The sequence below is a fragment of the Stenotrophomonas sp. TEPEL genome (assembly GCF_004348785.1).
GTDB classification, from domain to species: domain Bacteria; phylum Pseudomonadota; class Gammaproteobacteria; order Xanthomonadales; family Xanthomonadaceae; genus Stenotrophomonas; species Stenotrophomonas indicatrix.
Window position 1 is genome coordinate 3441512 of the sequence record NZ_QQXJ01000001.1, and the last position, 41816, is coordinate 3483327.

Here is a 41816-nt window from a genome sequence, read left to right on the forward strand (position 1 = left end):
TTCACCGGATGCCGCTGCGCTCGCCGGGCATGGCCCGGCGCTACCGACTCAGGCCTGCCAGCGCGTTTTCGCCAGCAACTCATCTTCCCAGTCGAAGCCCAGCTCGCCATCGCGCACGAACAGGGCGACGAAGTTCATCAGGTTGCGCGCATACATCTCGCTGGCCTGGGTGGCACCCCGGCTGGCCAGGCCCAGCGGGCCATCGATGGTCACGCCCTGGTGCTCGATGCAGTGGCCGGGCTCGGTCAACGCGCAGTTGCCACCGCTCTCGGCGGCCAGATCAACGATCACGCTGCCGGCGGCCATGCCTTCGACCATCGCGGCGGTGACGATCGTCGGCGCCTGACGTCCCGGCACCGCGGCAGTGCAGATCACCACGTCCACGCTGCGCAGGTGGTCGCCAAGACGGCGCTGCTGTTCACCACGCTCTTCATCGGTCAGCGCTCGCGCATAACCGCCCTCGCCGACCGCGCTCACCCCCAGGTCGAGGAAGCGCGCACCGAGCGACTGGATCTGTTCGCGGGTTTCCGGGCGCACGTCGAAGCCCTCCACCTGCGCACCCAGGCGGCGTGAGGTGGCAATGGCCTGCAGGCCGGCGACACCGGCGCCGATCACCAGCACCTTGGCTGGACGCACCGTACCGGCCGCCGTGGTCAGCATCGGGAAGAAGCGCGGCGCGCGTTCGGCAGCAATCAATGCCGCCTTGTAGCCGGCCATGCCGGCCTGCGAACTGAGTACGTCCATCGCCTGCGCGCGCGTGGTGCGCGGCAACTGCTGCAGTGGGAACAGGTACAGGCGGTCATCGGAGGCCAATGCGGCCAACGCAGGGTCAGCCGCCGGGGTCAGCAGGCCGACCACACTGGCGCCCGGCTTGAGCCGGGCCAGCACCTCGGCCGGTGGCGCCTGCACGCACAGCAGGATGTCGATCTCGGCCCAACGGGCCGCGTCGAAGGCGCGGGCACCTGCGTCGTCGTAGGCGGCATCGGTAAAACCGGCGGCCTGGCCCGCACCGGGCTGGTACCACACGGTGATGCCCAGCGCACCGAGCTTGCGCGCCGTCTCCGGCGTGAGCGCAACGCGTCGTTCGCCCGGCGCGGTCTCCTTGATCCCCAGCAACGCCACGGCCATGCAGATTCCCGCTGATCGGTGAGTGGGTCCGATCCTAGCAGGCGTACGTGGCTCAGTGCAGCGTCGCACCACCCGGATCGAGGCGGTCGAGCACGCCCTGCATGGCGCTGTCGAAGGCGCCATCGTCGATGTGGGGACGCAGCCGCCCCAGCCGCACCATCACCGCCAGTTCTTCAGGCGAGGCCACACAGAAGCGCACGCCGCGACGGTTGACGAACAGCAGGCGCGAGGAAATCGGGCTGATCCAGGACAGTTTGCCCGCCTGCACCTTGCCGTCCTTGTCGACGAAGTCCAGCCAGTTGCCGATCTCCATCCGGCGGAAGCGGTCGGCATCGGCATTGTCGAAATCGTCGGTATTGAACGTACCGCCCAGATCCACCGCCGGCGTTTCCGGGGCCGGGGGCGCGGGCAGCACCACCTGCGGCAGCTCCGGCAGCGCGCGCTCGAGCTCCGGCCGCGATTCGGCGATGCCCTGCAGGGTGTCATGCAACGCGTCGATGGCTGCGCTGGCGGCGTCGCCATGCACGCCGACGCTGGCAAACACCTTGGCCAGCATCGGCTGCCAGGCCTGCAGCCACGGCTTGCCGACGATCTGCCGACGGGCCTCGGCCACTTCCTCAAGCAGGCCATCAGCCAGGGTCAGCGCCTCGGCCACCGATGCCCCCTCCTCGCCCTCGCGCAGCAGCGCCAGGGTCAGGTGGTGCTGCCAGGGCTGGCGAAGGAACTCGGCGATGGCCGGCGGCAGGGTGGCATCGCCGATGCGGCGATCCAGTTCGGCGCCGGCACGGGTGCGGGCCATTTCCAGTTTTTCCTGGCCACGCTGGGTCTCGGCGGCCCGCCGCTCGGCGATTTCCACGCGACGCCGGTGCTGTACCAGGAAATCGCGGAATTCTTCTTCCAGGGTCAGGAAGATCGCCAGGTTCTCGTTGAACTCGGCGACCAGCCGCTCGATGATCTCCTCCACCTTGGCCATCAGCATGCGCTCGGCCTGGCTTTCGCCGGTGTTGCCCTCGCAGGCTTCGGCCAGCGAGTTGAGCAGCTTGCGCGCCGGATGGGTCTTCTGCACGAACATGCGGCGGTCCAGCATCGCCACCTTCACGAACGGAACCACCAGGCGACCGATCAGCTCGCGCGAGCGGCCTTCCAGTTCGCGCTCATCGAGCATCACGTCGAACAGCATGCCAACCAGGTCGATCGCGTCCTCGTCCTGCGCGTCCAGCCGGGTCTGGCCCGGGTCGACGCCCAGCCGGGTCGCGCTGGACAGCACTTCGCTCTTCAGCCGCTGCGCCAATGACTCGCCATCCTCGCCGATCGCCGCACGCAGGGTCGCGCTGGGCGTGGCCTGCAGCAGCGACAGCACCGACATCATCTCGCGCTGGCTCAACGGGCGATGCTGGCCGACCGCCACCTGCGCCGCAGAGGTTGCGTCCTCGCGTACATGGCGGGTCTGCTGCAGCAGCTCGTGCAGCGCTTCCAGCAGCATGCCCTGCTGGCCGGAATAGGCTTCGCCGGACGGGCTCTCTTCGCCACCGGCATGCTGCTGCATGTGGCCACGACGCTCGGACCAGCGCGCGGCAAACCGCTGTGCCCAGGCCGGCGCGGCCTGTTCGTCGTCATTGAATTCGTTGTCGAAGCCCGATGCCGTGCGCTGCTCGACCAGATCATCCAAGCCATGCGGAACGTGCTGCGCCGGGGCCGGCGCCAGTGGCCGGCGCGGCGCCCCCATCTGCGACATCACCCCGGCCGCGGCCAGGTGCTCGTCCAGTTTTTCGTAGATGCGGCCCACCGGCGCGCGCAGGTCGCGCTCGCACAGCTTGATCAGCACCAGGTGGACTTCCGGGGCCAGCTCGCAGCCGGCAAAGGCTTCGTGGATGGCCACGCCCAGGTGTTCGGGGCTGATCGGGTTGCGGTCGGCATCGAGTTCGATACCGCCGCCCAGCCAGCCCAGGCGGCGGTCGAGCCGTGCCAGTACCGGCTTGAAGTCGCGCAGCAGCACGGTGGCGAAGTTGCGCACCGCCAGCCGTGATTCCAGTACATGTTCCGGCACCAGGCTCAGGCCATCCTGGGCCTGCCCGGCCAGGGTCAGCTCGGCAGAGACGGGCTCGCCCGCCGCCAGACCGGCCCAGGCATGGCCGAGATGGGCGGCAAAAGCACCGGCGATCTCTTCACGGCGGCGACGCAGCTCGCGCATCGCGTCCAGGAACAGCAACTGCGACGAGCCGGCATTGCCGGCACGGTCGAACAGGGCATCGTCGAAGCGGGCCAGTGCCGCGCCAAAGGCCTGGCACAACGCCGGCAGGACGATGTCCCGGGCAAGCTGGAGCTGGGCCGGGTCACGACCCGGCGATCCCATCGGAGTGGGCGCGCTCATCATTCGGGAAGGCTCCCCACCTTCTCTGGTGCGACAGACATCATGGACATCGCGACGGCCGGTACACCCCATGTACCGGTCCCTCGATGGTAGGCCGCCCAGCCCATCGCGGACAGTGAAACAGTCCTCACTTCAAACCTCATGAACGGCGGCCCGGCAATATTACGTATCGTAAGCCGTGCAGGGCCTGCGAGGCGAGGGGAAGCGGTGCTCCGTGATCCGCCAGTGGCATGATGTTCATCACAGTTTGCTATTCAGGGGTCTGACGCGACACAAACGGCGTCATCTACCTCCCCGACTATAATCAGCGACCCGTGATGACCGGTTCAGACTCCATGCCCGACCCTGCCGCCCTGCTTGCTCTGGATGCCCGTCGCTCGGTGCCCTCGCGGCAACTGGGCGAGCCCGGACCGGACCCGGCCACCCTGCAGCGGATGCTGACCTCGGCGGTCCGCGTGCCCGACCACGGCAAGCGCGTACCGTTCCGCTTCCTGAAGATCGCCGGCGATGCGCGTCACACTCTGGGCGACTTCCTGGCCGCGCGCAGCCGTGAGCGCGACCCGCATGCCGGCGACGCCGTGTTCGAGAAGGACCGCCAGCGCTTCAGCCATGCACCGCTGGTGATCGTGGTGGTGGCCAGCCCCCGTCCGGACCCGAAGGTACCGGCACAGGAACAACTGATGACCGCCGGCTGCGTGTGCTTTGCCCTGTTGCAGGCGGCACAGGCGCTGGGCTTCGGCGCGCAGTGGCTGACCGCATGGATGGCCTTCGATCCCGCCGTGCACGCCCACCTGGGGCTGGCCGAGGGCGAAGGCATTGCCGGCTTCATCCACATCGGCACGCCCAAGGCCGAAGTGCCTGAACGCGAGCGCCCCGACGCAGCTGCCCTGCTGCAGGACTGGACCGGCCAGTGAGCGCGGTGACTCCCGTGGCGATACCACCGCCGCTGTACCTGGTCGACGCCAGCATCTACGTGTTCCGCGCCTGGCATTCGCTGCCGGACGAATTCCAGGATAGCCAGGGCTGGCCGACCAACGCCGTGCATGGATTCGCCCGTTTCCTGCTGGACCTGCTGGAGCGCGAACGCCCCCGGCACATCGCCATCGCCTTCGACGAAGCACTGGACAGCGGCTTCCGTCACCGCCTGTACCCGGCCTACAAGGCCAATCGGGACCCGGCGCCGGAAGCGCTCAAGCGCCAGTTCGTGCACTGCAAGGCGTTGTGCGCAGCGCTCGGCCTGGCGGTACTTGCCCACCATGATTACGAAGCCGACGACCTGATCGGCAGCGCCCTGCATGGCCACCGCAGCAGCCATCGCGGCGTGATCATTTCCGCCGACAAGGACCTGTCGCAGCTGCTGCTCGACCATGACGAGCAATGGGATTACGCACGCAACCAGCGCTGGGACGTGGCCGGAGTCAAGGCCCGGCACGGCGTGCACGCGCACCAGATTGCCGATTACCTGGCGCTGTGCGGCGATGCGGTCGACAACATTCCGGGCATCAGTGGTGTCGGCGCCAAGTCGGCGGCCGTGCTGCTGGCCCATTTCGGCAGCATGGACGTGCTGTACGAATGCCTGGACGAAGTGCCGTTCCTGCGCCTGCGCGGCGCGGCGCAGATGGCGGTGCGCCTGCGCGAGCAGCGCGAGCACGCCCAGCTCTGGCGCCAGCTGACCACCATCTCCCTGGACGCCCCCTTGGAAGGCTGCCAGCCCGGCATGCCGCGCCAGGCGGCCGATCCAGAGCTGCTCGGTGGCCTGTGCCAGACCCTGCGCTTCGGCCCCATGACCCGCCGCCGGCTGTTCAGTGCCGCCGGCATTTCCGACCCCGCCCCTACTTCCAGCGAGCCCGCATGAGCCAGCGCAATACCGAAGCACCGCGTGTCGTCTACGAAGGCAAGTACCAGCGCATGGTCGTGCGCGGCAGCTGGGAATACAGCGAACGCACCCACGCCGGCGGCCTGGCCGCGATCATCATTGCCGTCACCCCCGAGGACAAGGTGCTGTTCGTCGAGCAGTTCCGCGTGCCGCTGCAGGCGTCGACCATCGAGATGCCGGCCGGGCTGGTCGGCGACATCGATGCGGGCGAGTCCATCGAAGTTTCCGCTGTACGCGAGCTGGAAGAGGAGACCGGCTGGACCGCCGAGCACGCCGAAGTGCTGATGATCGGCCCCACCTCCTCTGGTGCCAGCAGCGAGAAGATCGCCTTCGTGCGTGCCACCGGCCTGCGTCGCATCGGCGAAGGCGGCGGCGACGAGAGCGAGGACATCACCGTGCATGAAGTGCCGCGCGCGCAGGCGGCCGCCTGGCTGGTGCAGAAAATGGCCGAAGGCTATGAAGCCGATGCCAAGCTGTGGGCCGGCCTGTGGATGATCGAGCACCATCTGGACGGCCGGCCCCGTGGCTGACGCCGGCCTGCACGCGCTGCCGGCACTGCTGGGCGCCGACGATCCGGCGATCTTCAGCGTGCACCGTGCGCAGGGCGCCTCGCCGTTCCTGCTGCTGGCCGACCATGCCGGCCAACAGGTGCCGCGTGCACTGGCCGACCTTGGATTGCCGCAGGCCGAACTGGACCGGCATATCGGCTGGGACATCGGCATCGGCGGCACCACCCGTGCATTGGCCGAGCGGCTGGATGCGTGGGCGATCGAGCAGACCTATTCGCGGCTGCTGATCGACTGCAACCGGCCGTTGGTTTCGCCGACGCTGATCCCCGAGGTCAGCGACCATACCGTGGTGCCGGGCAATGCCGGGCTGTCGCCCGCGCAGCGGCAGCAGCGCATCGATGCGATCCACGCCCCCTACCATGCACGCATTGATGCCGAACTGGATGCGCGCCGCGATGCGGGACGGCCGACGCTGCTGGTGATGATGCACAGCTTCACCCCGGTGATGAACGGCATGCAGCGCCCCTGGCACGCCGGCGTGCTGTACCACCAGGACACGCGTTTTGCCCACGCCCTGCTGCAGGCACTGCGCGATGAAGGCGACCTGGTGGTGGGCGACAACGAACCGTATTCGGTCAACAGCAGCAGCGACTACGCTGTGCCCGTGCATGGCGAAGGTCGCGGCCTGGTGCATGTGGAACTGGAAATCCGCCAGGACCTGATCGCCGATGCCGCCGGGCAGCAGGCGTGGGCGGAGCGGCTGGCACGTATTTTCAGCGCGTTGCAGCCGCAGTTGTTGGCGTTCGGATGACCCCCATCCACGCATGGCGTGGATCTACTGCAGCGCTGACGGACATCCGCATTCGGCGAAAAGAAAGAACGAGGCCGGTTCCCAGTAGATCCACGCCATGCGTGGATGATTTTCGTCAACGCAGCACGGGAACATCCATCCACGGGAACGGTTTGAATCCGCGCACCTGCACGCGGACGCCGATCGCTTCAAAATCGTCCTTGATCGCCTGGGCGCGACGCCGATCCAGCGCTTCCCCCAGCAACACCGGCAGCGCGCGACAGCGTGCCAGCGCTTCGCCCACCGGAATGTCGAGCAGCTGCGCGACGCGCTGTGCCGCTCCCTTGATCTGTTCGCCCGCACACGCCGCCAGCGTCAACTCGAACGCGGCGAAGATGCCCGGCCCGACACCGGCTGCGCGCGCAGCGTCCTGCTCGGCGGCACCAGCCTCGCCCAGCGCTTCATCGACACTGTCCACCTGCAGGAAGGCGTCGTACTCGGCGTAGTACGCCAGCGCTTCGGCGTAATCCTGCAGGGATGAGAGCGGACGCTGGCGCTTCTGCACATCCAGTACGTCAGCGAACGTGGCCGGTTCCAGGCAGGCCGACAGGCCCAGCGCCTGCACGGCCTCGGGCACCTCACCGTCGTCATCGAACGCGGCGTCTTCATCTGCCGGCAACCAGAAACGCGCTGCCAGCAGATCGCCCTCGCTGGCATGCACCCAGCCGAACGACGCCCATACGTCGTGGTCGTCATTGCAGGCGGCAAACGCGTCCAGCGTCTGGCGAAGATCAAGCCGTGCAATCATGCGTCGTTGGGCAGCGCGTCGGGAGAGCTGCAGTCTACCGGTGCCGGACGCAGGCCCAGCGCGATGACCACGCCGAGCGCGGCGAACAGCGCGGCACCGTACTGTGCATTGACCATGCCCTGCAGGGCATCGGGACTGGTTGCCGCCTGCGTGCCGCGTGCGGCGTTGGCCACCATCACCAGTACTGCCAGTCCCAACGCGCCGCCGATCTGCTGTGCGGTAGCGGCCATGCCGGACGCCACACCCTGCTGCGGCCCCGGAACGCCCTGCCCGGCCACGATCCACATCGCCGTCCAACTCATGCCCTGGCCCACGCTGAGCACCACGATGCCCGGCAGCAGCGGCCAGTAGCTGGCGCCGTGCGGCATCGCCAGCGCCACCGCGGTGATGCCGATGGCACCGGCGGCGAAGCCCCAGGCCAGCACCTGCCGCGGCGAACGGCGCTGCAGCATGCGCTCGGCAATGCGGATGCCGAAGGTGCACACCAGCGTCGGCAGCAGGAAGGCCATGCCGGCCTGCAGCGGGCTCCAGCCATAGCCATCCTGGAAGTACAGCGCCAGGAAGTAGTACTGCACGCCATAGCTGCTCATGAACGCGAAGGTCAGGCCGAGTGCTGCACGCAGGCCGGGCAGGCGCAGCAGCGCGAACTGCATCAGCGGGTCGCGGCTGCGCTTTTCGATCTGTACGAACACCGTCAGCAGCACGGCTGACAGCAACAGGCAGATGAGCGTGGCCGGCGCGGTCCAGCCCCATTCCGGCCCCTGCACCAGGGTGGTGACCAGCAGGCTGCCGCCGGCGGTGACGGTGAGGCAACCGGCCAGATCGAAGGAACGGCCGCGCACGCGCGGGCCATCGGCCGGCAGCCACGCGCCCGCGGCGACCGCACAGGCCGTGGCCAACGGCACGATCACCGCCAGCACCGCCGGCCAGCCGAACGCCTGGGTCAGCACGCCGCCCAGCAGCGTCCCCAATGCGAGGCCCGCCGCACTGGCCATGCTCCAGATTGCCAGCGCGCGGTTGCGCACCGGGCCCTCTGCATACAGCGTATTGATCAGGGCCAGGGTGGCCGGAAACAGCAGCGCCGCACCGATGCCCTGCGCCGCACGCGCCACGATCAGCAGTGTGGCATTGGGCGCCAGCGCACCCAGCAGCGAGGCCAGCGCGAACAGCAGCATGCCCAGCCGGTAGAAGCGGCGGCGGCCCAGCAGATCGGCCGCACGCCCGCCCAGCAGCAAGCTGCCGCCAAAGGCCACCGTATAGGCGCTGACCACCCACTGCAGCTGCTGCGCATTGATCTGCAGCGCGCGGCCCATGTCGTGCAGGGCGACGAAGATGATGGTGGCGTCCAGAGCGATGATCAGCTGCGCGGTGGCCAGCAGGGTCAGCGCCCAGCGCGGGTATTTCAGGGGAGGCATGCGGCGCCCGGTTCGGAGGGGGGACGGCAGTCTCATTGATGCAGCTGAATCAATAAACCCCCTCAGCGCGATTTCTGTCATGATTTTCTGCATGAATGGATCCTCGATGGACCTCAATGCGGTGCGCATGCTGGTGCAGGTGGCCGAGGCGCGCAGCTTCACCGTCGCCGCCGGCCAGCTCGGCTTGAGCCAGTCCGGGCTGTCACGCGCGATCGGCCGGCTGGAAGCCTCGCTGGGGGTGAAGCTGCTGCAGCGGAATACGCGCAATGTCGCGCTGACCCCGGATGGCCAGCAGTTCGTCGAGCAGGTGGGACCGTTGCTGTGCGGGATGGAAGACGCCGAGCGGCTGCTGGCCGACCGCCCCTGCACGCCATCGGGCACGTTGAAGATCAGCGCTCCGTCGATGTTCGGGCGCAAGGTGCTGGTGCCGTTGCTGGGACCGTTGCTGCAGCAGCATCCGCAGCTGCAGGTGGAAGCGGTGCTCAGCGACCGCCTGGTGGATCTGGTGGAGGAAGGCTTCGACGCCGCCCTGCGCACCGGCACCATCGCCGACCAGCGCATGGTGGCGCGTCCGTTGAAGCCACTGCGCTGGGTGACCGTGGCCAGCCCGGCCTACCTGGCCGCGCAGGGTGAGCCTGCCAATGTGGCGGCATTGCAGAACCATGTCTGCCTGGCGGTGCGCAACCTGCGCAGTGGCCGGCTGGTGGACTGGCAATTCCTGCAGGACGGGCAGCTGCGCGAAGTCACGCCGCCGACGCGGGTGGTGTTCGACTGCGGCGACCCGTTGGTGGAGGCAGCGATTGCGGGCATCGGCATCGTGCAGGTGATGGATTTCGCGGTGGCCGACGCGTTGGCCGATGGCCGCCTGCAGCGCGTGCTGCAGCCGTTCGAAGGCCGCAGCCGCGCGCTGTCGTTGATCTACCCGCCCTCGCGCCAGCACTCACCGAAACTGCAGGTGCTGGCCGAAGCGTTGTTGGCCGGGGATTGGTAGATCCACGCCATGCGTGGATGAGCGTTTCAATGCAAAAGCAGCCAGGCATGGCCTGGCTCTACTGGGCCGTGGTAGATCCACGCCGTGCGTGGATGAGCGTTTCAATGCAAAAGCAGCCAGGCATGGCCTGGCCCTACTGGGCAGTAGTAGATCCACGCCATGCGTGGATGAGCGTCTCAATGCAAAAGCAGCCAGGCATGGCCTGGCCCTACTGGGCAGTAGTAGATCCACGGCATGCGTGGATAAGCGTTTCAATGCAAAAGCAGCCAGGCATGGCCTGGCTCTACTGGGCCGTGGTAGATCCACGCCATGCGTGGATGAGCGTTTCAACGCAAACGCAGCCAGGCATGGCCTGGCTCTACTGGGCCGTGGTAGATCCACGCCATGCGTGGATGAGCGTTTCAACGCAAAAGCCGCCGGGCATGGCCCGGCGCTACCGGTAAGGCGTTGCCGGCCAGCGGCCGGCACTACCACCACCCGATCAGGCGAAGCTATCGGTGGCACGCACCAGCGCGTCGACGTTCTCTGCTTCGAACGCCGAATGCCCCGAGGCCGGGGTGATCTCCAGCTTCGCCTTCGGCCACACCTTGGTCAGGTCCCAGGCGTTGGCCAGCGGGCAGACCACGTCGTAACGGCCGTGCACGATCACGCCCGGGATGTCGGCGATGCGGTGCGCGTCGCGCAGCAGCTGGTCTTCCACTTCGAAGAAACCGCCGTTGACGAAGTAGTGGTTTTCGATGCGGGCAAACGCCAGCGCGAAGTGCGGGTCTTCATGGCTGTTGATGAAGTCGTCGTCCACGTGCAGGAAGCTGGTCGCGCCCTCCCACACTGCCCAGGCCTTGGCTGCGTCCAGGCGCGTTGCTTCGTCTTCGCTGGTCAGGCGGCGATGGAAAGCGGAGATCAGATCATGGCGTTCCACCGCCGGAATCGGCTTGAGGTAGTGCTCCCACGCATCCGGGAACAGGCGGTTGGCGCCTTCCTGGTAGAACCATTCCAGCTCCCAGCGGCGCAGCATGAAGATGCCGCGCAGCACCAGTTCGGTCACGCGCTGCGGATGGGTCTGCGCATAGGCCAACGCCAGGGTCGAGCCCCAGCTGCCACCGAACACCTGCCAGCGATCGACCTTGAGGTGCTCGCGCAGCTTCTCGATGTCGGCCACCAGGTCCCAGGTGGTGTTGTCCACCAGATCGGCGTGCGGGGTGGAACGACCGGCACCGCGCTGGTCGAAGAGGATGATGCGGTACCTGGCCGGGTCGTGGAACTGGCGCATCTTGTCGCTGCAGCCGCCGCCGGGCCCACCATGCAGCATCACCACCGGCTTGCCGTCCGGGTTGCCGCACTGTTCGAAGTACAGCGTGTGGCGGTCGTCGACCTTCAGGGTGCCGACGTCGTAAGGGGTGATGGCGGGGTACAGCGTACGCATGCTTGCAGCTCCGTGGTGGTGCCCTGCCCTTGGCAGGAGAACCCCCATTCTAGGCCGGTCGCCGGCCCAGGGTGACCCGGTCGCGCTGCTCCAGGTCCTGCACGGTCTGCACGTCGATGTAGCCGGCCTGCGCGAACAGCGCGCCGATGGCATCGCCCTGGTCCCAGCCGTGTTCGATCAGCAGCCAGCCGCCGGGCTGCAGGTAGTCGCCGCCGCCGGCGACGATGCGACGGATGTCATCCAGCCCATCAACGCCCGAGGCCAGCGCCGTGGCCGGCTCGAAGCGCAGGTCGCCCTGTTGCAGGTGCGGGTCGTCGCTGGCGATATAGGGGGGATTGCTGGCGATCAGGTCGAAGCGTTCACCGTGCAGCGGCGCGTACCAGTCGTGCCCCCCTTCGGCAAAACGCACGTTGCCCAGCTCGTGGCGCGCGGCGTTGCGGGCCGCCACCGCCAGCGCAGCGGAACTGGCGTCGGTGGCCAGCACCTGCGCCTGAGGTCGTTCGCTGGCCAAGGCCAATGCAATCGCGCCGCTGCCGGTGCCAAGATCGGCCAACCGCAGTGCACGGTCCGGCGGCAGGCGATCCAGCGCCAGTTCCACCAGCAGTTCGGTTTCCGGGCGCGGAATCAGGGTGGCGGGGTCGACTTCCAGATCGAGGGTCCAGAAACCACGGCGGCCGGTCAGGTAGGCCACCGGTTCGCCAGCCAGGCGCCGGTCCAGCAAGGCCTCGAACGCGGCCTGCTCGGCGGCGGGCAGTGGATCGGTAGCGTGCGCGAACAACCAGCTGCGCGGTCGCTGCAGCACATGCAGCAGCAGCAGCTCCGCTTCATGACGGGCCTCGGCGCCCCCCAGGCGGCCGCTGGCGTCGGCCACGACCTGGCGCAGGGACGGTTCGGAATCGGCGGGCATGGCAGGCACTGGCGCGGGCGGTGGGCCCGCAATTGTAGAGTCTGGAAACCGTTCAGGTTCGCTGGGGCGGGATTCGCTGCGGTGGGATATGAGAGACCTATCGACCGGTTTCCGCAGCCGCTGATGATTTCCCTTGTCATACAGCGGGTTGCAGGATGCAGGTGGCCTGATTCATTGCCGGCTCAGCGCACATCAATAGACTGCATCTATCAAATGGATGTAATCAATGCATTGTCCTTATCGAAATGGAACCAGTAACCTAGGTCCTGTCGATTCACCCACTCCCCTTCACCCAGAGGAAAAACGATGTCCCTGATCAACACCCAGATCCAGCCGTTCGAAGCCAACGCTTACCTGAATGGCGAGTTCATCAAGGTCTCCGACAGCACCCTGAAGGGCCAGTGGTCGGTCCTGATCTTCATGCCGGCAGCCTTCACCTTCAACTGCCCGACCGAGATCGAAGACGCCGCTGACCATTACGCCGAGTTCAAGAAGGCTGGCGCCGAGGTCTACATCGTCACCACCGACACCCACTTCTCGCACAAGGTCTGGCACGAAACCTCGCCGGCCGTGGGCAAGGCCCAGTTCCCGCTGGTCGGCGACCCGACCCACCAGCTGACCCGCGCCTTCGGCGTGCACATCGAGGAAGAAGGCCTGGCCCTGCGCGGCACCTTCATCATCAACCCGGAAGGCGTGATCAAGACCCTGGAGATCCACTCCAACGAGATCGCCCGTGACGTCTCCGAGACCCTGCGCAAGCTGAAGGCTGCCCAGTTCACCGCCGCCAACCCGAACCAGGTCTGCCCGGCCAAGTGGAAGGAAGGCGAGAAGACCCTGACCCCGTCGCTGGACCTGGTCGGCAAGATCTGAAGCAGTACCGGTCTGCCGCAGCCCCACGCTGCGGCGCGCCCATCCCCGTGCCGGCCACATCGCCGGCGTGGGGGTGAACCCAAGACAGCCGAGCCCGCAAGCCACCGCTCGCCAGCCCCTTCCACAGCTGTCTCTGCTGCCTTGGGTTCACCCCTACCCCCTGCTGGTCCGCTACCTTCTACAGCGGTGCCACGCCCCCGTTTTGCCTGAAGCCAGGAGAAGACCATGTTGGACGCCAACCTGCAGTCGCAGCTGAAGACCTATCTGGAGCGCGTGACCCGCCCGATCCAGATCACCGCGCATGCCGACGATGGTGCCAAGTCGCAGGAGATGCTGGACCTGCTGCAGACCCTGGAAAGCCTGTCGGACAAGATCTCGCTGCAGGTGCTGCGCGACGGCCAGGGTCGCGTGCCGTCCTTCGACCTGGGCACGCCGGGCCAGGACATCCACCTGACCTTCGCCGGCCTGCCGATGGGCCACGAATTCACCTCGCTGGTGCTGGCCCTGCTGCAGGTCGGCGGGCATCCGTCCAAGGCCACTGCCGAGCTGATCGAGCAGGTGCAGAACCTGGAAGGCGACTACCGGTTTGAAACCTATTTCTCGCTGTCCTGCCAGAACTGCCCGGACGTGGTGCAGGCACTGAACCTGGCTGCGGTGCTCAACCCGCGCATCCAGCACGTGGCCATCGACGGCGCGCTGTTCCAGGAGGAAGTCGAGCAGCGCGAGATCATGTCGGTGCCGACCGTCTACCTCAACGGCGCGGTGTTCGACCAGGGCCGCATGACCCTCGAGCAGATCGTGGCCAAGCTGGACACCAACGCCAGCAAGCGCGATGCCGAGAAGATCGCCGCCAAGGATGCCTTTGACGTGCTGGTGGTCGGTGGTGGCCCGGCCGGCGCCGCTGCGGCGATCTATGCCGCGCGCAAGGGCATCCGTACCGGCATCGCCGCCGAGCGTTTCGGTGGCCAGGTGCTGGACACCATGGCGATCGAGAACTTCATTTCGGTGAAGGAGACCGAGGGCCCGAAGCTGGCCACGGCGCTGGAACAGCATGTGCGCGAGTACGAAGTCGACATCATGGACCTGCAGCGCGCCAGTGCGCTGGTGCCCGCCGGCGAAGACGGCCTGGTGCAGGTGCAGCTGGAAAACGGCGCGGTGTTGAAGTCGCGCTCGGTGATCCTGTCCACCGGCGCGCGCTGGCGGCAGATGAACGTGCCCGGCGAAGACCAGTACCGCAACAAGGGCGTGGCGTACTGCCCGCACTGCGACGGCCCGCTGTTCAAGGGCAAGCGCGTGGCGGTGATCGGCGGCGGCAATTCCGGCGTTGAAGCGGCCATCGATCTGGCCGGCATCGTGTCGCATGTGACCCTGCTGGAGTTCGATTCGAGCCTGCGTGCCGACGAAGTGCTGCAGAAGAAGCTGCGCAGCCTGGCCAATGTCACCGTGCTGACCAGCGCGCAGACCACCGAAGTGCTGGGCGACGGCAGCCGCGTCACCGGCCTGGTCTACAAGGACCGTGTCGGCGGCGACTCCCATCGCGTCGAACTGGAAGGCATCTTCGTGCAGATCGGCCTGCTGCCGAACACCGAATGGCTGAAGGACACCGTGGCCCTTTCGCCGCGTGGCGAGATCGTCATCGATGACCGCGGGCAGACCAATCTGCCGGGCGTGTTCGCCGCGGGCGATTGCACGACGGTACCCTACAAGCAGATCATCATCGCGATGGGCGCCGGTTCGACCGCCGCACTGAGCGCTTTCGATCACCTGATCCGCTCCCCGGTTGCCAAGAGCAGCGGTGCGGTGGCCGAAGCAGCCTGATCCAATGTTCCCAGACCATCGGGAGCACCATCAACCGGCTGGGCACACCCTGCCGGTGCAGTACCCCGAGAGGTCTGAGGATGAACCTGCGTGACCTGAAATACCTGGTGGCCCTGGCCGATCACAAGCACTTCGGCCGGGCCGCCGCGTCCTGCTTCGTCAGCCAGCCCACGCTGTCGACCCAGATCCGCAAGCTGGAAGAGGAACTGGGCCTGCCGCTGGTGGAACGCGCACCGCGCAAGGTGATGTTGACCCCCGCCGGCCACGAAGCGGCCGCGCGGGCACGGGTGATCGTGGCCGAAGTGGAACAGCTGAAGGAAGCGGCGCGACGCAGCCGCGATCCCGAAGCGGGCACGGTGCGCCTGGGGATCTTCCCCACCCTGGGCCCCTACCTGTTGCCGCACGTGATTCCGCGCATCCGCACGCGCTTCCCCGAGCTGGAACTGCTGCTGGTGGAGGAAAAGAGCGATGTGCTGCTGGAGCGCCTGCGCGAAGGCAGGCTCGACGCTGCACTGTTGGCACTGCCGGTGATCGACGACCAGCTGCACGCCGAATTCCTGTTCGAGGAACCGTTCCTGCTGGCCGTTTCCGGCCGCCATCCGCTGGCCACGCGCGAGCATCTGGACGTACAGGAACTGGCCACGCAGAAGCTGCTGCTGCTGGAAGATGGCCACTGCCTGCGTGACCAGGCGCTGGAAGTCTGCCGCCTGTTCGGCGCCAACGAAAAGTCCGAATTCCGCGCCACGAGCCTGGAAACGCTGCGACAGATGGTCGCCGCCGACGTGGGCATCACCCTGCTGCCCAGCCTGTCGGTACAGCCGCCGGTGCCGCGTTCGAACAACATCCGCCTGCTCGACTTCGTCGGCGAGGGCCGTCCCAGCCGTCGCATCGCCATGATCTGGCGCCGCAGCTCGGCGATGAACGAGTTCCTGATGGAGCTGGCCGAGCAGTTCAAGCGCCTGCCCGATGCGCTGTTCACGCTGGAGGCGCTGGCCCCGCCAAGCGGCGATGCCGCCGCCCTGCCCGCCCCGGTGCTGAACGGCTGAGGCACCGCGGCCGGGTGTCGAAACCGGCGGGAGTCGATTCCGGTCGCATTTGTCCCCACAATACAGTCAGGCGGCGCCAGCAGGCGCCGCCTTTTGCATGGTTTTCAACCAAGGAGCGTCACCATGAACACCGCCAGCGGCCTGCCGCCGTCGATCACTGTTTCCACCCTCGACATGGACCGCCTGGACGCCATGCTCGAATCCCCGGCACACAGCCAGACGCCGGCCGCGCGCGCGCTTGCCGACGAGCTCAACCGCGCAACCGTGTTGCCGCCAGACCAGATTCCCGAAGGCATCGTCATGATGCATTCGCGCGTGGAGTGCGAAGATGAAGTGTCGGGCGAGAAGCATGTCCTGACCCTGGTCTTCCCCCGCGAAGCCAATGTCGATGAAGGCAAGGTGTCCGTGCTGGCGCCCGTCGGCAGTGCCCTGCTTGGCCTGGCCGTGGGCCAGAGCATCGACTGGACCGCCCCGGGCGGCCGCAAGCTGCGGCTGCGCGTGAGCGCGGTCCACAACGACCGCCCCTGACCTGCGCTGCGAACCGCGCGCGATCAGTTTCCCTGCAATCCCCGCACCAGGAGCCGTAATGAGTACCCCGTCCAAACTGTCCCAGCTGCGCGAACTGTCCGTGGTTGTTGCCGATACCGGTGACTACGAGGCGATCAAGCGCCTGCAGCCGGTGGACTGCACCACCAATCCGACCCTGGTGAAGAAGGCGCTGGACCTGCCGGTCTATGCGGAGCTGATCGAACGCGAACTGGCCTGGGGCCGCCAGCAGGGCGGCGACCGCGAGGCCGTGGTGCACGCCGTGGCCGACCGCCTGACCATCGGCGTCGGTGCGCTGCTGAGCACGCTGGTACCGGGCCGCGTCTCCACCGAAGTGGATGCCGACCTGGCCCACGACACCGCCGCGACCGTGGCCAAGGCCCGTCAGTTCATCCAGATGTACGCCGATGCCGGCGTGCCGCGCGAGAAGATCCTGATCAAGATCGCTGCGACCTGGGAAGGCGTGGAAGCCGCGCGCGTGCTGCAGGCCGAAGGCATCGACTGCAACCTGACCCTGATCTTCAACCCCACCCAGGCGCTGGCCTGCAGCGAAGCCGGTGCGTTCCTGATCTCGCCGTTCGTCGGCCGCATCCTCGACTGGTACGTGGCCAACGGCCAGACCCCGGCGAACATCGACGAGGACCCGGGCGTGGTGTTCGTGCGTGGGGTGTATGCCGAATTCAAGCGCCGCGGTTCGCCGACCGTGGTGATGGGCGCCTCGTTCCGTTCGACCGCGCAGATCGAAGCGCTGGCCGGCTGCGACCGCCTGACCATTTCGCCGGACCTGCTGGAGAAGCTCGACGCCGACCACGGCGCGCTGCCGCGCAAGCTGGTGGCCGGTGCCGCTGAAGCGGTGCAGGTGACGCCGATCGACGCGGCGAAGTTCGCAGCCGACCTGGCCGCCGATCCGATGGCGACCGAGAAGCTGGCGACCGGTATAGATGCGTTTGCCAAGGATCTGGAAGCACTGCGTCAGCGGATCCGCGAGGCGCTGTGACGATTCCGGCCAACGGCTGAGCCCCTCGTGGCGGGGGGCTTGGTCGCGAAGAGCGGGTCATGTGGTTGGCAGGGTGGGTAGGCCGTGCAGGGGACGCTGCAAGTACGTCCCTGTAAGCTCGGTCGCCGCATCCATGCGGCTCACGCCCCTGCACGGCCTACCCACCCTGCCTTCGACAGTTTCCTGCGGCCGCCCGCCACGGAAGAAAGAAAGAAGAGCAACAGCGGGTCGCGCGCTTCGCTTGCTCGGAGCCGAGCATGGCTCGCTCTACAAGGGCAATGCAGAACCAAACAAAAAGGACGCGGCGAACGCCGCGTCCTTTTTGTTTTCCATCAGTTCGTCAGTAACCCAATGCTCTTTCCCACCGTCACCGGGAAACTGTCGGGGGTAGGGCGGTGTGGGTTGGCAGGACCGTTGGCGCCATGGATGGCGCCATCGAGCCCCCAAGGACGGGTTCACGGCGTGTCCTGCCAACCCACACCGCCCCACCCAACAAGCAGCAACCCAGAGCCGCTTTGGCTTTGGCTTTCAGCCGTTGACGTTGCCCGCCGCAGGCGGACCACCGCGCGTCAGCGCGGCGCCTCCACATCCAACCCGATCGGGCAGCTCACGCCGGTACCGCCAATGCCGCAGTAACCGTTCGGGTTCTTGGCCAGGTACTGCTGGTGGTAGTCCTCGGCGTAGTAGTACGTCGGTGCCGGATACACGATCTCGGTAGTGATCGGGCCATAACCCGCTGCAGCCAGCTGCGCCTGGTAAGCCTCGCCACTGGCCAGCGCCGCGGCGTACTGGGCCTCGTCGGTGGCGTGGATCGCCGAACGGTACTGGGTGCCGGTGTCGTTGCCCTGGCGCATGCCCTGGGTCGGGTCGTGGCTTTCCCAGAACAGCTGCAGCAGGCGCTCCAAGCTGACAACGGCCGGGTCGAACACCACCTGCACCACCTCGGTGTGGCCGGTCAGGCCCGAGCAGACCTCTTCATAGGTGGGGTTCGGGGTGATTCCACCGGCATAGCCCACCGAGGTGCTGTACACGCCCGGCTCGTTCCAGAATTTGCGCTCGGCGCCCCAGAAGCAGCCCAGCGCGAAGCGGATCTGCTGCAGGCCGGCGAAACGGTCCTTCAGCGGATGGCTGTTCACGAAGTGCTGGTTGCTGTGCAGCGGCAGTGGCTGGTCGCGGCCCGGCAACGCCTCTTCCGGGCGCGGCAGGCGCTGCTTGAAGGCCCCGATACCGAGGATGCCCTGTCCGATTCCCAACATGATGCGCTCCTACGCCGGAAGCCCGGCAATGTCGTCGGCATCTGAAATGGGGGCGTCTGCGGCATGGCCCAAGTCCAGTGCCGCCACGATCTCTTCGGCCTGTGCCCGCGCGGCGTCGGGGATACCGACCCGCAGCACGCCGAACAGCGGCAGCTCGCCCATGCCGCCCAGCAGCGACTCGCCGAACACGAATGCCGGGATGCCGGCGTCTTCCAGCGCGTGCTTGACCAGGTGGGCGTCGAACAGATTGTCGGCCTTGTACACGATGTGCATGCGGCAGCTCCGTGGGACAGGATTCCAGCATACGCCCGCGGGCTGAATGGTGCCGCTGCGCTCGCCGGGCAGCCCTTCCCGGTAAGCGGTAGACTGGCAATCTTTCTGCCTTTCTTTCGCCGACTCATGTCAGAGCACAGCCCCGCCAGCCCCGAGACCCCCGCCGACAGCCACGAGAAGCGCGATTTCATCCGCCAGATCGTGCGCGAGGACCTGGCCAGCGGTAAGCACCAGGCGATCAAGACCCGCTTCCCGCCCGAGCCGAACGGCTACCTGCACATCGGCCATGCCAAGTCGATCTGCCTGAACTTCGGCGTCGCCGGCGAGTTCGGCGGCGTCTGCAACCTGCGTTTCGACGACACCAACCCGGCCAAGGAAGACCCGGAGTACGTGGCCGCGATCCAGGACGACGTGCGCTGGCTGGGCTTTGAGTGGAACGAGCTGCGTCATGCGTCGGATTACTTCGACGCCTACTACCTGGCCGCCGAGAAGCTGATCGCCGAGGGCAAGGCCTACGTCTGCGACCTGTCGGCCGAGGAAGTGCGCGCTTACCGCGGCACCCTGACCGAACCGGGCCGGCCCTCGCCGTGGCGCGACCGCAGCGTCGAGGAAAACCTGGACCTGTTCCGCCGCATGCGTGCCGGTGAATTCCCCGATGGCGCGCGCACCGTGCGCGCCAAGATCGACATGGCCAGCGGCAACATCAACCTGCGCGACCCCGCCCTCTACCGCATCAAGCACGTCGAGCACCAGAACACCGGCAACGCCTGGCCGATCTACCCGATGTACGACTTCGCCCATGCACTGGGCGATTCGATCGAAGGCATCACCCACTCGCTGTGCACGCTGGAATTCGAAGACCACCGCCCGCTGTACGACTGGTGCGTGGACAACGTCGACTTCGCCCACGATGACGCGCTGACCCAGCCGCTGGTCGACGCCGGCCTGCCGCGCGAAGCGGCCAAGCCGCGCCAGATCGAGTTCTCGCGCTTGAACATCAACTACACGGTGATGAGCAAGCGCAAGCTGATGGCGCTGGTCACCGAACAGCTGGTGGACGGCTGGGAAGACCCGCGCATGCCGACCCTGCAGGGCCTGCGTCGCCGTGGCTACACGCCGGCGGCGATGCGCCTGTTCGCAGAGCGCGTGGGCATCAGCAAGCAGAATTCGCTGATCGATTTCAGCGTGCTGGAAGGCGCGTTGCGCGAAGACCTGGACAGCGCCGCGCCGCGCCGCATGGCCGTGGTCGACCCGGTCAAGCTGGTGCTGACCAACCTGGCCGACGGCCACGAAGAGCGGCTGACCTTCAGCAACCACCCGAAGGACGAGAGCTTCGGTACCCGCGAAGTGCCGTTCGCACGTGAAGTGTGGATCGACCGCGAGGACTTTGCCGAAGTGCCGCCGAAGGGCTGGAAGCGCCTGGTTCCCGGTGGCGAAGTGCGCCTGCGCGGCGCCGGCATCATCCGCTGCGATGAAGTGATCAAGGATGCCGACGGCACCATCACCGAACTGCGCGGCTGGCTGGATCCGGAGTCGCGTCCGGGCATGGAAGGCGCCAACCGCAAGGTCAAGGGCACCATCCACTGGGTCAGCGCGGTGCACGGCGTGCCGGCCGAGATCCGCCTGTATGACCGCCTGTTCTCGGTGCCGAACCCGGACGATGAATCGGAAGGCAAGACCTACCGCGATTACCTCAATCCGGAATCGCGTCGCACCGTCATCGGCTATGTCGAGCCGGCAGCTGCCACCGCGGCGCCGGAACAGTCGTTCCAGTTCGAGCGCACCGGCTACTTCGTTGCCGACCGCCGCGACCACACCGCAGCCAAGCCGGTGTTCAACCGCAGCGTGACCCTGCGCGACACCTGGTCGGCCTGAGCACCTGCGCGGGCGCCAGGACGGCGCCCGCACGACCGCGACCATGATCACCGCCCTGTCCGCCCTGCTCTGGTTCATCTCGCAGCATCCGCTGCTGACGTTCTTTGCAGCGATGGTGCTGGCCGGGCTGGTCTCGTGGTGGCGGCGCTTTCCGGGCTACGCCATCGTGGTGTTCCCGCTGGCGATGCTCAACATCTTCCTCGGCAGCTTCCTCAACGCCACCTTCCTCAATGCGGTGGGCGAGCGTGGTGAAGCGGTGATCGTCAAGGCCGAGGAAACCAATTCCACGCTCAACGAACAGTACATCTGGCGCTACGAAGCGGTGCTGCGTACCGCCGAGGGCCGCGATGTGGAAGTGGTGTTCCATACCAACACCGCCTCGCTGTGGCCGCTGCAGAACGCGATCCGGATTCCGGCACGGGACCAGCCGTTCGTGGTGAAGTACACGCCGGGCTTCCCCCGCAACTTCGTCATCCTCACCAACGAATCCCCGCATGGCATCGCCCAGGCCCGTGCCAGCGCGCGCGAGCGCGTGGAGGTGGCCGCACGCAAGCTGCATTTCAGCCCGGGCAATGCCGATTTCCGCGCGGACTATCGCCGCGAGCTGGAAAGCTGGCTGCGCGACCATAGCAACGATCCGCAGCAGCAGCGCGACGCACAGCGATACCGCGCCGAACTCGATGCACTGTAGCGCCAGCCCTGCTGACGGGTGTGTTCCTCCCCTGCAAACCAAGTGCCTCCGATGACCAAGACCGCGTCTACCCTTCTGCCGTTGCTGCAACAGGTCCTGCTGGGCCGTGACATCGCCTGCACCGTCGAGGGCGACGGACTGGTGCTCGACAGTGGCCTGCACCTGACACCGCACGGTGTCGCCAGCAACGAACGCGACAACGGCGGCTGGCAGACCTCCACCGTCATCGAGACCCGTCACGCGGGCTTGTTTGCCGATGGCCTGTTCGAATACCAGCACGCCAATGGCGCAACCGAACAGGAATCCCTGCTGTCCGGCTTCGAGACCTGGGTGCGGGTGGACCTGGCGACCCTGCAGGCCGCCATCGGCGCCGACGACGCACTGGATCTGCCGATGATGGGACTGACCTACCCGACCAACGAAGACGGCCGGGAACACGAGCGCACCGTGGTGCTGGGACCGCTGGCCCATTACCGCGCCCGCGAACTGGACGACGCTGCTGCATGCAGCGAAGACGACCACGGCTCCTGCCCCTGCTGCCTGTTCACCAGAAGCATCGACGCCTTCGACGACCTGCTGAAGGCCAATCACTTCCTGGCCATCCGCCTGTTCGCGTCGCGCGACGAGCAGGGCCAGTGCGAAGCCGACTGCCGGGTCAACGGCCATGACTTCGCCCCTGCCCTGCCGCTGCTGCGCGCCTATGCTGCGCGCTGGCCGCAGGCGGGGCTGGAGTTCCGCAAGCAGTACGTGGTGATCCGCACCGGCTCACCCTCAGCGGCCTGAATCCAGCGCGCACGCCCGGTACAGGCCACTGCCGCTACACTGCGCGCCGACATCTGCTGCACCTGTTCCTTTCACTCCCAACGAGGCACCCCCGCGATGCTGTATGCGCAAGTCCACCTGACCCTTCCCGCCTGGATCCACGACCAGATCGACCTGGATCGTCGATATCCGGGCGACGAGGCCAAGGTCGCGCTGGCGATCGAGCTGTCGCGGCTGAACGTCGACCACGCCAGTGGCGGCCCGTTCGGCGCCGTGGTGTTCGGGCCGGATGACAAGGTGATCGCCGCCGGCGTGAACCGGGTGATGCCGCATTCGACCTCGCTGGCGCACGCCGAGAACATGGCCTACATGCTGGCCCAGCAGCGCCTGCAGACCCCGCGCCTGAACGCGGTGCTGTCGCCGGTCACCCTGGCCACAAGTTCGCAGCCGTGCTGCCAGTGCTATGGCGCCACCGTGTGGGCCGGCATCGACCGCCTGCTGATCGGCGCCAGTTCGGCCGACGTGGAAGCACTGACCCCGTTCGATGAAGGCCCGCTGCCGGCCGACTGGGTGGGCGAGCTCAACAAGCGCGGCATCGATGTGGTGCAGGGCCTGAACCGCGATGCGGCGCGCAGCGTGCTGCGTGCCTATGGGGAAAGCGATGGCGCCCGTTACTGAGGCCGGCATCGGCCTGCTGTGCCTGTGCCGGCAGGGCTTCGAGCCTGAGCTGGCCGGCGAACTGCAGTTCCGCGCAGGCGCCGCCGGTTTTGCCGGCTACGCCCGTACCCAGCGCAACGACGGCTACGTGCTGTTCATGTGCGATGAAGCCGCAGCGCTTGCACCGAGACTGCCGTGGCGCGAGCTGATCTTCGCCCGCCAGAAGCTGGTGGTGCTGGCCGAGCTGCCACAGCTGGACCCGGCCGACCGCATCACGCCGATGCTGGAGGTGCTGGCCGATGCGCCGCGCTTCGGTGATCTGTGGGTGGAACATCCCGATTCGGATGCCGGCAAACCCTTGTCCGGGCTCGCGCGTGCGTTTGGCAACGCCCTGCGCCCGGCGCTGCGCAAGGCCGGCAAACTCAGTGACAAACCCAATGCACGTCTGCCACGCCTGCACGTGGTGTTCGTCGATGGCACCCACGCCTTTGTCTGCGTGGCCAACCCGGATGACAGTGCCCCCTGGGCCCTGGGCATTCCGCGTCTGAAGTTGTTGCCCGAGGCGCCTTCGCGCTCGGCATTGAAGCTGGATGAGGCGCTGCTGACCCTGCTCGCCCCGGAAGAACGCGAAGCGCTGGTGCGTCCGGGCATGCGTGCGGCCGATCTGGGCGCGGCGCCCGGCGGCTGGACCTGGGTGCTGACCCGCCAGCACGTGCATGTGCTGAGCATCGACAACGGTCCGCTGCGCCAGCACGTGCTGGACACCGGCCTGGTCGAACACCTGCGCGCCGATGGCTTCCATTGGCATCCGGAGCAGCCGCTGGACTGGATGGTCTGCGATATGGTCGAGCAGCCGCGTCGCGTCGCCGAACGCATGGCCACCTGGTTCCGCGAGGGCTGGTGCAGGCACGCGATCTTCAACCTGAAGCTGCCGATGAAGAAGCGCTGGGATGAAACCCGCCTGTGCCTGGAACTGTTCCAGAACCAGGCCGGCAAGCCGCTGGTGGTACGTGCCAAGCAGCTGTACCACGACCGTGAGGAAATCACGGTGCTGGCGTCGCCGCTGCGCTGATGGACATCACGCGCATTTCCCTGCTGCTGTGTACTGCGGTGCTGGCATTGCCGGCACTGGCACAACCGGCGCGCCCGCAGCCGGCACAGAGCGTCCCGCTGCGCGATGACAGTGGCGTGGTCCGCCAGCAGTCACTGTCGGCCGGCCGCGTGACCGGCAGCGTCGACATCGTGGTGCCGCTGGGCGAAACCCCGGTAACGGTGCGCTCGCTGGCGCCGGCCAGCGTGGTCGGCCAGTACCGGATCCATTTCGCCGAGCTGGACGTGAACGCTGATGGTTTCATCAGCCGTGACGAAGCACTGGCCAATCCGGCGCTTTCCGATGAGTTCAACGCATTGGACAGCAAGCGTCGCGGAAAGCTGGACCGCACTGACCTTGCCGGTTGGCTGATCGATTGACCCGATTCCGGTAGCGCCGGGCCATCCCCGGCGGGATCGGTGAACCGCGCTGCGCGCTCGCCGGGCATGGCCCGGCGCTACCGGTGGATGATCCGGGGCTCGCGCGCCAACCAAGGTTGGCATGTACCAGAGCCTCGCCGTCACACCCCTGCGGCGCGCTTCCAGAAGGCCTGCACCAGCGGCGGCCACTTGCCCACGCAGCCCAGCGCGCGGCCACGCGCCAGGGTCAGGTGCATCTCGTCGTTGGAGAACAGACGGTTGATCGCGTCGAAGCTGTAGGCGGCGATCTGGTTGTCGCTGCGACGCTCACGCGCCCAGCGCTGCACGCGCTGCGGCGACAACCGGGGTTGTCCGCGCCGTTCGGCCGATGGCGCCAGCCAGTGCTGCAGGGCGGCGACATCGCGCAGGCCGAGGTTGACGCCCTGCCCGGCCAGCGGATGCACCACGTGGGCGGCATCGCCCAACGCCAGCACGCGACCGGCCACGTAGTGGCGGGCCAGCTGCCGGCGCAGCGGGAAGGCCGCGCGCGGCGAGGCCAACCGCAGTTCACCCAGGCGCGCGGCGAAAGCGCGGGTCAGTTCCCGATTGAATGCGTCTTCGTCCAGGGCCAATACGCGTGCCGCCTCTTCGTCGGGCAACGTCCACACGATGGAGCTGCGGCGCTCACCCACCGGCAGCAGCGCCAGCGGACCGGTCGGCAGGAAGCGCTGCCAGGCCGTGGCCTGGTTGGGCAGCTCGCTGTCCACATAGGCGACCACACCGCGCTGCTGGTAGTCGTGGCGTTCGACGTCGATCCCGGCCAGTCCGCGCAGCGTCGATTCAGCACCGTCGGCAGCCACCGCCAGCGCGGCTTCGATGCGACGACCATCATCCAGGCGCAGGCGCACAGCGTGCTCGTCCTGCTCAAGCGCTTCCACGCGCGCCGGGCAATGCAGCTCCACGCCCGCTGCCGGCAGTGCCGCCCACAGGCGGTCCTGCAGCAGGCCGTTCTCGACGATGAAACCCAGCTCGCGACGGCCGAAGCGATCGGCGTCGAACAGCAGGTCGTCGCCACCGGCCGCGTCCCACACCTGCATGCGCCGGTACGGCCAGGCGCGCGCCTGCGCGATCGTCGGCCATACACCGAGACGCTCAAGCAGCTGCACGTTGTCGGCGGCGATGGCGAACACCCGCAGATCCGGCTGTGCGGCCTGCCATGGTGCCGGTTCACGCCCTTCCACCAGCGTTACGGCAAGGCCGGCATCGGCCAGCGCCAGCGCACAGGCGGCGCCGACCACACCGCCGCCAACGACGGCCACGTCCAGGCGTGCGCGCCGGTTCATGCGGCTTCTCCACGGCACAGGCGCGGCACATCGCCACGGAAGCCCATCGCACCACCGACCAGCATCGACTGCACCGAGGCGCGCTGTGCGGCCACCAGGCCCAGGCTGCGCAGCGGGCGCAGCAGCGGCGCCGGATTGCTGGTCAGCCGGGCAAGGCCGCCGGAGAACGCCACCGTCTGTCGTCGATCTTCTTCGCGGCGCGCCGCGTAGGACCGCAGCAGTGCGTCGCTGCCGGCATCGCCCTCCACTTCCAGCAGCTCGGCCAACGTCAATGCGTCGCGCAGGCCGAGGTTGAAACCCTGCGCACCCAGCGGGTGGATGGTCTGCGCGGCATTGCCCAGCAGCACCGTGCGCTCCCCCACCAGAGCGCGCGCCAGTACCTGGATCAGCGGATAGGCACTGCGCGGGCCAGAGTCGAGCAGGCGGCCGGCACGCCAGCCGATGGCCTGCTGCAGGCGCTGCAGCCAGGCGGTGTCGTCCAGCGCCATCACCGCCTCGGCCTGGTCACGGGCAACGCCGTGCACGGTGCCGAAATGACGGTCGCCACGCGGCAGCAACGCCGTCGGGCCGGTATCGGTGAAACGCTCCCAGGCGGTGCCGTCGGGCGCGCGCTGGCTGCGCACTCGGGCCACGAACAGCGTCTGCTGGAAGTCGTGGCGATCAACGTCGATGCCCAGCGCATCGCGTACGCCGCTGCTGGTGCCGTCGGCACCGACCACCAGCCGCGCCAGCAGCACCTGCTCGCCACTGTCATCGGCCACCCGTACCTGGCGGTAGCCGTCAATCACCTCGCCCAGGCCAAGGAAACGCATCGGCCGGTAGCGGCGCAGTCGTGGCAGCTCCTGCAGCCGGCTTTCCAGCGCCTGGCCGAAATCACGGGCCACCACCACCTGGCCGAACCACGGCCGATCGTACTGTGCGGCATCGAGCTGCACACGGCCGAAATCGCCGGCACGGCTGACATGGATGCGGCGGATCGGGCCAGGGGCCATCGTCAGCTTCTGCATGACCCCCAGCGCGGTCAGCGCGTTGATGGTGGCGGCGGCAAAACTGAGGTTGCGCTGGTCGAACACCGCCGGCAGTTCCCCGGCCGGGCTGGCTTCGAGCAGGCCCACGTCGCGGCCCAGGCGGTCCAGGGCGATGGCCAGGCTGGCACCCACCAGACCGCCACCGACGATCAGCACGTCATGTCGTTCACTCATGGGCGCATGATACGCGCTCGCCGTGCTGGCATGCCCCACGCCGCCCCGCCTGCGCCAAGCGCCGTGCCGGGCTAGAATGAAACCTGAATCCGCCCCGGCCCGCCGCCATGTCCGACTCCGCCCCCCGCGCCTTCGTCCTGTCAGTGCTCGTGCTGTTGCTGGCAGCGACCCGCGTCAATCACTTCGCGGCGATCCCGGACGCCTCCTGGGCCGTGTTCTTCATCGGCGGCTTCTACCTCGCGCGCTGGACCCGCTGGGCGTTCCCGCTGCTGATGGTCTTCGCGGTGCTGGTCGACTGGATCGTGATCCGCAGCAGCGGCCTCGACTTCTGGCAGCACTACTGCGTATCGCCGGGCTACTGGCTGCTGTTGCCGGCCTACTTCGCGATGTGGGCCGGCGGCATGCTGCTGGGCCGCAACTACCGCAGCGCGCAGTGGTCGGTGCTGGGCAAGGGTGCCTTGCTGCTGGTGGCGTCGGTGGCGCTGTGCCATCTGCTGGCGCAGGGAGGTTTCTACTGGACCAGCCAGAACGTGGCCGAGCCGACCGTGGCCGGATGGGCACAGAACTACGCCCAGTGGTTCGGCCCCTACCTGCGCACCACCGCGATCTACGTGACCCTGGCCGCCGCACTGCAGCTGGCCGTGGAGCAGGTGCTCAAGCTCCTGCAGGCCCGCCGCGACATCCACCACTGAGCCACGCCATGGGTCATCGCCTCTCGCGCATCTACACCCGCACCGGCGACGACGGCAGCACCGGCCTGGGTGACGGCAGCCGGGTCGGCAAGGATGATCTGCGTGTTGCGTCCTACGGCACCGTCGATGAAGCCAACGCCACGCTCGGCCTGCTGCTGGCCGTGCCGCTGCCCGAGGATGTCCGCGCACTGGTGGTGCACCTGCAGCACCAGCTGTTCGATCTGGGCGCCGAACTGTGCATTCCCGGCCATGCCGCCATCCACGCCGCTGATGTGTCGGCGCTGGAACAGCAGTTGGACCACTACAACGCCGACCTGCCGATGCTGAAGGAGTTCATCCTGCCGGCCGGTGGCGAGGCCGCCGCGCGCTGCCACCTGGCCCGCACCGTGGTCCGCCGCGCCGAGCGCGACACGGTTGCCCTGGCCCGCGTGGAACCGGTTCGCAGCGAGGCGCTGCAGTACCTCAACCGGCTGTCAGACCTGCTGTTCGTGCTGGCCCGGGTGCTGGCACGGGCCGATGGCCACGGCGAAGCGCTGTGGCAGCCACAGCATCGCCAGCGCTGAGCGCCATGCTGGTCTTCACCCATCCCGCCTGCCTGCAGCACGACCCGGGCCCCGGCCATCCTGAATGCCCGCAACGCCTGCAGGTGGTGCTCGACGCGCTGCACCAGGCGTTCCCCGGCCAGCTGGACTGGCGCGAGGCACCGCCGGCCAAGTTCGGTGAGCTGACCCGGGTCCACGACAGCGCGCTGCTCGACCTGGTGCTGCAACCGCAGACCGCACCGCTGCGCCAGCTGGACATGGACACCTGGACCTCGCCGGGCTCGGCCAGTGCCGCGGTGCATGCCGCCGGCGCAGGCGTGGCGGCCGTCGATGCGGTGATGCTGGGTGAGGATCCGCTGGCTTTCTGCGCGGTGCGCCCGCCGGGCCACCATGCCACCAGCAGCACCGCGATGGGCTTCTGCCTGCTCAACAACATCGCCATCGCCGCCGCCTACGCCCGCGACCGCCACGGCCTGGAACGGATCGCGGTGGTCGACTTCGACGTCCACCACGGCAACGGCACCCAGGACATCTTCCAGCACGACGCACGGGTGTCCTACTACAGCACCCACCAGGCCGGGCTGTTCCCCGAGTCCGGCCTGCGCCGTGACCGCGGCGCCGGCAACCTGATGAACATCCTGCTGCCGCCCGGCAGTGGCGGCTTCCGCTTCCGCAACGTCTGGGCCGACGAGATGCTGCCGGCGATCGACGACTTCCGCCCCCAGCTGCTGCTGATCTCGGCAGGCTTCGACGCGCACCTGCGCGACCCGCAGGCCGACCTGATGCTGGAGACCGACGATTTCGCCTGGATCACCCGCGAACTGCACGCGCTGGCACGCCGCCATGGCGCCGGCCGGGTGGTGTCGATGCTGGAGGGAGGATACGACCTGCAGGCCCTGGCCGAGTGCAGCGTGGCCCACCTGCAGGCGCTGATGGCGGCACCCTCCGGCAGCGGGCCTGGATGAACCCGAACCGGCAGTCCGGGGAGGCCTTCATTGCCCCTATGCAAGGGATGGGGCAAGCTACCGTCCGTTTTCGCCCGAATCCGAACCGCGTGCGCCGAGCCCTCCGCCTGCTTCCCCTGCCCCTGAGCATCGCCGTCTGCCTTCCGGCATGGGCTGATGACAAGCCGCTCAACTGGGGCCTTTGCCCGGCCACCGACGTGATCCCTGCGTTCACCGACGCGCCGACGCCCGTGCCCGGCCAGGACAAGGCGGCCGCCAGCGCTGCGCGCGAACAGCAGCCCACCGACATCGAGGGCGACCAGCTGCTGGGCACCACCACCGTGCCGCAGTACCAGGGCAACGTGGCGCTGCGCCGGGGCGACCAGTTCGTGGGCACCGACAAGCTCAGCTTCGATACCGAAAGCGGCAACTACGTCGCCGACGGCAACGTCCGTTACCAGGATGCCTCGATCCGGATGGTCGCCAAGCGCGCCGAGGGCAACCAGGAAAGCGACACCCACAAGATCACCGACATCCAGTACCAGCTGGTGTCCCGCCGCGGCAACGGTGAAGCCGAATCGGTCGACCTGCAGGGCGCGGTCGGGCAGATGCACCGCTCCACCTACACCACCTGCGACCCGTCGCAGCCGGTGTGGAAGCTGACCGCCCCGGAAATCGAAGTCGACAACGACGAAGGCTTCGGCACCGCCCGCAACGCGGTGCTGCGGATCGGCAAAGTGCCGGTGCTGTGGGCGCCCTACTTCAAGTTCCCGATCGATGACCGGCGCAAGACCGGCCTGCTGTTCCCGCAGCTGGGCATGTCCGGCCGCAACGGTTTCGATTACGCACAGCCGATCTACTTCAACCTGGCGCCGAACTACGACGACACGTTGACCCCGCGTTACATGAGCCAACGCGGCCTGATGCTCGACAACGAGTTCCGCTACCTCTACAACGGCGGCCGTGGCGAACTGCTGACCGCGTACATGCCCAACGACAAGCTGCGCGACCGCGACCGCGGCCGGGTGATGTTCGGCGGCTACCACAACCTCGACGATCACTGGCAGGCCCGCGCCAACCTGGCCTGGGTCAGCGACGAGCGCTACGTGGAAGACTTCGCCAACCGCCTGGTGGGAGTCACCGCGTCGAACCTGCAGAGCACCATCGGTCTGTACGGCACCGGCGAGAACTGGACGGCCGGCATCATGGCCGACCGCTGGCAGCTGACCGACTACACCCTCAACGAGAGTGCGCTGGCCTACAACCGCCAGCCGCGCCTGTACTTCAACTGGGACAAGCCGCTGCTGCCGTGGCTGGAGACCGGCGTCTACGCCGAGGCTGTGCGCTTCACCCACGACGACATCAACTTCAAGTACGGCGCCGAGGCGGGACCGGACCTGCAGTACACCCGCAACGGCAGCCGGCAGACCGACGGCATCGGTGTCAGCGGCGGCTCGCGACTGGACCTGAAACCGTACGTATCGTTCCCGATCAGCGGCGCGGCCTGGTATGTCACGCCCACGCTGGCCTACCGCTATACCGGTTACCAGCTGGACCGCGGCCTGGTTGATGGCGTGAACGGCATCCGCGGCCAGATCCTGCGCTCGCAGGGCATCGACCCGAACACCGCTACCCCCGAACAGCTGCGCGGCAACACCTCACCCAGCCGCAGCCTGCCGATCGCCAGCCTGGACGCCGGCCTGTTCTTCGATCGTGAGACGAAGATCGGTGGCAAGTCGTTCCTGCAGACCCTGGAGCCGCGCCTGTTCTACCTGCGCACGCCGTACCGCGACCAGGACGAGCTGCCGATCTTCGATACCCGCGACTTCACCTTCAGCTGGGGCCAGCTGTTCCGCGATTCGCGCTATACCGGCGCCGATCGCCAGAACGACGCCAACCAGCTGACCGTGGCCCTGAGCACCCGCTTCATCGACCAGACCACCGGCAAGGAACGCTTCTCGGCCTCCATCGGCCAGATCCAGTACTTCGACGAGTCGCGGGTGAGCGTGGTCCCCGGTGGTGCGCCGGTGGAGAAGGGCAAGTCGGCCTGGATCGCCGACGGCAACTACATGATCAACGACCGCTGGACCCTGGGCGCCACCTACCAGTGGGACCCCAAGTACAAGCGCGAGGATCTGGCCAGCGTGCGTGCCCGCTACCTGATGTCCAACGACGGCGTGGTCAACCTGACCTACCGCTACCGCATCAATTCCGGCGCCCCGGCCACGGCCAACAAGCATGACCGCACCCTGCTGGAACAGGCCGACCTGTCGTTCCTGTACCCGCTGAACGAGCGCTGGAGCCTGGTCGGTCGCTATTACTACTCGCTGCAGGACAAGGAACCGCTGGAGATCATCGGTGGCGTACAGTGGGACAGCTGCTGCCTGGCCGTGCGCGCCGTGGCCCGCCGCTACGTACGCAACCGCGAAGGCGAAATGAACAACTCCATCCAGCTCGAGTTCGTGCTCAAGGGCTTGAGCTCCCTCGGCCAGGACACGGACCGCACTTTGCGCCGTGCTATCCTCGGCTACAACCGCGACGACCTCTATCTCGTGCCGCCCAGCAACACCGGAGCGACCCGCGATGACTACGATCCGAATCAGATCCCATGACCAAGAGCTTCCCCGTTCTCCTCGCATCGCTTCTGGCGGTGTCCAGCGTGTCCGCCCCCCTGCAGGTTCTTGCGCAGGAGGCCCAGCCGTTGGATCGCATCGCTGCTGTCGTCGATGAGGACGTGATCCTGCAGAGCGAGCTCCAGCGTGCGATCGCCAACATCAAGGCGCAGTACGCCGGCCGCGAAGCCCAGCTGCCGCCCGATGACGTGCTCAGCCGCCAGGTGCTCGAGCGCCTGGTGCTGGTCAAGCTGCAGGTTGCCCGTGCCCAGGGCAGCGGCATCCGTGTCAGCGACCAGGAACTGACCCAGGCGATGAATGCCATCGCCCAGCAGAACGGCTCGACCCTGGATGCCCTGCGCCAGCGCCTGGCCAGTGACGGTATCGATTTCAACGATTTCCGCGCCTCGGTGCGTGACGAGATCACCGTGCAGCGCCTGCGCCAGAGCTTCGCGCAGAGCCGCATCAGCGTCAGCGAAGGCGAGGTCGATGCTGCCCTGAAGCAGCAGGCCGATGCCGGCAACCAGTTCCACCTCGCGCACATCCTGGTCGCCCTGCCCGACGGTGCCAGCGCCGAGCAGATCGCCACCGGCCAGAAGAAGGCTGATGGCGTGAAAGCCCTGCTGGACAAGGGCGAACTGGACTTCAATGCGGCGGCCGTGCGCTATTCCGACAGCCCCAATGCGCTGGAAGGCGGCGACCTCGGCTGGCGCACTCTGGATGAAATCCCGGCCGCGTTCGCACAGACGATGCAGCAGATGAAGCCCGGCGAAGTGGTCGGCCCGATCCGTGGCCCCAGCGGCTTCCAGCTGCTGAAGCTGGTGGAAGTACGTGACGCCAGCGCGGCGGCAGGCACCCACACGGTCACCGAATATCACGGCCGCCATATCCTGGTGCGCGTGGACGATGCCCAGTCCGATGCGGCCGCCAAGGCCAAGATCGACACCCTGCGTGCGCGTATTGCCGGCGGTGCCGACTTCCAGCAGGTGGCCAAGGAATCATCCGAGGACAACAACAGCAAGGGCCAGGGCGGCGATCTGGGCTGGTTCCCGGCCGACGCGTTCGGCCCGGCCTTCGGCCAGCAGGTGGCAGGCATCCAGGACGGCGGCGTGAGCCAGCCGTTCCGCACCGATGCGGGCTGGCACATCGTGCAGCGCGTGGGCACCCGCCAGACCGACGTCGGCAGTGACAACCAGCGCGCCCAGGTCCGCGAGACCATCGGTCGCCGCAAGCTGGAAGACGAGTACAACCGCTTCCTGCAGGAGCTGCGTGGCGAAGCCTACGTCAGCTTCCGCAGCGGTGACCGGGCGGAAAATACCGCCACGCCTCCGCAGTCCTGAGCCATGCTCCCCGAGCTCGCTCTGGTACCGGGCGAGCCCGCCGGGATCGGCCCGGAACTGTGTGTCCGACTGGTCCAGCAGCCGCGCGATGATTGCCGGTTGCTGGCATTCGCCGATCCGGACACCCTGCGCGCGGCCGCCGCCGCGCTGGATCTGCCCCTGCAACTGCTGCCCGAGGACGCACACGCACGCGTCCCCGGCGATCTGCGCCTGCGCGCCGTCGCCAACCGCGCCCCCAGCCGTTTCGGCCATACCGACCCTGCCAACGCAGGTGCGGTGATCGGCGCCCTGCTCGGTGCGGGCCAGGCCTGCCTGTCCGGTCAACTGCACGGCGTGGTGACCGGCCCGGTGCACAAGGCGGTGATCAACCAGGGCGGCATCGCCTACAGCGGCACCACCGAACTGCTGGCCGACCAGGCCGGGGTGAAGGTGGTGATGATGCTGGCCAACGACATCGTCCGCGTTGCCCTGGCCACCACCCACCTGCCGCTGCGCGAGGTCGCCGATGCGATCACCGCGCCCGGCCTGGAACACACCCTGCGCACCGTGCATGCCGCGCTGCGCCGCGAGTTCGGCCTGGCCGCACCGCGCATCGCCGTGCTTGGCCTGAATCCGCATGCCGGCGAAGACGGTCATCTCGGTCGCGAGGAACTGGACCTGGTCATCCCGCTGCTGCAGCGCCTGCGCAGCGAGGGCATGGACCTGATCGGTCCGCTGCCGGCCGATACCGCCTTCCTGCCGGCCAAGCTGGCCGGCTTCGATACCGTGCTGGCCATGTACCACGACCAGGGCCTGCCGGTGCTGAAGTACTCCGGCTTCGAGCAGGCGGTGAACCTGACCCTCGGCCTGCCCTATCCGCGCGTAGCGGTGGACCACGGCACCGCGCTGGATCTTGCCGGCCGCGGCATTGCCGATCCTTCCAGCCTGCAGGCCGCCACAACGCTGTGTGCGCGGCTGGCGCGGCAACGTACACTGAGCACATGACTTCCCCGCATTCCCCCTCCGGCCCGGTGTTTTCCGCCCCGGCCAAGAAGCAGCTCGGCCAGCACTTCCTTGCCGACCGCTACTACATCGACAAGATCGTGATGGCGGTCAATCCCAAGGACGGCGACCGCCTGGTCGAGATCGGCCCGGGCCAGGGTGCGATCACCCTGCCGCTGCTGCGCGTGCACCCGAAGATGACGGTGATCGAGTTCGACCGCGACCTGATCGCGCCGTTGACCGCCGCCGCCGAGCCCCTGGGCGAACTGACCATCGTCAACCGCGACGTGCTGCGGGTCGATTTCACCGAGCTGGCCGACGGACAGCCGATCCGCCTGGTCGGCAACCTGCCCTACAACATCTCCTCGCCCATCCTGTTCCATGCACTGGAACATGCTGCGGTGGTCTCGGACATGCACTTCATGCTGCAGAAGGAAGTGGTCGACCGCATGGCTGCCGGTCCCGGCAGCAAGGTGTTCGGCCGCCTCAGCGTGATGCTGCAGGCCTACTGCGAGGTGACCTCGCTGTTCGTGGTGCCGCCGGGTGCGTTCAGGCCGCCGCCAAAGGTCGATTCGGCCGTGGTGCGTCTGGTACCGCGCGACCCGGCCAGCATCGACATCAAGGACCACAAGCGCTTCGCCGAGGTGGTCAAGGCCGCCTTCGGCCAGCGCCGCAAGACCCTGCGCAATGCCCTGAACAACGTGGTCAGCGCCGAGCAGTTCGTGGCCGCCGGCGTGCGCCCCGATGCCCGCGCCGAGCAGCTGGACGTGGCTGAATTCATCGCTTTGGCCAATGCCACCTGATTACACTGCCGGTATGGAAGACGCTGACGTTTATGCCATCTCCGTCGAAGTCGCCCCGCGCTTCCTCGACGACCAATCCGCGCCGGAAGACGGTCGTTATGCGTTCGCCTATACGATCCGCATCCACAACCAGGGCCGGGTTGCCGCGCGCCTGGTCGCACGCCACTGGCGCATCACCGATGCCAATGGCCGCGTCGAGCATGTCGATGGCGATGGCGTGATCGGCGAACAGCCGCGACTGCGTCCGGGTGAAGACTTCCATTACACCTCAGGTGTCATGCTCGGCACCGAGCACGGCACGATGCAGGGCCATTACGACATGGTGGCCGACGACGGCACCGAATTCGCCGCGCCGGTCGCACCCTTCGTGCTGGCCATCCCGCGCACCCTGCACTGACACGGAGGCCGAACGATGAGTGTATGGGCGATCGGCGACCTGCAAGGCTGCTATGACGTAACCCAGCGCCTGCTGGAGAAGATCCGGTTCGATCCGGCGCAGGACACCCTGTGGTTCTGCGGCGACCTGGTCAACCGCGGTGGACAGTCACTGGAAACGCTGCGGCTGGTGCATTCGCTGCGCGACCACAGCGTGGTGGTGCTCGGCAACCACGACCTTTCCCTGCTGGCCGTCGGTGCGCGCACCGAGGAAGAGCAACGCAAGGTCAACCCGGACCTGCTGCGCATCGTCCAGGCCGAAGACCGCGATGTGCTGCTGGACTGGCTGCGCCTGCAGAAGCTGGTGCACGTGGACCGCGAGCTTGGCTGGATGATGGTGCATGCCGGCCTTGCGCCGAAGTGGACCACGCAGATGGCCGAGAAGCATGCGGCCGAAGTGGAAGTGCAGCTGCACGGCGCCGGCTACCGCAAGCTGTTCCGCAACATGTACGGCGACAAGCCCAGCTGGGCGCCGAACCTGACCGGCTACGAGCGCTCGCGGGCGATCATCAACGTGCTCACGCGCATGCGCTACTGCACCTCGCGCGGCCGCATCGGCATCGAGGACAAGGGCACGCCGGGCACCCAGGAACAGGGGCTGTATCCCTGGTTCGAAGTGCCGGGCCGGGTCGAACGCGACCTTAAGGTGGTCTGCGGCCACTGGTCCGCGCTCGGCCTGACCATCACCCAGGGCATCCACGCGATCGACACCGGTGCCGTGTGGGGCGGCAAGCTCACCGCGATCCAGCTCGACACCGATGAGCTGCGCGTGGTGCAGGTACCGGGACGCGACGTGCCGGCACCAGTCGCCAACGCGCGGCCGCCCGCGCGACCGGCACACGAGCGCACGCCAGGCAAGGACAACAGCCAGGGCAACGGCAACGCTGCAACGGCTGGCGCCCCGGGCAACCGTGGTCCGCGCCGGCGCCGCCGCCGTGGTGGTGGTGGTGGTGGTGGCAACAACAACGGCACGCCTCCTTCGGCATGACGCCCGGCAACCGCGCACCATGGACGGTGCTGCTGCTGACGCTGGCCCTGGCCAGCGGCTGCCAGCCCTCATCGTCGCCAGCGACTGCCGGCGCCGACGCTACCGCCGCCCCTGCATCAGAACCTGCACCGTCGCCGCCGCTGGTCGCTGCCGCACGCGCACAGATCGGCGTCACCACCCGCTACGACCCTGCCTATCAGGTACTGGCCTACCCCGGTGGCGACGTGCCCGCTGATCGCGGCGTATGCACCGACGTGGTGGTCCGCGCGCTGCGTACGCAGGGGCTGGACCTGCAGGTCCGCGTGAACGAAGACATGCGCGCTGATTTCAGCGCCTATCCGGCCCTCTGGGGCCTGTCCCGACCAGATCGGAACATCGACCATCGGCGCGTGCCCAACCTGATGCGCTGGTTTGAGCGCCACGGTTGGCAGCAGCCGATCAGTGCCCTTGCCAGCGACTTCGCTGCCGGCGACATCGTGGCCTGGAAGCTCAACGGCAACGGCCTGCTGCACGTGGGCATCGTTTCCGACCGGCGCCTGGCCGACGGTACGCCGCTGGTACTGCACAACATCGCGCGCGGTACGCGGGAAGAGAATCTGCTGTTCCAGCACACCATCATCGGCCACTACCGGATGCCGTAAAACGATCCTGTAGAGCCGAGCACGGCCGGGCTCTACAGGACGCCGCGCTCAGCGGCGGACGTAATGCACGAAGCGGAACGCGTAGGCGTGACGCTCATCGGCCGGGTGCGGCTCACTGGCCACCTCCTGCCAGAGGCGCTCATCCACCTCCGGGAAATGGGTATCGGCCGGTACTTCGGCATCCACCCAGGTCAGGTACAGATCACTGGCCTGGTCCAGCAGCTGGCTGAAGATCTCGCCGCCACCAATGATGCACAGCTCGCTGGCGCCCTCGCCCTCTGCAATCGCTTTGGCCTCGTCCAGCGAGGCCACCGCGCGCATGCCCTCGAACGGCACCTGGCCGCTGCGGGTCAGCACCAGGTTCGTTCGGCCGGGCAGCACGCGGCCAATCGATTCGGCGGTCCTGCGCCCCATCAGGATCGGCTTGCCCAGCGTCAGCGCCTTGAAGTGCCTGAAGTCATCCGGCAGGTGCCAGGGCATGGCATTGCCTTGGCCGATGCCACGGTTGCGGTCCAGCGCCACGATCATCGAAAGTTTCATTTTTCCGGATACAACTCGTTGAAGATCTTCATTGCCGCGCTACGTCCACCAAGGACTGTTGCAACCGCCGAACAATAGAGCAGGAACAGAATTCCCGCAGTACTGGGCTTAAGGCCAGTAATCATTACCCAAAGGTCGACATCCTTTCCCGCAACCGCCGCATTGGCGACTGCAAGGAGAGGAGTAATCAACACGCCGACCGTCAATGCAACGGCCAAGGAGCCGGACATCGACATCAACCCCTCCGCCAGCTTTTCCCTTGCTTTCCGTGAATGTTTACTCATCGTTCTTCCGCTTCCTGAACCCGAGAAACAATCTGCACCACTCAAGTCTCACCTGCTGATACGCATCCTGCCAACGCCAGCAGGGCCGCAACGCGTGGGCGCGCCCTCATACCGCCACCGGCGCCTTGATCGCCGGATGCGGATCGTAGCCATCAATGCGGATGTCATCGAACTGGAAGCCGAACAGATCGGTCACCTCCGGGTTCAACCACAGCGTCGGCAGCGCGCGCGGTTCACGCGACAGCTGCTCGCGGGCCTGTTCGAAGTGGTTCGAATACAGGTGCGCGTCGCCGAGCGTGTGCACGAAATCGCCGACGCCCAGGCCCGTGGCCTGCGCCACCATGTGGGTCAGCAGTGCGTAGCTGGCGATGTTGAACGGTACGCCGAGGAAGATGTCGCCACTGCGCTGGTACAGCTGGCAGCTGAGCTTGCCGTCGACCACGTAGAACTGGAACAGGTTGTGGCACGGCATCAACGCCATCTGCGAAAGCTCGCCCACGTTCCAGGCACTGACCACCAGCCGCCGCGAATCCGGATTGCGCTTGATCTCCTCCACCAGCCACTGCATCTGGTCGATCTCGCCGCCGTCGGCCGTGGCCCAGCTGCGCCATTGCTTGCCGTACACCGGGCCGAGGTTGCCGTTCTCGTCGGCCCACTCGTCCCAGATGCGCACCTGGTTGTCCTTGAGGTAACCGATGTTGGTGTCGCCCTTCAGGAACCACAGCAGCTCGTGGATGATCGAGCGCAGATGCAGCTTCTTGGTGGTGACCAGCGGGAAGCCGTCGTTGAGGTTGAAGCGCATCTGCCAGCCGAACACGCTGCGGGTGCCGGTACCGGTGCGGTCGCTCTTCTCCGCGCCGTGTTCGAGCACGTGCGAGAGCAGGTCCAGGTAGGCCTTCATGCCCTGCCCTCCGCCGTCACCAGCGGCTGCGGCTGCAGCACCGGGGCGCGGCGCGACATCACCAGCAGCACCAGGCCGAAGGCGATCAGCGGCACGCACAGGATCTGGCCCTTGGTCAGCCAGCCGAAGGCCACGTAGACGCCGTTGTCGGGCATGCGCACGAACTCGACGGCGAAGCGGAAGATGCCATACAGCAGCGCGAACAGGCCGCCGATGAGATAGCGATGGCGCGGCTTGGCCGACACCGTCCACAACACCGCGAACATCACCAGCCCTTCCAGCAGCGCTTCATACAGCTGCGACGGATGGCGCGCGAACTGGTTGAGCGCACCGCTGGCGAACTGCGACTGCAGGGCGGCGTGGTCGAGCTGGTTCAACGGTGCCGGCAGGCCGGACGGGAACACCACGCCCCAGCTGCCGTCGGTGTACTTGCCCCACAGCTCGGCGCCGATGAAGTTGCCGATGCGGCCAAAGCCCAGGCCCAGCGGCACCAGCGGCGCCATGAAATCCATGGTGTCGAAGAAGTGCAGCGCATGCTTGCGCGACCACCACCAGCAGGCCGCGATCACGCCCAGCAGGCCGCCGTGGAAGCTCATGCCGCCATCCCACACCTTGAACAGCAGCAGCGGGTTGTGCAGGAAATCGCCCAGCGCGTAGAACAGCATGTAGCCGATGCGCCCGCCCAGCACTACGCCGAGCATGGCGTAGAACAGCAGGTCGGAGAAGCCGTTGGCGTCGACGCCCGGCAGGCGCCCGTCGGCGATCCGCTTGCGCCCCAGCAGCCAGGCGGCGGTGAAGCCGAGCAGGTACATGATGCCGTACCAGTGCACCTTGATCGGTCCCAACGAGAGGGCGATGGGGTCGATATCGTGGAAATAGATCATGAAGGGCGCCTTGCAGGGATGCCGATATTCTAGCGCCGCCCGGGAGCGGCCTCGTGGTGGCCGCCGTCGCCCGATTGCCGGGCTTCAGCCCAGGATCTGCGGCGTGTCCGGCAGGCCGTCCTGATCGGACCGCGCCGAGGCCGGAAAGTGCCCTTCCACCAAGGAGGAAACCTCGTCGATGGCATCGCGCAGCGCCGCCACCGGCTGCGCGCCGCGCAGGCCTTCGCGCAGATGCGTGCAGACCCGCTGCCACTGCTCGGGCGCGACCCGCCCCTGCAGGCCACGGTCAGCCACGATCTCGATGGCATGGTCGGCCAGCAGCAGGTAGATCAGCACGCCGTTGTTGTGCGCGGTATCCCAGGTGCGCAGGCGCGCGAAGGCATGCTCGGCCGCCTGCCGCGGGCTGACCTTGTGCCACAGCGCAGACAGTGGCAGGTCGGCCTCCACGGCAAACATCACCTGGCCGCCATGGCGCTGCTCGCCCGCGGCGATCGCTTCGGTGATCGCCTGCAGCGTGGCCGGCGGGAACGCCCGCCGTACCGACGGCGAAAACAGATGCCTGCACAGACGTTGGATCATCACCAGCCTCCCGACGCGCCGCCGCCGCCGGAACGGCCACCACCGCCGCCCGCCCCAGCTGCCTCCGCCCCAACCGCCACCGCCGGCGAAACGCCCCGGATGGCCGGACAGCATCGCCACCACCAGGCCCACCACGCCGGCCAGGCCACTGGCCAGCACGGTGGAAGTGAACAGGAAGGCGGCTACCGCCGCTCCAGCGCCACCCAGCAGGCCGCGCAGCGGACGCGGTACCCGCGAGAACACGCCGCGCAGAATGCTGCCGGCGAACACGCCGATGAACAACGCCAGGAACCAGGTATCGCCACCGCCGTCGGGGGCGCGTCCCTGCTGGCTGCTGACCGGCGCCGGCAGGGCTTCGCCGTCGATGATCCTCACCAGCACCGCCGTGGCCTCGGTGATGCCGCCGGCATAGTCATTGGCGCGGAAGCGTGGCACCAGGTATTCCTGGATCACCCGGTTGGCGATCGCGTCGGGAATCGCGCCTTCCAGGCCATAGCCCGGTTCGATGCGCACGCGCCGATCGTCCTTGGCCACCACCAGCAGCACGCCGTCATCCACGCCCTTGCGACCGATCTGCCACTGGTCGAACACCCGCGTGGTGTACTGGGCGATGTCTTCCGGCTGCGTGGTCGGCACCACCAGCACCTGCATCTGGCTGCCCTTGCGCTGCTGCAGGTCCAGCGCCTGCTGCACCAGCGCCTGCTTCTGCGCGGCATCCAGGGTGCCGGTGGTGTCGACCACCGGCGAATCCAGCGCCGGAATCGGCGCCAGCGTCTGCGCCTGCACGGTCAACGGCAGCCACAGCAGCAGGGCCAGCAGTGTGGCGGCCAGGCGCATCGGTCAGTGGCCCGGAGCCGGGGCCGGCTGCTGCTGCGGCGCGTTGCCGAAATCAACCGCCGGCGCGTTGGAGATCTGCGCCTCGTTTTCCACGGTGAAGTTCGGCTTGGGCTGGTAGCCGAAGATCCTGGCGGTGATCAGCTGCGGGAACGAGCGGATGTAGGTGTTGTAGTCCTGCACCTGCTGGATGTAGCGGCCACGGGCAACGGTGATGCGGTTCTCGGTGCCTTCCAGCTGCGCCTGCAGGTCGCGGAAGTTCTGGTCGGACTTCAGCACCGGGTAGTTCTCGGTAACCACCAGCAGGCGCGACAGCGCACTGCCCAGTTCGCCCTGGGCCTGCTGGAACTGCTTGAGCGAGGCTTCATCGTCGGCGTTGACGTTGATCTGGCCAACGCGCGAACGGGCGTTGGTGACTTCGGTCAGCACGCGTTCTTCCTGGCTGGCGAAACCTTTCACGGTCTGCACCAGGTTGGGCACCAGGTCGGCGCGGCGCTTGTACTGGTTGAGCACTTCGGACCAGCTGGCCTTGACCGCTTCGTCCTTCTGCTGGATGGCGTTGTAGCCGCAGCCGGACAGCAGGGAGGCCAGCAGCAGCAATGGGATGAGGCGGGTCAACAGGCGCATGGCCAAGGCTCCGGGTGGACTGAGCGCCGAGCATGCCATGGTCGGTGTTAACGGACGTGTGGAGAGTGCCGGCCATCGGGCGCCGCCCCCTCCGCGGTGGTGGTGATCGCCCTCGGTGGCAACGATGCGCTGCGCGGGCTGACCCCGGCGCAGGTGCAGGGCAACCTGGAAAAGATGGTGCAGGCC

General features: G+C 67.5%; 42 protein-coding genes and 2 pseudogenes. 27 read left to right on the forward strand and 17 right to left on the reverse strand.

Annotated features, from left to right (window positions below; translation table 11 throughout):
• Positions 1–48: 48 nt before the first annotated feature.
• Both TEP_RS15840 and TEP_RS15845 read right to left on the reverse strand, forming a co-directional pair.
• Positions 49–1128 carry an NAD(P) transhydrogenase subunit alpha gene (locus TEP_RS15840; RefSeq protein WP_132825890.1) on the reverse strand — a complete coding sequence of 360 codons (1080 nt, stop codon included), beginning with the start codon at positions 1126–1128 and terminating at the stop codon, positions 49–51.
• A 52-nt stretch (positions 1129–1180) separates the two neighbouring features.
• Positions 1181–3502: a DUF1631 domain-containing protein gene (locus tag TEP_RS15845; protein ID WP_132825891.1), complete on the reverse strand. Its 2322-nt coding sequence runs from the start codon at positions 3500–3502 to the stop codon at positions 1181–1183.
• Between the two features lie 332 nt (positions 3503–3834).
• On the opposite strand from TEP_RS15845, the gene TEP_RS15850 reads away from it, so the two are divergent.
• Genes TEP_RS15850 through TEP_RS15865 form a run of 4 tightly spaced genes read left to right on the forward strand, consistent with a single transcriptional unit; the run spans position 3835 to position 6695 of the window.
• Positions 3835–4413 carry a nitroreductase gene (locus TEP_RS15850; RefSeq protein ID WP_025877963.1) on the forward strand — a complete coding sequence of 193 codons (579 nt, stop codon included), beginning with the start codon at positions 3835–3837 and terminating at the stop codon, positions 4411–4413.
• A 5-nt stretch (positions 4414–4418) separates the two neighbouring features.
• Positions 4419–5354, forward strand: coding sequence for a 5'-3' exonuclease H3TH domain-containing protein (locus TEP_RS15855; RefSeq protein WP_132826553.1), 936 nt, complete (start codon positions 4419–4421; stop codon positions 5352–5354).
• Positions 5351–5905 carry an NUDIX hydrolase gene (locus TEP_RS15860; protein WP_093818967.1) on the forward strand — a complete coding sequence of 185 codons (555 nt, stop codon included), beginning with the start codon at positions 5351–5353 and terminating at the stop codon, positions 5903–5905. The genes TEP_RS15855 and TEP_RS15860 overlap by 4 nt, the downstream gene beginning before the upstream one ends.
• A complete protein-coding gene (locus TEP_RS15865) occupies positions 5898–6695 on the forward strand; it encodes an N-formylglutamate amidohydrolase (RefSeq protein ID WP_132825892.1) in 798 nt (265 codons plus the stop codon). Before TEP_RS15860 ends, TEP_RS15865 begins: the two co-directional genes overlap by 8 nt.
• 115 nt (positions 6696–6810) lie before the next feature.
• Here the strand turns inward: TEP_RS15865 and TEP_RS15870 are convergent, their stop codons facing one another.
• Positions 6811–7482 (reverse strand): hypothetical protein, encoded by a 672-nt coding sequence (locus TEP_RS15870; protein ID WP_132825893.1) that lies wholly within the window; start codon positions 7480–7482, stop codon positions 6811–6813.
• Positions 7479–8897: an MFS transporter gene (locus tag TEP_RS15875; protein ID WP_132825894.1), complete on the reverse strand. Its 1419-nt coding sequence runs from the start codon at positions 8895–8897 to the stop codon at positions 7479–7481. Before TEP_RS15875 ends, TEP_RS15870 begins: the two co-directional genes overlap by 4 nt.
• Before the next feature lie 106 nt (positions 8898–9003).
• Here TEP_RS15875 and TEP_RS15880 point away from each other — a divergent pair, with 106 nt between their 5' ends.
• Entirely contained in the window at positions 9004–9888 is an 885-nt protein-coding gene (locus TEP_RS15880; RefSeq protein ID WP_132826554.1) for a LysR family transcriptional regulator, read from the forward strand.
• Positions 9889–10369: 481 nt separating this feature from the next.
• Here the strand turns inward: TEP_RS15880 and pip are convergent, their stop codons facing one another.
• Positions 10370–11311 (reverse strand): prolyl aminopeptidase, encoded by a 942-nt coding sequence (pip, locus tag TEP_RS15885; RefSeq protein ID WP_093818962.1) that lies wholly within the window; start codon positions 11309–11311, stop codon positions 10370–10372.
• A 49-nt stretch (positions 11312–11360) separates the two neighbouring features.
• Complete coding sequence (prmC, locus tag TEP_RS15890) at positions 11361–12218, reverse strand: peptide chain release factor N(5)-glutamine methyltransferase (RefSeq protein ID WP_132825895.1); 858 nt, start codon at positions 12216–12218, stop codon at positions 11361–11363.
• Between the two features lie 306 nt (positions 12219–12524).
• On the opposite strand from prmC, the gene ahpC reads away from it, so the two are divergent.
• The 5 genes from ahpC (at position 12525) to TEP_RS15915 (ending at position 17495) form a co-directional block, all read left to right on the forward strand.
• Positions 12525–13088 carry an alkyl hydroperoxide reductase subunit C gene (gene ahpC, locus TEP_RS15895; RefSeq protein WP_025877950.1) on the forward strand — a complete coding sequence of 188 codons (564 nt, stop codon included), beginning with the start codon at positions 12525–12527 and terminating at the stop codon, positions 13086–13088.
• Positions 13089–13313: 225 nt separating this feature from the next.
• Complete coding sequence (ahpF, locus tag TEP_RS15900; RefSeq protein WP_132825896.1) at positions 13314–14906, forward strand: alkyl hydroperoxide reductase subunit F; 1593 nt, start codon at positions 13314–13316, stop codon at positions 14904–14906.
• Positions 14907–14986: 80 nt separating this feature from the next.
• The gene (locus tag TEP_RS15905) at positions 14987–15952 is read left to right on the forward strand and encodes a LysR substrate-binding domain-containing protein (RefSeq protein WP_132825897.1); all 966 of its coding nucleotides are present in this window, start codon (positions 14987–14989) and stop codon (positions 15950–15952) included.
• 123 nt (positions 15953–16075) lie between these two features.
• Complete coding sequence (gene rnk / locus TEP_RS15910) at positions 16076–16480, forward strand: nucleoside diphosphate kinase regulator (RefSeq protein WP_049468992.1); 405 nt, start codon at positions 16076–16078, stop codon at positions 16478–16480.
• A 58-nt stretch (positions 16481–16538) separates the two neighbouring features.
• A complete protein-coding gene (locus TEP_RS15915; RefSeq protein WP_132825898.1) occupies positions 16539–17495 on the forward strand; it encodes a transaldolase in 957 nt (318 codons plus the stop codon).
• 569 nt (positions 17496–18064) lie between these two features.
• On the opposite strand, the gene msrA is transcribed toward TEP_RS15915, so the two are convergent.
• Positions 18065–18730, reverse strand: coding sequence for a peptide-methionine (S)-S-oxide reductase MsrA (msrA, locus tag TEP_RS15920; RefSeq protein ID WP_132826555.1), 666 nt, complete (start codon positions 18728–18730; stop codon positions 18065–18067).
• A 30-nt stretch (positions 18731–18760) separates the two neighbouring features.
• Positions 18761–19024: a DUF2007 domain-containing protein gene (locus tag TEP_RS15925; RefSeq protein ID WP_132825899.1), complete on the reverse strand. Its 264-nt coding sequence runs from the start codon at positions 19022–19024 to the stop codon at positions 18761–18763.
• 126 nt (positions 19025–19150) lie between these two features.
• Here TEP_RS15925 and TEP_RS15930 point away from each other — a divergent pair, with 126 nt between their 5' ends.
• From TEP_RS15930 to TEP_RS15955, 6 genes are all read left to right on the forward strand, one after another.
• Positions 19151–20899, forward strand: coding sequence for a glutamine--tRNA ligase/YqeY domain fusion protein (locus TEP_RS15930; RefSeq protein ID WP_132825900.1), 1749 nt, complete (start codon positions 19151–19153; stop codon positions 20897–20899).
• Positions 20900–20942: 43 nt separating this feature from the next.
• Positions 20943–21590 (forward strand): hypothetical protein, encoded by a 648-nt coding sequence (locus tag TEP_RS15935; RefSeq protein WP_132825901.1) that lies wholly within the window; start codon positions 20943–20945, stop codon positions 21588–21590.
• Between the two features lie 51 nt (positions 21591–21641).
• Complete coding sequence (locus TEP_RS15940; RefSeq protein ID WP_132825902.1) at positions 21642–22373, forward strand: DUF6348 family protein; 732 nt, start codon at positions 21642–21644, stop codon at positions 22371–22373.
• Between the two features lie 96 nt (positions 22374–22469).
• The gene (locus tag TEP_RS15945; RefSeq protein ID WP_132825903.1) at positions 22470–23030 is read left to right on the forward strand and encodes a nucleoside deaminase; all 561 of its coding nucleotides are present in this window, start codon (positions 22470–22472) and stop codon (positions 23028–23030) included.
• Positions 23014–24081, forward strand: a complete 1068-nt coding sequence (gene rlmM / locus TEP_RS15950) for a 23S rRNA (cytidine(2498)-2'-O)-methyltransferase RlmM (protein ID WP_132825904.1) — start codon at positions 23014–23016, stop codon at positions 24079–24081. Before TEP_RS15945 ends, rlmM begins: the two co-directional genes overlap by 17 nt.
• Complete coding sequence (locus tag TEP_RS15955) at positions 24081–24479, forward strand: EF-hand domain-containing protein (protein WP_132825905.1); 399 nt, start codon at positions 24081–24083, stop codon at positions 24477–24479. The genes rlmM and TEP_RS15955 overlap by 1 nt, the downstream gene beginning before the upstream one ends.
• Before the next feature lie 140 nt (positions 24480–24619).
• On the opposite strand, the gene TEP_RS15960 is transcribed toward TEP_RS15955, so the two are convergent.
• Together TEP_RS15960 and ubiH are read right to left on the reverse strand one after the other, a co-directional pair.
• Positions 24620–25801 carry a UbiH/UbiF family hydroxylase gene (locus TEP_RS15960; RefSeq protein WP_132825906.1) on the reverse strand — a complete coding sequence of 394 codons (1182 nt, stop codon included), beginning with the start codon at positions 25799–25801 and terminating at the stop codon, positions 24620–24622.
• Positions 25798–27003 (reverse strand): 2-octaprenyl-6-methoxyphenyl hydroxylase, encoded by a 1206-nt coding sequence (ubiH, locus tag TEP_RS15965; protein WP_132825907.1) that lies wholly within the window; start codon positions 27001–27003, stop codon positions 25798–25800. Before ubiH ends, TEP_RS15960 begins: the two co-directional genes overlap by 4 nt.
• Before the next feature lie 107 nt (positions 27004–27110).
• Here ubiH and TEP_RS15970 point away from each other — a divergent pair, with 107 nt between their 5' ends.
• From TEP_RS15970 to TEP_RS16015, 10 genes are all read left to right on the forward strand, one after another.
• Positions 27111–27695 (forward strand): hypothetical protein, encoded by a 585-nt coding sequence (locus TEP_RS15970; RefSeq protein ID WP_132825908.1) that lies wholly within the window; start codon positions 27111–27113, stop codon positions 27693–27695.
• Positions 27696–27703: 8 nt separating this feature from the next.
• Positions 27704–28258: a cob(I)yrinic acid a,c-diamide adenosyltransferase gene (locus TEP_RS15975; protein ID WP_025877925.1), complete on the forward strand. Its 555-nt coding sequence runs from the start codon at positions 27704–27706 to the stop codon at positions 28256–28258.
• Between the two features lie 5 nt (positions 28259–28263).
• Entirely contained in the window at positions 28264–29202 is a 939-nt protein-coding gene (locus TEP_RS15980) for a histone deacetylase family protein (RefSeq protein WP_132825909.1), read from the forward strand.
• A gap of 89 nt (positions 29203–29291) precedes the next feature.
• Complete coding sequence (gene lptD, locus TEP_RS15985) at positions 29292–31793, forward strand: LPS-assembly protein LptD (protein WP_240790715.1); 2502 nt, start codon at positions 29292–29294, stop codon at positions 31791–31793.
• Entirely contained in the window at positions 31790–33133 is a 1344-nt protein-coding gene (locus TEP_RS15990; protein WP_117309578.1) for a peptidylprolyl isomerase, read from the forward strand. The genes lptD and TEP_RS15990 overlap by 4 nt, the downstream gene beginning before the upstream one ends.
• 3 nt (positions 33134–33136) lie before the next feature.
• A complete protein-coding gene (gene pdxA, locus TEP_RS15995; protein WP_132825911.1) occupies positions 33137–34117 on the forward strand; it encodes a 4-hydroxythreonine-4-phosphate dehydrogenase PdxA in 981 nt (326 codons plus the stop codon).
• A complete protein-coding gene (gene rsmA, locus TEP_RS16000; protein ID WP_025877916.1) occupies positions 34114–34917 on the forward strand; it encodes a 16S rRNA (adenine(1518)-N(6)/adenine(1519)-N(6))-dimethyltransferase RsmA in 804 nt (267 codons plus the stop codon). Before pdxA ends, rsmA begins: the two co-directional genes overlap by 4 nt.
• Before the next feature lie 13 nt (positions 34918–34930).
• Positions 34931–35314 carry a Co2+/Mg2+ efflux protein ApaG gene (gene apaG / locus TEP_RS16005; RefSeq protein WP_025877914.1) on the forward strand — a complete coding sequence of 128 codons (384 nt, stop codon included), beginning with the start codon at positions 34931–34933 and terminating at the stop codon, positions 35312–35314.
• Positions 35315–35329: 15 nt separating this feature from the next.
• Positions 35330–36340 (forward strand): symmetrical bis(5'-nucleosyl)-tetraphosphatase, encoded by a 1011-nt coding sequence (locus tag TEP_RS16010; RefSeq protein WP_132825912.1) that lies wholly within the window; start codon positions 35330–35332, stop codon positions 36338–36340.
• A complete protein-coding gene (locus tag TEP_RS16015; protein WP_132825913.1) occupies positions 36337–36981 on the forward strand; it encodes a DUF1287 domain-containing protein in 645 nt (214 codons plus the stop codon). Before TEP_RS16010 ends, TEP_RS16015 begins: the two co-directional genes overlap by 4 nt.
• 48 nt (positions 36982–37029) lie before the next feature.
• Here TEP_RS16015 and TEP_RS16020 read toward each other — a convergent pair whose 3' ends face one another.
• The 7 genes and pseudogenes from TEP_RS16020 to TEP_RS16050 all read right to left on the reverse strand — a co-directional run bounded on the left by TEP_RS16020 (position 37030) and on the right by TEP_RS16050 (position 41630).
• Positions 37030–37521 carry a dihydrofolate reductase gene (locus tag TEP_RS16020; protein WP_132825914.1) on the reverse strand — a complete coding sequence of 164 codons (492 nt, stop codon included), beginning with the start codon at positions 37519–37521 and terminating at the stop codon, positions 37030–37032.
• Positions 37518–37805: a hypothetical protein gene (locus TEP_RS16025; RefSeq protein ID WP_132825915.1), complete on the reverse strand. Its 288-nt coding sequence runs from the start codon at positions 37803–37805 to the stop codon at positions 37518–37520. Before TEP_RS16025 ends, TEP_RS16020 begins: the two co-directional genes overlap by 4 nt.
• Positions 37806–37911: 106 nt before the next feature.
• The gene (locus TEP_RS16030; RefSeq protein WP_132825916.1) at positions 37912–38706 is read right to left on the reverse strand and encodes a thymidylate synthase; all 795 of its coding nucleotides are present in this window, start codon (positions 38704–38706) and stop codon (positions 37912–37914) included.
• Positions 38703–39590, reverse strand: coding sequence for a prolipoprotein diacylglyceryl transferase (gene lgt / locus TEP_RS16035; RefSeq protein ID WP_132825917.1), 888 nt, complete (start codon positions 39588–39590; stop codon positions 38703–38705). Before lgt ends, TEP_RS16030 begins: the two co-directional genes overlap by 4 nt.
• Before the next feature lie 84 nt (positions 39591–39674).
• Entirely contained in the window at positions 39675–40169 is a 495-nt protein-coding gene (locus TEP_RS16040; RefSeq protein ID WP_132825918.1) for a TPM domain-containing protein, read from the reverse strand.
• A pseudogene (locus TEP_RS16045) lies at positions 40169–41006 on the reverse strand (TPM domain-containing protein). Before TEP_RS16045 ends, TEP_RS16040 begins: the two are co-directional and overlap by 1 nt.
• Before the next feature lie 3 nt (positions 41007–41009).
• The gene (locus TEP_RS16050; protein WP_132825919.1) at positions 41010–41630 is read right to left on the reverse strand and encodes a LemA family protein; all 621 of its coding nucleotides are present in this window, start codon (positions 41628–41630) and stop codon (positions 41010–41012) included.
• 96 nt (positions 41631–41726) lie between these two features.
• Between TEP_RS16050 and TEP_RS16055 the strand changes: the two are divergent.
• Positions 41727–41816 (forward strand): annotated as a pseudogene (locus tag TEP_RS16055) (arylesterase); the annotation flags it as partial.

What these genes read in the sequence shown, in the direction of transcription:
- TEP_RS15840 (WP_132825890.1), bottom strand. Translation starts at nt 1,128, where the DNA reads ATGGCCGTGGCGTTGCTGGGGATCAAGGAGACCGCGCCGGGCGAACGA.
- TEP_RS15845 (WP_132825891.1), bottom strand. Translation starts at nt 3,502, where the DNA reads ATGATGAGCGCGCCCACTCCGATGGGATCGCCGGGTCGTGACCCGGCC.
- TEP_RS15850 (WP_025877963.1), top strand. Translation starts at nt 3,835, where the DNA reads ATGCCCGACCCTGCCGCCCTGCTTGCTCTGGATGCCCGTCGCTCGGTG.
- TEP_RS15860 (WP_093818967.1), top strand. Translation starts at nt 5,351, where the DNA reads ATGAGCCAGCGCAATACCGAAGCACCGCGTGTCGTCTACGAAGGCAAG.
- TEP_RS15870 (WP_132825893.1), bottom strand. Translation starts at nt 7,482, where the DNA reads ATGATTGCACGGCTTGATCTTCGCCAGACGCTGGACGCGTTTGCCGCC.
- TEP_RS15875 (WP_132825894.1), bottom strand. Translation starts at nt 8,897, where the DNA reads ATGCCTCCCCTGAAATACCCGCGCTGGGCGCTGACCCTGCTGGCCACC.
- TEP_RS15880 (WP_132826554.1), top strand. Translation starts at nt 9,004, where the DNA reads ATGGACCTCAATGCGGTGCGCATGCTGGTGCAGGTGGCCGAGGCGCGC.
- pip (WP_093818962.1), bottom strand. Translation starts at nt 11,311, where the DNA reads ATGCGTACGCTGTACCCCGCCATCACCCCTTACGACGTCGGCACCCTG.
- prmC (WP_132825895.1), bottom strand. Translation starts at nt 12,218, where the DNA reads ATGCCCGCCGATTCCGAACCGTCCCTGCGCCAGGTCGTGGCCGACGCC.
- ahpC (WP_025877950.1), top strand. Translation starts at nt 12,525, where the DNA reads ATGTCCCTGATCAACACCCAGATCCAGCCGTTCGAAGCCAACGCTTAC.
- ahpF (WP_132825896.1), top strand. Translation starts at nt 13,314, where the DNA reads ATGTTGGACGCCAACCTGCAGTCGCAGCTGAAGACCTATCTGGAGCGC.
- TEP_RS15905 (WP_132825897.1), top strand. Translation starts at nt 14,987, where the DNA reads ATGAACCTGCGTGACCTGAAATACCTGGTGGCCCTGGCCGATCACAAG.
- rnk (WP_049468992.1), top strand. Translation starts at nt 16,076, where the DNA reads ATGAACACCGCCAGCGGCCTGCCGCCGTCGATCACTGTTTCCACCCTC.
- TEP_RS15915 (WP_132825898.1), top strand. Translation starts at nt 16,539, where the DNA reads ATGAGTACCCCGTCCAAACTGTCCCAGCTGCGCGAACTGTCCGTGGTT.
- TEP_RS15925 (WP_132825899.1), bottom strand. Translation starts at nt 19,024, where the DNA reads ATGCACATCGTGTACAAGGCCGACAATCTGTTCGACGCCCACCTGGTC.
- TEP_RS15930 (WP_132825900.1), top strand. Translation starts at nt 19,151, where the DNA reads ATGTCAGAGCACAGCCCCGCCAGCCCCGAGACCCCCGCCGACAGCCAC.
- TEP_RS15935 (WP_132825901.1), top strand. Translation starts at nt 20,943, where the DNA reads ATGATCACCGCCCTGTCCGCCCTGCTCTGGTTCATCTCGCAGCATCCG.
- TEP_RS15940 (WP_132825902.1), top strand. Translation starts at nt 21,642, where the DNA reads ATGACCAAGACCGCGTCTACCCTTCTGCCGTTGCTGCAACAGGTCCTG.
- TEP_RS15945 (WP_132825903.1), top strand. Translation starts at nt 22,470, where the DNA reads ATGCTGTATGCGCAAGTCCACCTGACCCTTCCCGCCTGGATCCACGAC.
- rlmM (WP_132825904.1), top strand. Translation starts at nt 23,014, where the DNA reads ATGGCGCCCGTTACTGAGGCCGGCATCGGCCTGCTGTGCCTGTGCCGG.
- TEP_RS15955 (WP_132825905.1), top strand. Translation starts at nt 24,081, where the DNA reads ATGGACATCACGCGCATTTCCCTGCTGCTGTGTACTGCGGTGCTGGCA.
- TEP_RS15960 (WP_132825906.1), bottom strand. Translation starts at nt 25,801, where the DNA reads ATGAACCGGCGCGCACGCCTGGACGTGGCCGTCGTTGGCGGCGGTGTG.
- ubiH (WP_132825907.1), bottom strand. Translation starts at nt 27,003, where the DNA reads ATGAGTGAACGACATGACGTGCTGATCGTCGGTGGCGGTCTGGTGGGT.
- TEP_RS15970 (WP_132825908.1), top strand. Translation starts at nt 27,111, where the DNA reads ATGTCCGACTCCGCCCCCCGCGCCTTCGTCCTGTCAGTGCTCGTGCTG.
- TEP_RS15975 (WP_025877925.1), top strand. Translation starts at nt 27,704, where the DNA reads ATGGGTCATCGCCTCTCGCGCATCTACACCCGCACCGGCGACGACGGC.
- TEP_RS15980 (WP_132825909.1), top strand. Translation starts at nt 28,264, where the DNA reads ATGCTGGTCTTCACCCATCCCGCCTGCCTGCAGCACGACCCGGGCCCC.
- TEP_RS15990 (WP_117309578.1), top strand. Translation starts at nt 31,790, where the DNA reads ATGACCAAGAGCTTCCCCGTTCTCCTCGCATCGCTTCTGGCGGTGTCC.
- pdxA (WP_132825911.1), top strand. Translation starts at nt 33,137, where the DNA reads ATGCTCCCCGAGCTCGCTCTGGTACCGGGCGAGCCCGCCGGGATCGGC.
- rsmA (WP_025877916.1), top strand. Translation starts at nt 34,114, where the DNA reads ATGACTTCCCCGCATTCCCCCTCCGGCCCGGTGTTTTCCGCCCCGGCC.
- apaG (WP_025877914.1), top strand. Translation starts at nt 34,931, where the DNA reads ATGGAAGACGCTGACGTTTATGCCATCTCCGTCGAAGTCGCCCCGCGC.
- TEP_RS16010 (WP_132825912.1), top strand. Translation starts at nt 35,330, where the DNA reads ATGAGTGTATGGGCGATCGGCGACCTGCAAGGCTGCTATGACGTAACC.
- TEP_RS16015 (WP_132825913.1), top strand. Translation starts at nt 36,337, where the DNA reads ATGACGCCCGGCAACCGCGCACCATGGACGGTGCTGCTGCTGACGCTG.
- TEP_RS16020 (WP_132825914.1), bottom strand. Translation starts at nt 37,521, where the DNA reads ATGAAACTTTCGATGATCGTGGCGCTGGACCGCAACCGTGGCATCGGC.
- TEP_RS16025 (WP_132825915.1), bottom strand. Translation starts at nt 37,805, where the DNA reads ATGAGTAAACATTCACGGAAAGCAAGGGAAAAGCTGGCGGAGGGGTTG.
- TEP_RS16030 (WP_132825916.1), bottom strand. Translation starts at nt 38,706, where the DNA reads ATGAAGGCCTACCTGGACCTGCTCTCGCACGTGCTCGAACACGGCGCG.
- lgt (WP_132825917.1), bottom strand. Translation starts at nt 39,590, where the DNA reads ATGATCTATTTCCACGATATCGACCCCATCGCCCTCTCGTTGGGACCG.
- TEP_RS16040 (WP_132825918.1), bottom strand. Translation starts at nt 40,169, where the DNA reads ATGATCCAACGTCTGTGCAGGCATCTGTTTTCGCCGTCGGTACGGCGG.
- TEP_RS16050 (WP_132825919.1), bottom strand. Translation starts at nt 41,630, where the DNA reads ATGCGCCTGTTGACCCGCCTCATCCCATTGCTGCTGCTGGCCTCCCTG.